The organism is Clostridium nigeriense, assembly GCF_900086595.1.
GTDB classification, from domain to species: Bacteria; Bacillota; Clostridia; order Clostridiales; family Clostridiaceae; genus Clostridium; species Clostridium nigeriense.
This window is the reverse complement of the sequence record NZ_LT575472.1, coordinates 1,161,794-1,219,464: the sequence shown is the minus strand read 5'-3', so window position 1 is coordinate 1,219,464 and position 57,671 is coordinate 1,161,794. Positions and strand designations below refer to the sequence as shown.

General features: G+C 28.0%; 59 protein-coding genes, 1 other RNA gene and 1 other annotated feature (2 of these 61 running past the window's edge). Of the genes, 4 read left to right on the top strand and 56 right to left on the bottom strand.

The window, feature by feature from the left end:
• The 3 genes from murQ to BN6774_RS05950 form a co-directional block, all read right to left on the bottom strand.
• Positions 1–280, bottom strand: partial view of an N-acetylmuramic acid 6-phosphate etherase gene (gene murQ, locus BN6774_RS05960; RefSeq protein WP_066891258.1) — the start only. Its footprint begins 626 nt before the window's first position; 280 of the gene's 906 nt are visible here — the first part of the coding sequence; the start codon lies at positions 278–280; the stop codon falls past the left edge of the window.
• 300 nt (positions 281–580) lie between these two features.
• A complete protein-coding gene (locus BN6774_RS05955; protein ID WP_066891250.1) occupies positions 581–922 on the bottom strand; it encodes a hypothetical protein in 342 nt (113 codons plus the stop codon).
• Positions 923–1,041: 119 nt separating this feature from the next.
• Positions 1,042–1,503, bottom strand: coding sequence for a DUF2798 domain-containing protein (locus tag BN6774_RS05950; protein ID WP_066891247.1), 462 nt, complete (start codon positions 1,501–1,503; stop codon positions 1,042–1,044).
• A 170-nt stretch (positions 1,504–1,673) separates the two neighbouring features.
• On the opposite strand from BN6774_RS05950, the gene BN6774_RS05945 reads away from it, so the two are divergent.
• Positions 1,674–2,087 (top strand): MarR family winged helix-turn-helix transcriptional regulator, encoded by a 414-nt coding sequence (locus tag BN6774_RS05945; RefSeq protein WP_066891245.1) that lies wholly within the window; start codon positions 1,674–1,676, stop codon positions 2,085–2,087.
• Positions 2,088–2,179: 92 nt separating this feature from the next.
• On the opposite strand, the gene BN6774_RS05940 is transcribed toward BN6774_RS05945, so the two are convergent.
• From BN6774_RS05940 to BN6774_RS05915, 6 genes are all read right to left on the bottom strand, one after another.
• The gene (locus tag BN6774_RS05940; protein WP_066891243.1) at positions 2,180–2,719 is read right to left on the bottom strand and encodes a 2'-5' RNA ligase family protein; all 540 of its coding nucleotides are present in this window, start codon (positions 2,717–2,719) and stop codon (positions 2,180–2,182) included.
• A 50-nt stretch (positions 2,720–2,769) separates the two neighbouring features.
• A complete protein-coding gene (locus BN6774_RS05935) occupies positions 2,770–3,870 on the bottom strand; it encodes an ABC transporter permease (protein ID WP_066896470.1) in 1,101 nt (366 codons plus the stop codon).
• Positions 3,871–3,874: 4 nt separating this feature from the next.
• Positions 3,875–5,017 carry an ABC transporter permease gene (locus tag BN6774_RS05930; protein ID WP_066891241.1) on the bottom strand — a complete coding sequence of 381 codons (1,143 nt, stop codon included), beginning with the start codon at positions 5,015–5,017 and terminating at the stop codon, positions 3,875–3,877.
• A gap of 17 nt (positions 5,018–5,034) precedes the next feature.
• Positions 5,035–5,964, bottom strand: coding sequence for an ABC transporter ATP-binding protein (locus BN6774_RS05925; protein ID WP_066891238.1), 930 nt, complete (start codon positions 5,962–5,964; stop codon positions 5,035–5,037).
• A 10-nt stretch (positions 5,965–5,974) separates the two neighbouring features.
• Positions 5,975–7,828 (bottom strand): phytoene desaturase family protein, encoded by a 1,854-nt coding sequence (locus BN6774_RS05920; RefSeq protein WP_066891235.1) that lies wholly within the window; start codon positions 7,826–7,828, stop codon positions 5,975–5,977.
• Between the two features lie 71 nt (positions 7,829–7,899).
• The gene (locus BN6774_RS05915) at positions 7,900–8,643 is read right to left on the bottom strand and encodes a flavodoxin family protein (protein ID WP_066891232.1); all 744 of its coding nucleotides are present in this window, start codon (positions 8,641–8,643) and stop codon (positions 7,900–7,902) included.
• A gap of 149 nt (positions 8,644–8,792) precedes the next feature.
• On the opposite strand from BN6774_RS05915, the gene BN6774_RS05910 reads away from it, so the two are divergent.
• Positions 8,793–9,155, top strand: a complete 363-nt coding sequence (locus BN6774_RS05910) for a NifB/NifX family molybdenum-iron cluster-binding protein (protein WP_066891231.1) — start codon at positions 8,793–8,795, stop codon at positions 9,153–9,155.
• A 110-nt stretch (positions 9,156–9,265) separates the two neighbouring features.
• Here the strand turns inward: BN6774_RS05910 and BN6774_RS05905 are convergent, their stop codons facing one another.
• The 10 genes from BN6774_RS05905 to BN6774_RS05865 all read right to left on the bottom strand — a co-directional run bounded on the left by BN6774_RS05905 (position 9,266) and on the right by BN6774_RS05865 (position 19,049).
• On the bottom strand, positions 9,266–9,637 hold the full coding sequence (locus BN6774_RS05905) for a DUF134 domain-containing protein (protein WP_066891230.1): 372 nt from the start codon (positions 9,635–9,637) through the stop codon (positions 9,266–9,268).
• Positions 9,638–9,692: 55 nt separating this feature from the next.
• Positions 9,693–10,583: a hypothetical protein gene (locus tag BN6774_RS05900; protein WP_066891229.1), complete on the bottom strand. Its 891-nt coding sequence runs from the start codon at positions 10,581–10,583 to the stop codon at positions 9,693–9,695.
• A gap of 339 nt (positions 10,584–10,922) precedes the next feature.
• Positions 10,923–11,387: a hypothetical protein gene (locus tag BN6774_RS19020; RefSeq protein ID WP_066891226.1), complete on the bottom strand. Its 465-nt coding sequence runs from the start codon at positions 11,385–11,387 to the stop codon at positions 10,923–10,925.
• A gap of 425 nt (positions 11,388–11,812) precedes the next feature.
• Positions 11,813–14,011: a hypothetical protein gene (locus BN6774_RS05890; protein ID WP_066891218.1), complete on the bottom strand. Its 2,199-nt coding sequence runs from the start codon at positions 14,009–14,011 to the stop codon at positions 11,813–11,815.
• Positions 14,012–14,074: 63 nt separating this feature from the next.
• Entirely contained in the window at positions 14,075–14,386 is a 312-nt protein-coding gene (locus BN6774_RS05885; RefSeq protein ID WP_066891216.1) for a hypothetical protein, read from the bottom strand.
• A 335-nt stretch (positions 14,387–14,721) separates the two neighbouring features.
• Positions 14,722–14,856, bottom strand: coding sequence for an IS3 family transposase (locus BN6774_RS19075; RefSeq protein WP_122983001.1), 135 nt, complete (start codon positions 14,854–14,856; stop codon positions 14,722–14,724).
• Positions 14,857–14,920: 64 nt separating this feature from the next.
• Positions 14,921–15,313 (bottom strand): hypothetical protein, encoded by a 393-nt coding sequence (locus tag BN6774_RS05880; RefSeq protein WP_106404261.1) that lies wholly within the window; start codon positions 15,311–15,313, stop codon positions 14,921–14,923.
• 725 nt (positions 15,314–16,038) lie between these two features.
• Positions 16,039–17,016, bottom strand: coding sequence for a hypothetical protein (locus tag BN6774_RS05875; protein WP_066891213.1), 978 nt, complete (start codon positions 17,014–17,016; stop codon positions 16,039–16,041).
• A gap of 547 nt (positions 17,017–17,563) precedes the next feature.
• Positions 17,564–17,895: a transfer-messenger RNA gene (ssrA, locus tag BN6774_RS05870) on the bottom strand.
• A 164-nt stretch (positions 17,896–18,059) separates the two neighbouring features.
• The gene (locus BN6774_RS05865) at positions 18,060–19,049 is read right to left on the bottom strand and encodes a Gfo/Idh/MocA family protein (RefSeq protein WP_066891212.1); all 990 of its coding nucleotides are present in this window, start codon (positions 19,047–19,049) and stop codon (positions 18,060–18,062) included.
• A gap of 177 nt (positions 19,050–19,226) precedes the next feature.
• On the opposite strand from BN6774_RS05865, the gene BN6774_RS05860 reads away from it, so the two are divergent.
• A complete protein-coding gene (locus tag BN6774_RS05860) occupies positions 19,227–20,456 on the top strand; it encodes an amidase domain-containing protein (protein ID WP_066891211.1) in 1,230 nt (409 codons plus the stop codon).
• 86 nt (positions 20,457–20,542) lie between these two features.
• On the opposite strand, the gene BN6774_RS05855 is transcribed toward BN6774_RS05860, so the two are convergent.
• From BN6774_RS05855 to BN6774_RS18825, 22 genes are all read right to left on the bottom strand, one after another.
• A complete protein-coding gene (locus BN6774_RS05855) occupies positions 20,543–20,938 on the bottom strand; it encodes an RrF2 family transcriptional regulator (protein ID WP_066891210.1) in 396 nt (131 codons plus the stop codon).
• Positions 20,939–21,203: 265 nt separating this feature from the next.
• On the bottom strand, positions 21,204–22,598 hold the full coding sequence (gene gltA / locus BN6774_RS05850) for an NADPH-dependent glutamate synthase (protein WP_066891205.1): 1,395 nt from the start codon (positions 22,596–22,598) through the stop codon (positions 21,204–21,206).
• Positions 22,599–22,600: 2 nt separating this feature from the next.
• Complete coding sequence (locus BN6774_RS05845) at positions 22,601–23,488, bottom strand: sulfide/dihydroorotate dehydrogenase-like FAD/NAD-binding protein (RefSeq protein ID WP_066891202.1); 888 nt, start codon at positions 23,486–23,488, stop codon at positions 22,601–22,603.
• A 172-nt stretch (positions 23,489–23,660) separates the two neighbouring features.
• Positions 23,661–24,827, bottom strand: a complete 1,167-nt coding sequence (locus BN6774_RS05840; RefSeq protein WP_066891196.1) for an iron-containing alcohol dehydrogenase — start codon at positions 24,825–24,827, stop codon at positions 23,661–23,663.
• A gap of 284 nt (positions 24,828–25,111) precedes the next feature.
• The gene (gene smpB, locus BN6774_RS05835) at positions 25,112–25,582 is read right to left on the bottom strand and encodes an SsrA-binding protein SmpB (protein ID WP_066896467.1); all 471 of its coding nucleotides are present in this window, start codon (positions 25,580–25,582) and stop codon (positions 25,112–25,114) included.
• 66 nt (positions 25,583–25,648) lie between these two features.
• Entirely contained in the window at positions 25,649–27,859 is a 2,211-nt protein-coding gene (gene rnr, locus BN6774_RS05830; RefSeq protein WP_066891193.1) for a ribonuclease R, read from the bottom strand.
• A 106-nt stretch (positions 27,860–27,965) separates the two neighbouring features.
• Positions 27,966–28,343: a PH domain-containing protein gene (locus BN6774_RS05825; RefSeq protein ID WP_066891190.1), complete on the bottom strand. Its 378-nt coding sequence runs from the start codon at positions 28,341–28,343 to the stop codon at positions 27,966–27,968.
• Between the two features lie 54 nt (positions 28,344–28,397).
• Positions 28,398–28,631 carry a preprotein translocase subunit SecG gene (gene secG, locus BN6774_RS05820; protein WP_066891187.1) on the bottom strand — a complete coding sequence of 78 codons (234 nt, stop codon included), beginning with the start codon at positions 28,629–28,631 and terminating at the stop codon, positions 28,398–28,400.
• Between the two features lie 185 nt (positions 28,632–28,816).
• Positions 28,817–30,112 (bottom strand): phosphopyruvate hydratase, encoded by a 1,296-nt coding sequence (gene eno, locus BN6774_RS05815; protein ID WP_066891185.1) that lies wholly within the window; start codon positions 30,110–30,112, stop codon positions 28,817–28,819.
• A 333-nt stretch (positions 30,113–30,445) separates the two neighbouring features.
• On the bottom strand, positions 30,446–31,036 hold the full coding sequence (locus tag BN6774_RS05810; protein WP_066891182.1) for a protein kinase: 591 nt from the start codon (positions 31,034–31,036) through the stop codon (positions 30,446–30,448).
• A 73-nt stretch (positions 31,037–31,109) separates the two neighbouring features.
• Positions 31,110–31,937 (bottom strand): cysteine ABC transporter substrate-binding protein, encoded by an 828-nt coding sequence (locus BN6774_RS05805; protein ID WP_066891178.1) that lies wholly within the window; start codon positions 31,935–31,937, stop codon positions 31,110–31,112.
• Between the two features lie 25 nt (positions 31,938–31,962).
• Positions 31,963–32,709: an amino acid ABC transporter ATP-binding protein gene (locus tag BN6774_RS05800; RefSeq protein ID WP_066891176.1), complete on the bottom strand. Its 747-nt coding sequence runs from the start codon at positions 32,707–32,709 to the stop codon at positions 31,963–31,965.
• Between the two features lie 12 nt (positions 32,710–32,721).
• Entirely contained in the window at positions 32,722–33,396 is a 675-nt protein-coding gene (locus BN6774_RS05795; RefSeq protein WP_066891173.1) for an amino acid ABC transporter permease, read from the bottom strand.
• A complete protein-coding gene (locus BN6774_RS05790; RefSeq protein WP_207644566.1) occupies positions 33,377–34,042 on the bottom strand; it encodes an amino acid ABC transporter permease in 666 nt (221 codons plus the stop codon). Before BN6774_RS05790 ends, BN6774_RS05795 begins: the two co-directional genes overlap by 20 nt.
• A 45-nt stretch (positions 34,043–34,087) precedes the next feature.
• Positions 34,088–34,300 (bottom strand) — a binding site (T-box leader).
• A 181-nt stretch (positions 34,301–34,481) separates the two neighbouring features.
• Positions 34,482–35,348 (bottom strand): DegV family protein, encoded by an 867-nt coding sequence (locus tag BN6774_RS05785; protein ID WP_066891170.1) that lies wholly within the window; start codon positions 35,346–35,348, stop codon positions 34,482–34,484.
• A 136-nt stretch (positions 35,349–35,484) separates the two neighbouring features.
• Positions 35,485–35,790: a TIGR04104 family putative zinc finger protein gene (locus BN6774_RS05780; protein WP_066891160.1), complete on the bottom strand. Its 306-nt coding sequence runs from the start codon at positions 35,788–35,790 to the stop codon at positions 35,485–35,487.
• Positions 35,791–35,901: 111 nt separating this feature from the next.
• Positions 35,902–36,036 carry a hypothetical protein gene (locus BN6774_RS18935; RefSeq protein ID WP_268873157.1) on the bottom strand — a complete coding sequence of 45 codons (135 nt, stop codon included), beginning with the start codon at positions 36,034–36,036 and terminating at the stop codon, positions 35,902–35,904.
• Between the two features lie 226 nt (positions 36,037–36,262).
• A complete protein-coding gene (locus BN6774_RS05775) occupies positions 36,263–36,721 on the bottom strand; it encodes a hypothetical protein (RefSeq protein WP_066891157.1) in 459 nt (152 codons plus the stop codon).
• A 241-nt stretch (positions 36,722–36,962) separates the two neighbouring features.
• Entirely contained in the window at positions 36,963–37,142 is a 180-nt protein-coding gene (locus BN6774_RS05770; RefSeq protein WP_235829587.1) for a hypothetical protein, read from the bottom strand.
• A 187-nt stretch (positions 37,143–37,329) separates the two neighbouring features.
• Entirely contained in the window at positions 37,330–37,689 is a 360-nt protein-coding gene (locus BN6774_RS05765) for a hypothetical protein (RefSeq protein ID WP_066891152.1), read from the bottom strand.
• Positions 37,690–37,780: 91 nt separating this feature from the next.
• Positions 37,781–37,969 carry a tRNA-specific adenosine deaminase gene (locus tag BN6774_RS18275; RefSeq protein ID WP_207644565.1) on the bottom strand — a complete coding sequence of 63 codons (189 nt, stop codon included), beginning with the start codon at positions 37,967–37,969 and terminating at the stop codon, positions 37,781–37,783.
• A gap of 10 nt (positions 37,970–37,979) precedes the next feature.
• A complete protein-coding gene (locus BN6774_RS18825; protein WP_235829586.1) occupies positions 37,980–39,356 on the bottom strand; it encodes a DUF4355 domain-containing protein in 1,377 nt (458 codons plus the stop codon).
• Positions 39,357–39,574: 218 nt separating this feature from the next.
• Here BN6774_RS18825 and BN6774_RS05755 point away from each other — a divergent pair, with 218 nt between their 5' ends.
• Positions 39,575–40,339: an SDR family NAD(P)-dependent oxidoreductase gene (locus tag BN6774_RS05755; protein ID WP_066891149.1), complete on the top strand. Its 765-nt coding sequence runs from the start codon at positions 39,575–39,577 to the stop codon at positions 40,337–40,339.
• Between the two features lie 76 nt (positions 40,340–40,415).
• On the opposite strand, the gene gpmI is transcribed toward BN6774_RS05755, so the two are convergent.
• The 15 genes from gpmI to BN6774_RS05680 form a co-directional block, all read right to left on the bottom strand.
• Entirely contained in the window at positions 40,416–41,942 is a 1,527-nt protein-coding gene (gene gpmI, locus BN6774_RS05750; protein WP_066891146.1) for a 2,3-bisphosphoglycerate-independent phosphoglycerate mutase, read from the bottom strand.
• Between the two features lie 233 nt (positions 41,943–42,175).
• Positions 42,176–42,922, bottom strand: coding sequence for a triose-phosphate isomerase (gene tpiA, locus BN6774_RS05745; RefSeq protein ID WP_066891143.1), 747 nt, complete (start codon positions 42,920–42,922; stop codon positions 42,176–42,178).
• A gap of 242 nt (positions 42,923–43,164) precedes the next feature.
• Entirely contained in the window at positions 43,165–44,343 is a 1,179-nt protein-coding gene (locus BN6774_RS05740) for a phosphoglycerate kinase (protein WP_066891140.1), read from the bottom strand.
• A gap of 179 nt (positions 44,344–44,522) precedes the next feature.
• Positions 44,523–45,521 carry a type I glyceraldehyde-3-phosphate dehydrogenase gene (gap, locus tag BN6774_RS05735; RefSeq protein ID WP_066891137.1) on the bottom strand — a complete coding sequence of 333 codons (999 nt, stop codon included), beginning with the start codon at positions 45,519–45,521 and terminating at the stop codon, positions 44,523–44,525.
• A gap of 52 nt (positions 45,522–45,573) precedes the next feature.
• Positions 45,574–46,611, bottom strand: a complete 1,038-nt coding sequence (locus tag BN6774_RS05730) for a sugar-binding transcriptional regulator (RefSeq protein WP_066891134.1) — start codon at positions 46,609–46,611, stop codon at positions 45,574–45,576.
• Positions 46,612–46,817: 206 nt separating this feature from the next.
• Positions 46,818–48,200 (bottom strand): RNA polymerase factor sigma-54, encoded by a 1,383-nt coding sequence (gene rpoN / locus BN6774_RS05725; protein WP_066891128.1) that lies wholly within the window; start codon positions 48,198–48,200, stop codon positions 46,818–46,820.
• A 237-nt stretch (positions 48,201–48,437) separates the two neighbouring features.
• Positions 48,438–49,274: a DegV family protein gene (locus BN6774_RS05720; protein WP_066891125.1), complete on the bottom strand. Its 837-nt coding sequence runs from the start codon at positions 49,272–49,274 to the stop codon at positions 48,438–48,440.
• Positions 49,275–49,289: 15 nt separating this feature from the next.
• Positions 49,290–49,751 carry a tRNA (cytidine(34)-2'-O)-methyltransferase gene (locus BN6774_RS05715; RefSeq protein WP_066891122.1) on the bottom strand — a complete coding sequence of 154 codons (462 nt, stop codon included), beginning with the start codon at positions 49,749–49,751 and terminating at the stop codon, positions 49,290–49,292.
• A 124-nt stretch (positions 49,752–49,875) separates the two neighbouring features.
• Positions 49,876–50,880 (bottom strand): spore photoproduct lyase, encoded by a 1,005-nt coding sequence (gene splB / locus BN6774_RS05710; RefSeq protein ID WP_066891119.1) that lies wholly within the window; start codon positions 50,878–50,880, stop codon positions 49,876–49,878.
• A gap of 52 nt (positions 50,881–50,932) precedes the next feature.
• On the bottom strand, positions 50,933–51,769 hold the full coding sequence (locus BN6774_RS05705) for a Cof-type HAD-IIB family hydrolase (protein ID WP_066891116.1): 837 nt from the start codon (positions 51,767–51,769) through the stop codon (positions 50,933–50,935).
• Positions 51,770–51,900: 131 nt separating this feature from the next.
• The gene (locus tag BN6774_RS05700) at positions 51,901–53,349 is read right to left on the bottom strand and encodes a VanW family protein (RefSeq protein ID WP_235829585.1); all 1,449 of its coding nucleotides are present in this window, start codon (positions 53,347–53,349) and stop codon (positions 51,901–51,903) included.
• Between the two features lie 207 nt (positions 53,350–53,556).
• A complete protein-coding gene (locus BN6774_RS05695; RefSeq protein ID WP_066891113.1) occupies positions 53,557–54,498 on the bottom strand; it encodes a glycoside hydrolase family 25 protein in 942 nt (313 codons plus the stop codon).
• 67 nt (positions 54,499–54,565) lie between these two features.
• Entirely contained in the window at positions 54,566–56,077 is a 1,512-nt protein-coding gene (locus BN6774_RS05690) for a sensor histidine kinase (protein WP_066896457.1), read from the bottom strand.
• A gap of 43 nt (positions 56,078–56,120) precedes the next feature.
• Positions 56,121–56,834, bottom strand: coding sequence for a response regulator transcription factor (locus BN6774_RS05685; RefSeq protein ID WP_066891110.1), 714 nt, complete (start codon positions 56,832–56,834; stop codon positions 56,121–56,123).
• A 276-nt stretch (positions 56,835–57,110) separates the two neighbouring features.
• A protein-coding gene (locus BN6774_RS05680; RefSeq protein ID WP_066891107.1) for a M56 family metallopeptidase crosses the window boundary here: on the bottom strand, positions 57,111–57,671 show its final stretch. 1,926 nt of this gene lie beyond the right edge of the window; the window shows 561 of its 2,487 coding nt (coding positions 1,927–2,487); the start codon falls outside the window, past its right edge; it ends in the stop codon at positions 57,111–57,113.

Here is a 57,671-nt window from a genome sequence, read left to right as displayed (position 1 = left end):
CTGATACTCCATAAGTTGGTGGACATTCAGATGCATCTAAAATACCTAATCTTCCAGATGTACCAGCACCTATATATATTAATCTTCCGCCTCTTCTTAATCTTTCAACGATAACATCTATAGCCTTTGAAATATTCTCTAATTCCTTCTCAACTGTCAATGGAACTAACTTATCTTCTTCATTTATTAGTTTTACCATCTCAAGAGTACTAACATTATCTATATTGCTTGTTCTAGGATTCCTGCTTTCTGTTGTTAGTTTACTTAAGTCAATCTCCACTTCTCCATCTCCTTACGTCATTTTCTTCACAAATTTATATTAGCACACTTAAAATTATATTTCAATATATTTTCTGTATATTTAAAATTTAATTTCATTTATTATTTCTATATATTTTGGGAGTCTTATTTTTCTTAAAGCTTACTTTAAATCTTTTTTGCTTCATCATATTTTAATTTATGAAATAAATAATTAAATAATAATATAATCAATTTGTTAAGTTATATTCCTTAAACTTTTCTTTACAATAAATTTTAAAACTCCTATGTAGTAGCTACATAGGAGTTTTCTTAAGAAATATTATATTGTCTCATTAATTAATGGCTTCTCACCTGATTGTAAGTCAATTAATTTTAAGTGCCTCTTTTCTTTTACAAATATAGATTTATACATCTTTTTTTGATTTTTTTCAAATAATATAATTCTTGTCCCTTCATTATCTGATTCAACATTAATAGTATAATCTTTCACATCAATTTTTTCAGATATTTTATTAATTTCTTCATATTCATTCATATTGGCACTTTCTTCATAAATTGTTTTTTCTGTATTTTGATTTTCTTTTACTTGTTCTTTCTCAAAAGAGCAACCTAGTAAAAACATTAAACTTAAAGATGTAACAATAACAAATATTTTCTTCATAACAATCCTCCTGCAATTTTATATAAATCATTAAATTATATATAATAATACTATTAAAGTTTTTATTGGTAAACTTTTAAATTACCTGATTTATATTTAAATTGCCACCTAAAGAATTTTTATGCAAACTTTAATACTTTAGTAAATAAAAATCTTACTACCGGCGAAACTATAATTATATTAAGAGGTAAAGCCATAATAAAGTTTCTTAATACAACCATAGGATATATTCTTAACGCATCTTTGGTAAAGCCCATAGCTAGTACACTTCCATATATAGACATAAGAAGTACCATACCAACAACCATACAAGATGATATTGCTAATATAATCTTAATAGGATTAGTATCTTTAGTTGGTTTAACTATTCTAAATGCAATAGGTTTTGCTATTTTTGCAACTATAAAAACATCACATATAAGTGCAACAAAGAATCCAAGCCAAAACTCCTTCAATAAGTTAAATAATAAATTGCTATGAAAGCCTTCATTTAAAACCATATTATAAATAGTCATAAAAAGAACCATTCCAAAACACATCATTAAAGTAAATATAAATTTTTGTCCTTTAGTTTGTCCCATAATTCTGTCATCCTTTCCGTCAATTGTAATGTCGTCAACCAAATTGACAAAGTAAAGTATATCAACTCATTTAATCATTGTCAACTAAGTTGACAATTTGATATGTAAATAAAAGCCCTTTTCTATTATAATTTATGTTACAATTATAAAAAAAAGACTTAGGTGATAATATGGATAACAAACTAAATATAATAGATTTAATAAGTGAAAATCATATAAAATTAAGAAGACTAGCAGAGGATAGATGGTTAAAAACTGGCGAGGAAGAAATTTCTCATACAGAAGGCTTTCTTTTAGCTAAAATTAGCATGGGGAAAATATCTATTTCAGAAGCAGCAAGGCAAGCTAATATATCTAGGCAAGCTATGTTTAAATGTGCAAAAAAACTGGAACTAAGAGGATATTTAAAATTTAATCTTGATGAAAAAAACAATAAGTATGCTTATCTCACTGACAAGGGAAAAGAATATTGTATGAAAAGTAAACAGTTGAAGGAAGCTATAGAAAGTGAAATTAGAATAAATATAGGTGAGGAAAACTTAAAAATTCTTAAAGAAATTTTAAATAAAAATCTAGTTGAATAATCTAATAAATTTGTAATAAATTCAGTTTATCAATTTTCATATAAAACTACTATATGTCAATATAATAGCAATGAGTTTCTAATTTCTCATTGCTATTCTTTTAATTTATTTTCTAAATTCCATACAATGATATCTTCAAGAGGATTTGTTTTAGATAATGCAATTTTAGTTATTCTTCCACTAAAAATAGTAAAATTATCATTTAACTCTTGGAACCCTAAAATTAATTCTTCATTAGTCAATTTTTTTGCAATAGTTGTATGTGGCATCCATTGAAATGGTAAATAAAATTTACTAATATCTATATCCTCTACTGAAGATAAGTCTTCATATATATTGACTGATAGATTATGTAAATATTCATTTAAAATTGGTGCTAAAAATATAACTGATGATTTAAATGATCCTATAGATGCCCAAGTTATTAATCCTTCACAACTATTTTTAATTATTTTATCTAATAATTCTATAATCTTCTCTTCTTTATTACTTTGGAATGCTGCAATAGTTATATGTGGAGGAACATTATTATCTATCATAAAATTATTCCCACTTTTTTCAGCTACTTTATTTATAATCCCTTGTATTTTACTTTCAGATTTATTATCAAAATATAAAGATACTAAGTACATTTTCCCTCCATATGACTTAAAATTTTAAATACAATTTTATCTTATTTATATTAGTTTTTCACTCTTTTGTTATTAAAAATAATTAAACTTAAAATAAAAAAAATTAATGAAATACATATCATATAAAGCATATAATCTCTTATATAATATAAATTTTCATAGGCTTGTAACTTTTTTATACTTACATATACTAACCTTTGTGGCATTAAACTTCCTATCTTTTTTAAAGAATCTGACATAACATCAAAATTCCAGAATACCCCTGATATCATACAAGTTGGGATAACTATTAATATATTAATAGTACTAGAAACATATCTATTTCTTGTAAGACTTACTATAAATAAATTTAAGGATATTGATACTAAATTAAGAAATAACATAACTACTAAAAAATTATTAGTGTTACTCATTCCAAAATCTAAATTTAGTATTTTGCAAAGGGTATAATATATAATACTACTAATAGAAGACAATAAATAAAATACTAATAGTAAAGAGAAATAATATTTATATTCTGGTATTCCACTTACTAAAACTCTAGCTTTAGTTTGATGCTCCTCATCTTCAATTAAAAAACTTGCTATAGCTGCACCACTTATTAATATCATCATTATAACTATTCCTATTGAATTTTCTATAGATGGTTTACTTTCAATTATGTTACTTAAGTTATAGTTTACTATATTCTTTTGAGTATTCTCATTAAGTTTCATAAACTCTTCTAAATTTTTATCACTAACTTTAGCTATTAAACTTAAATTATTTACTCTTCTTTTTATTGTGGATACTAAAATTTCTTTTACATCACTATTTGAAATGGACTTAGTAATAACATCACACTTATTTAAATTTAATAACCTCTCTGAAAAGCCCTCTTCTATTATAACTGCTAACTGTATTTGATGAGATATTAAAAGCATTTCGTAATTATCATTACTTGCATCTAATATATCTACATTTTCTATTTCGCTTATGGCTTTAATTACTTCTCTTGATATATATTTATTATCTTTATCTATTACTCCAACTTTATAGTTAACATCCTTTCCAAATACAAAGGTAAAAAATACTATAATAATGCCTGGAGCTATTATTCCCATAACAATAAAACTCTTTTTCTTTAGAACTAATTTAATAGTATTTAACATTAACTTAAGCAAGTTTATCACCTACCTTAAAGCTATTACTAAATATACAAATTATTAATAATATTAATGATAATTCTAAAGATAGTACTATTGATATAATTGAATAATTAGTTTTAATTCCAGAACTTAAACTTAATAATGATATATTTGCCCAGTAAGTAGGTGTAATTTTACATAATAAGCTAGTTATCATATTTGATTTTATTAAAGATATGGGTAAATAGCATCCCCCTAAGAGTCCTAAAACTATTAATGAAATATTTATAACACTACTTGCTGCTTTAGAATCTTTAAACACATAACCTATAGTTATCCCCAAAATAGAACTAAAAATTATAAGAGCTATTAATACAGCTATAATTTCTCTAATATTTTCTCCCCAATTTATATTTAAAAACACAGTGCTAACAAAATAAACTATTAAAATTTGTAGTATTCCTACTACTATGCCTAATATAAGCTTTGATAAAATAATAGTAAACTCACTTGCTTTTGATACTTTTAATCTTAAATATGTCTTTTCTACTCCTTCATTATAAGTAGATACACTTGTTATTTGTGATATATAAACAATTATTAAAACAAGCTCTGCAAAAGTATAGTAAGCAAAAGAACTTATTCCCTCATTTGATATCCCCTGATCCTCTACTATTACTTCAGATTCTTTTATTTCTTTTAGAATATTACTATTTTTTTCTAATGCAATATTTGTAACAGAATAACTTTCTAGATATTGTTTAAAAATACTTCTAAAGATTTTTTGAGAACTATCTTCTTTATTCTCATTTCTATAAAAATCATATTTATCTTCATTTATACTTATAAAAGCTAATGCTTCATATTTATTTACACTATCTTTTCCATAATTTTCTTCATTTATTTCTTGAAATTCTATTCTTAGCTCTTCTTCACAGTTATGCTTAAAACTTTTAAATAACTGCAAATAGTTATTTTCAATATTAAAATCATTAATTTTATAATAAACTTTTTTATTTTCAAATATATTAGTATCAACATTCATAAGTCCATTTAAGGAAAAACCCATTATAACTATAAGAATTACAGGAAATATAAACATTGTTACAACATTAGATTTGTTTCTGAAAAAATGTATAATTTCTTTTTTTATTAAACTAAATAATACCATATATCCTCTCTGTTATATCAATCTCTTAATTGTTTTCCTGTTAATTTTAAAAACACACTTTCTAATGTAGGTACTTCACTTTCTATACTTTCTACAATTCCACTATTATTACTTATTGTGTTTATAATGTATGGAATTACATTTATCCCTCTAGAATAATAGCACTTTAATTTTTTCTCATATACTTCAACCCTATGAATACCTTGTATTTTTCTTATTTGTTCTCTTATGTTGTATATCTCTTTTTTTAATGTTATAGTACATATATTTTCACTAACTATACTTGATTTTAAATATTCCTTAGTACCTTTCGCTATCACTTTTCCATTATCTATAATTGAAATATTATTACATAACTCCTCTATTTCTTCCATGTAATGAGATGTGTATATTATAGTAGCTCCCTCTTCATTTAATTTCTTAACAGATTGCAAAATATGATTTCTTGATTGTGGATCTATACCTACAGTTGGCTCATCCATTATTATCAATCTAGGGCTATGAGCTATTGCACATGCCATATTTAATCTTCTTTTCATTCCTCCAGAAAACTCATTAGCTTTTTTATTTCCTACCTCTAAAAGCCCAACAAATTCTAGGGCTTTATTTACTCTTCTCTTAAGTTCTCTACCTCTATATCCATATAAGGAGCAGAAAAAAGACACATTTTCTCTTGCTGTAAAATCATTATATATAGCAATATCTTGTGGTAATAAACCAATATATCTTTTATATTTATTTATCTTAATTTCCTTTTCTTCAAATAATATCTCACCTGAATTTATTTTTTCAATACCTGATATAATTTTAATTAAAGTGCTCTTTCCAGCTCCATTAGGCCCTAATAATCCATAAATATCGCCATTTCTTATTTCTAAATTTATCCCCTTTAGTACTTCAAAATCACTATACTTTTTATGCAAATTTTTAATTTGAAGTATATACATAATATAACTCCTAAAGTCCAGTATTTATTTCTTTTATACTTACTTCCTTTTTAAAGCCTTTTCTTATACATTTATTTTCACATTCTTTACTTTCACAAGATAGACATGGATTACTATCATAAACTCTTAATAACTTCTTAGCTCCATAATAATTTCCTACTGCAACTCTTCTATTGATTTCCCTTATAGGCACATTATCTATACATCCTCTTTCACATAAAGGATTATCGCAAAATTGACACTCTAAAGCTAACTTAGCTATCTTTTCTTCATTTTTATTTTTTCCTATTTTAATTTGATTCTTCCCAAAAGGCTTTTTTACTATATTTACATAGTTTTTCATATTTTCTTTATACTCAAACTCTTGTATACCTAAATCTCTTAATATAAGATTTGCTGCACTTATTCCAGAAACAGTAACAGCAGGTGTACCTGTTCCCATAACAGTTGACTCTCCACAATTAAAAAGATTATTTATTTCACTCTTAGTTTTTAGTCTTTTTAACATGTGTTGTCCCAATTTTTGTTTAGGTCCTGCTACACTTCCCTCTTCTTTTAACACATATCTATTTAAAGTTGTTGGAGTGCTAACTTCTACATGGCATAAATTTTCTTTAAAACTAGGAAACCTTTTTTCTAAAATATCTAGCATTCTATATTTTTCTACTTCTTTCATTTCTCTATATGTTTTAGTATTATAATTATTCTTAAATCCCTTAGGCCATTTTTTAAAAGTAGGTCCTATTGCAAATATAGTATGATATCCTTTTTCACAAAGAGTCTTATCATCAATACTTAAAATATAAACAGTAACTTCTCCCTCATCTAATTTAGTTTTATTACCAATTATCATTTCAATTGGCAAAGTTCCTTCTGGAATTGCCTCTTCTTTTACAAGTGCAAATAAAACTACTGACGGATAAGATTTTTCTAAATTATTTGCCCATGTTTTAATTTCTTCACTTATATTATCTTTTAACAACTTATTATATAAGTTCCATATATTTCCGGAATTAATAATATATTTTCCACTTATAATAGTTCCATCATCTAGCTTAACTTTATTTGCTTTATTATTTTCTACTATTATTTTTTCTACTTCTTTTCTGTAAATCATTTGCCCATGATTTTCTTCTATTACTTTTTCTAATTTTCCAACTAAATTTAAAGTTGAACCAGCTGGATAATAGCTACCTCCAAAATGATTATCCACAAACATTATAGATGATAATATTGCTGGGGTTTCTTCAACATTTGTATAACAATATGTAGATGTTAACTTGTCAAACAAGTTAAATACATTTTCATATTTAAAATATTTTTTTAATATACTTACCGTATTTTTATTCATATATCCTAAAAATCTTATATACTCAATAGGATGTCTTAAAAATCCTTCTAATCCTTGGGATTTTTTCATAGCATCTGGTGATATAAAATTAGGTTTTTCTGCTATTATCTTTGTATACTGTTTACTTAAATCATTATAAAATCTTTTAAAATTTTCTTTTTCATCTGGAAAAACCTTTGTTAATTCTTCTATAAACATGTTTATATCTTCATGGAAGATTATTCTATGCTCTCCATAGTTAATTGCATAAAGCTCATCATGCTTTATTATATCTATAGGTTCTTCCAAGGCATTAAAAACAAATCTATGTGGAGCAAATCCTTTATCATTAAATCCATATATCATAGCTGCTCCTTGTTCAAAAACTGTATCTTTTCTCTTGAATATCCCACAAGATCCCCCAGGCTTATTTTGTGCTTCAACTACACATACCTTTAACTTTCTTTTTGCTAATAAAGAAGCTGCTGTAAGACCTGATATTCCTGCTCCTATTACAATAACATCATACTCCATATATACCCCTTAAATTTTATAAATTATTATTCTCTTATTAATTTTATTCTTATAATAAAAAAATATTAATATTACTTAACTTCATTAGCAGGTTTTATTACTTTAGTTAGGATTCTATAAAGCCCATCTCCATATACCCTTTTTACAATATTAAGTTTTACATTAGGAAAATATTCTTTATCAAGCCATCCTTTATTAATCCAGTATTCTTTATCTACTGGAAAAACATTAGTTGCTAAGGTTCTTTGAATGTTATAAGTATAAATTTCTTTAAAACTTGGAGAGTAATCCTTTCCTTGAGACTCTATTAATTTAATAAATTGTAATAATTCTTTTTCTTCTATATGCTTATTAAAATTTCTACCATTTCGTGAAATAGTACCACCTAAAAAAACACCCCATTGAATCATAACTTCTTTCATAGAATTTAAGGTGTTTTCTATGCCTGAGCCTTGAGTACTTGCAAGAAGTAAAGTTGGCTTTTTAGATACTTCACTTCTATGGAACCAGCTACAAGTCCTGTCTATAAAAGTCTTTAATATTCCGCTCATATTATTTAAATAAACAGGAGTTCCTATTATAAGTCCATCGCTTTCAATTATTTTTTTCATTATAATATTAGCTTCATCTTTAACAATACATTTCCCCTTTAAAATACACACTTCGCACCCTTTGCAAAAATCTATTTTAAAATTTAATAAGCTTATAAGCTCTGTTTCATAACCTTTATCTTTTAATATATCTTCAATTGAACTTAATAGCTTGTACGTGTTTTTCTTTCTGCTACTAGAATTAATTAAAAGTATCTTCTTCATACTCTCTCACCCTTTCTATATTTTCATAATTTTTGTAATATTATTTAATTAATAATTATTGACATATGTCATTAATGTGCTAATATACTATTTATATAACGTGTTTTTTAACTTATATGGATTAATAAAAAATAAAGGAGTGTATTTTTATGAAAATTGCATTACCATCAAGAGATAATAAGATTGATGATCATTTTGGACATTGTGAATACTTTACTGTTTTCACAGTAAATACTGATACAAAAGAAATAATTGATTCTGAAAATGTTCAATCTCCTGAAGGCTGTGGCTGTAAATCAAACATTTCAAAAATTTTGGCTGATATAGGAGTTACACTTATGTTGGCAGGTAATATGGGAGAAGGTGCAGTAAGAGTTCTAAAAAATTCTGGAATTGACGTAATACGTGGGTGTTCAGGAGATTTAAAAACTGTAGCCCAAAGCTGGTTAGATGGTACACTTGTAGATTCAGGTGATGTTTGCCATGAACATGAACATGGGTGTCATCATTAATAACATAAATTATAGTCTATGTTATTAGTATAAATTTCTTACAACAATTATACTTTATTAGAGCAGTTAAAATATATTCTATTAAAGATATTCTAGCTACTCTTATAAAGTTAATCTTCATTTTTTTTAATAGATATACCACATCTATTTTTAGGACATCCCTTTCCACCGCATTTTTTTTCAAAACTACTGCAAAGCTCGTAATTTCCTCCTTCAATTCTTAATACTTTTCCATTAACCAATGACTCTGCAAGTTTTCTCCTAGCATCATTATATATTCCCTGAACAGTCGTACGTGCAACATTCATTTGACCAGCACATTCTTCTTGATTAAATCCTTCTAAATCAATCAATCTTATGACTTCATATTCATCCACAGTCATTATAATAAAATCTTCTTCTTTCATCTTTCCATTAATAGGTCCATATATATCTATTTCTGGTAAACAACAAACTCTTCTAAATTTTCTTGGTCTAGCCATATGACTTCCCCCTACAAAATAAGTTATTTTAATATATTTTACATTATATCATTCATTATTGCTGCATACCATTTCTTATAACCTCTAATAATTTATCTATGTATATCTTATCCATTTGTACATATTGTGAACCATTTTCACTAGATTCTTTTTTAGCTCCACTTTTCATAATATAATTGTCTATATCAACATATTCTTGCCATGTATCATAATCATACTTATTTGATGGTTGGGTCATAGATGGATGAGCTAATTTAAGTTTTTTACCATTTTTTAATTGAATATTATAAAAAAATTCTCCTTTATTTCTTCCTCTAATAACAAATCCGGTATTTACATACTCTACATCATTAAAGCTATATTTAGTGCCTTTTAAGTTATAAAAGCTATAATCACAAATTCCCTCTTCTGTAACTACTACTACGCTAGTTAATACTAAATATAAAAGAGGAATAACTATTAATATATCAAGCTTTAAAGAGTAAAATAAGTTTTTCTTATGATACTTCTTTTCTTTTTTTGAAAAGATCATTTTTATTCTAATAGCTACTATTATAAATATTACAAATAGTAAATATGAATATGGGGATTTTATAAGATAGGTTATATATTCTCCCTTTATAAATAGCTTTTCTTGTATAAATACAATTCCTATATAAAATACTATAAATGCAATTACCATTACTGCTATTAATAGAATATAAAATATAAATGATACTATATGACTTAATAGGTCCAAAGCAATGCTGTGTTTTCTATTATGTATCTTTAAATAATTTCTAAGATTAAATAGTACTAAAGCAACTCCAAGAATAACCAAAACTATGTTCAATACTATATTTTCATAATTTTTGTCGTATATGTTTATAAATAACCAAAGTATCGGCCCTAAAGCTACAAGTATAGATGTAAATAATCCATACTTAATATATTTTTCCTCTTGCATCTATACTTCTCCTTACACTTCATATTTAAAATTATTTTATAAATTAATATCCTTATCTATTTATATATATATTTAATTATATATAATTAACATAAAAATCAAAGAAATTTTTTCCAATTCCACATAATATCTAAATAAATATACTTGAACAACCTTACTCAAGAAGATAATACTTTAATGCTGAATAATATTAATAATACAATAAAAGCTAGTTTAAATGGAAACATACCATTTAAACTAGCCCAAAAATTAATAATTTACTGTTAATAAAGCTATCACTAAAACATATAAAATAAATATCAAAACTTAATACTGCCTTAGATTAACTTTACTCTATTCTTAAAAAAAGAATATTTTCTTTTTTCTTTTCTTATAAAATATATACTGTTTCTTTTCTCTTTTAGGTATTATTGATCTTATAAAATAAAAAATTAGATATATTATTCCTAAAATTGCTGATATTAATAATAATATAGGTCCACCAATAAAAACTACTGCTAAAGTTCCTAAGGGTGATATAAACCATCCAATTATTAGAATTATTATCAGTATTACAACTAAACAGCCACTTGCTCCATCATTATTACCTCTAGAATATTTTCTGTTTCTTCTCTTAGGATAAACACTATAAGATGTTTTATTATAAACTCTATCATAACTTGCTCTAGAAGGGTCCTTTAATACACCAGATCCTTTTTTCCCATAATAAGGATTTATTGTTCCTTTCCATGCCCGCTCTAGTTTACCAGTTGTTCTTGCTGATATCGACTTATTTATATTAGGTTTTCTTAATCCAAATTTCATCTCCTTATACCCCTTAATCTTTTGTAATTTATCACCTAATAATTTTAGCATAAGATAAATATATTTCAATGTAACAGTAATTACTTAATTTTCATACTATAATCCTATCAATTTCACTCTATTTTTTTTGCTTTTTACTTCAATAATTTAAAATAATATTTGTATTTGAATATATTATATATAACTTAAAACTTAACACTAATTTATTTTCATGTAAATAAACACACGCTAGAAAAATAATACTAAGATATATGTACAAACCCTCAAAATATAATAAAATATTTAAACTATTCCTATAAAATCTTCTATAAAAGTAAAAAAACAATGGTATAACCTTGATATTTAAAGGTTATATCATTGTATCTTTACCTTAGTTCTTATTTAGTGGAGGCTAGCACGACCTTTAAAACCCACTATTTTTATCGTTATTCTCTATCTTCATCCTTATGTAAAGCAACCTCTTCATATGCTCTCGTACGCATTTCCTTAACATTACTATACAATTTCTTCAAGTATGAATCTGATAAATCTAATATTGGCTCATACATAAAAGAATTTATATGTATATTTTCGGGTGTCATTAAATTGACTTGTTCTAAGATTTTTATTTCGTTAATATTATTATGTTCCTCTTTGTATAATCTAAGTAATCCACATGTTTGATTTCTAGTTATATCCTTTATTTTCTCTTTATCACTTATCCGAGTTATCATAAATTCTTCTGCCAATAACCTAATTGCTATAGATAAAACTATCTTATTTTCTAGGTTTATTTTCTCAGTATTCTCTTGTACTATCTTCTCTACCTCATAAAATAAAACATTTATAACTTTTCTATTTTTATCATTTAAGTTTTTATGTACTCTCCACACGTCATTATATATTGCTTCCAAATCTGCTACAGTGATATTATTAGTATCCTCTTTTATATGTAATAAACTAGTAAGCTTTAAATAATTAGGTGAATTTTCTACTTCTAAATATTCACTTAAGTTTCTTACAAAAGGAATTGAAGCTATCATAATTCTATCATTGCTACTGATTTTATTTTTCCATACGTCAAATATATTTTTCAAGTATTCACCTTGAACAAGCTTTATCTTCATATCATTCTTATGAACCATTAAACTATTCTTTCTTGGTATTCCTAATCTATTTACTACAGTTCTATAAAAATCAAAATTATGCGTAAGTATAACCATTCTAAATATACCTGATTTTAATATATCATTTAGATATTCAACAATAGCATATTTATTCTTATAATCAAATGAGTCTGCAATATCATCAATAACTACTAGTACATCTTTATTTAGCTTAATCAAAGCTTCTATTTCAAAGATTAAATTAAGTATATATAAAGCTCTCTTTTCTCCATTGCTTAAAACATTAAGTAGTGTTGTTCTATCTATATCTCTATAACTTCCTCTTTCATTATACTTAAAATTAATAGTTGGAGTATTTTCTTTCAAAATTACATCTTGTTGATTGTGAATTTCCACCACAAATGGTACATCAAATCTTTGGTTAAAAATTTCAACCACTTCATCCCAAGATGTTTTTTGCCTCTTAGCTTCCTCCACAATTTTTTTCAACTGTTCCTTTGATAATTTATACATGCCGACCAAAGCTTTTAATTCTTCTTCATTTTGCTTTAAATAGCTTAACCAGAGTTCTTTTTTTAAACTATCTATATTATCTAAATAAGATATAATTTCCGGGCTACTTTCTAACAATGTTCTTAAGCCCTTCATAGCCGCATTTTTGGTTAGTTTTTCATCCAACTTTTCGAACTTAATTAGCAAATCAGCATTGTTAAAAATTTTACTTTTTTCTCCCTCTAGTAAAGCATCAAGCTCTCTCTTACTCTTTATTTCCTTATCTTTAATTACTATTTTATTTTTAACTTTAAAAAATCCATTATCATTTAAATTTTTTCCTATGGTACTTACATTATTATGATTAAAAACACCTTTAGTAAAATACTCAGATTTAGTTATCAACTCATTATATTTTTCTATATATTCTTTTATTAATATTTTGGTATCTTTATCTTTCAAGAACTCAATTACTTTTTCATTTATAATTGTTTTGTATTTTATATCAATTGGAGATGAAAATTCTTCAAGCAACACTTTTATTTCCTCAAAACATTCAAATATGTTTCTAGGGGTACTTCCCCATGTATTACTTATTTCTATTTCTATTTCACTCTTACTTCTTATTCCGCATAAGGGTGATAGCTCTTTTAATATTGTATCTTTCTTTTTTTCTAAATCAGAATGTATTTTATCATACTTTGCTTTTAGTTCTTTATTTACCATCAACATTGAAACTCTTTTTGATTCATAATCTTCCTTATATGATTCAATTACAAATACATCTCCTGAACTCACATCTTCCCCATTACTTTTAGTAATTAAAGCGTTAGAAACTTTTTCAGTGTTAATTAAATCTTGAGGTGCTTCTTCATCAGATATACATTTAACCGTTTTAGCAAATGAAGTCTTCATTGTTCCATTAGGAGCATAAATACTGCAGGCTTTTTTGCTTGTAAAATCAAAAGTATACTTCAACTCATTAATACCAAAACAATTAATAAAATCAATTTTAATTTTATCCATATCTATTATTTACTCCTAAAACTTAAGAAAATAGCTTAATATTGTTGTAAACCTAGTATTTAATTATGAATATGCTCCCCAATCTCTCTTTAAAAACCACCTTATTGGATTCCAAGTAACATAATTCTTTGGTTCGAATGACTTGTCTAATATTTTTATATCAATTATCTGTGATGGTAATATTGATAAATTATGGTTGCTTGACGGGCTATCTAAATCATAGAAATGATACCTGTCTTGACCGTCTTTGTATTTTCTGCTTGGTCCAAAATCGAATGGTACACACGTTCTTGAAATTATACCTTTCTCATAAGAGTCAAATTTTAATAATACTAATTTCTTTTGGTTAATAGCTTGAATAAATTTTTGATGCATTTCCTATCTCTCCTTTATAATGTTTATCAATAATTAGCTTTACATTATACGATATTTACTTTTTTTATAATTATATATCTTATTAATTGCTAGCTGTTTCGTCACTTAACTATAAGTTCAAATAATAATTTATAAAACTTTATATCAATTACCATATAATTGTATATTATACCATTATTTCCTTAATATATCTATAATTACTACCAATTAATTAACATATTGTAAATTGTTGGTTTCTTCACTAAACACACCTTTAATGACATTATTTCTTAACAACTATAAAATAATGAACTGAGCCCCATTAAATAGCCAGTTCTTAAAAATACTCATCATTTCTAAGCCGCACACCTAACATCAATTGAAGTCCGTTTTTTTAATACAATTTGTATTTTTTCATTATTATACCAATTAATATAAACATGTATTGCATTAAATAAACTTTCTTTGTCTTCAAAAAAATGTTGATAAATTAGTTAACTTTTAAAGTGGCCGAAAAGACTTTCTATACAAACGTTATCATATTAATTTCCTTTCCTAGACATACTTTGTATAATATTTTATAAGAGTTCGATCTATAATGGCGCCTGGATTACTGTGAATGATTAAGCTACTTAAATCGAGCCCTTTTTCTTTAGGAAAAGCTTCGTTTAACATAGATTCTACAAATTCCCTATTTAAAGATGTACTTAATTTATATGACAATATTTCATTGTTATGTAGGCCCATTAATGCCGATAAATATGATTTCTTAAAGCTTTTCCTATAATAAAGATAAGTTATATCTGTTACCCATTTCTCATCAGTTTTAGTAATTGAAAAATCTCTATTAGGTATATTAGGTTCAATTCTACCAATATTCATAGCTTTACAATTTATATACTTAAATTTTTTTCTTCTAATTATAGCTTTTATTTTAAAGATGCTCATTAATTGCTTAACTTTTTTATGATTTACTATAATATTAAAATCTCTCTATAATACACTTTTAATTCTTCTATAGATATCTAGCATTTTTTCTTTGAAATCTGAATCCCTATCATTTTCATGTCTATTTATCCAAGTATAATATCCGCTTCTTGAAACTTCAGCTAAGTAACATAGTAGTTTTACAGAAAATCTTTCTTAAAGTTTATTTGTTATCTTAAATTTATCTATTTTATATATCGCAACCTTTCTACTTGAAGCAATTTTTTAAGTATTCATTCAACCTCTGCTTTTTAACTTTAAATTTTTTTCTTCCAATGTTAATTCAACTTTTCTTGAATGTCCCTTATTCACGCCTCTAGCTTTGCCACGGCGTTGGGATAATCCGTATACTCCAATTTTCCCCAATAATAAAATTCACTTATTGGTGCTTAATCCTAATTCTCTAGCAATAATAGGAATCCTTCCATCTTATATATACATTTTTACTACTTTCATTTTTAAATCTAATGAATAAGTTTTATTCTTTCTTGACATAAAAAATCACCACGCTAAATAGATTTTACAACAGTCTTTTTAACTGTGTCTATTTAACGGGGCTCACTTCACAATGCTGTAAGTCTTTATTTTTCATTTAAATTACTAACTTCTATGATTGTTATTACTCCATTAAAAATAAAAAACCTTACCTATTTTTATTAATTAAGAGTTTTTAGTTTATTATATAATTATAATATATCTTTATATTTATCTTTTAGTTCTTTAAATATTTTCAAATATCCTTCATCCTCAAAATACTTTCTTACCAATTCTGTTTCTTCTGTCTCTTTGGCTTGGATACTATCTGAAGTATAATCAATATAATCTTCTGGATACCACGTATATCCTAACTTTAACTTATCAATTTCTATTTGTGGAAATACTAGACCACTAGAAATCTTATACATAGTATCTAATAACATGTCATATGAATGAGTAAAAATATTTAGTCTTTCGCAAATATAAATAATAGCTTTTAATTGATATCTACTCCTCCAATAGCCCCAATCCCAGTTAGTTGATATAGGCATATATTTATATATAGTAGTATTATTTATCTTCTTTATTGGGTATCTTACTAAAATTATCACATAATTTTCTCCATACTCATTTGGGTTTAGCTCTCCACTTTTAATAAGAAAAACATCAAGTTCATTACCATGTAAACTTTTTAACTCAAATATTTTTTCCATAAAGCTTCTAATGTTTTTGTAATAATTTATATGCTTGTAAATCCTATTTGATTTACCCTCAACCCAGTCCCTTTCTACTTCAAATGTATTACATGTCCAATCAATGAAATTGTTGTCAAGTATCTCTAATATGCTATTTTTATCCTTAAAGTCTGATAATTTAAAGTTAAAATCACTATCCGTAAAAGATGGAATTTGGCTTATTGCCACCCCATGATTTTGATAAATTGAAATAACCCTATCTACCAATTTATATATTTCGTTATTCACATTATTATCAAGCTTTACTTTATTAGGATTATCACTATTATGAACATTTACGTTATAATTAACTACATTTGTAACATATGAATCAATTGACTCTTTCTTTTTCATGTTATTAATTAGTGCAGCACCGATAGTGTTACCTATTCCAGAAAATAACCAATCTTTATTTTCAATTACTATTTCAAAGATTTCATTTAATTTAACCATAAATAATCCCCCTTATGTTTAGTAAGAATATTATACCATTTATGCTATATAAAGAAAAAAAATATTTTACTGACTAACGGTGTTAATGTTATATTTTTAATTATAAGAAATCCTACATTATTTATGGTGCACTTACCTTAAATCACCACAACATAATACCAGATTTAGTAAAAATCTCATTCACTAATAATATCATTTATTATTCTTAATTCTAAAAAATAAAAAACCCTCGACAACACATTTATGTATTGTCGAGGGTTTCATGGTGGAGGCGAGGGGTCATGTGCATCCATAATTTCTTAATGGCACTGACTATATCTTAGTGTACAAGTTTTGTACACTCTTGGCGTATTATAGAAGCTCAGTGTAGTTTAATGTCTTCTATCCTAGTATTCCATAGCTTTCGCCTTAGGAACCTATAAGTCGATACGAGGCTATTGAATTTCTTCACATACCTCTCGGTATTGTCGTTAGCATTACCTATTACGAGTTCACCGATAAAGCCAAGTTATCACTTATGAATCACTTCATAAGGCGACTCATCTTACGAATCGAACCCCTGTCCGAAAGTAGACCAATCTGACTTTCTACGAGCGTAGTTTGTGACTAAAATTTCGGTCCTTAGTTCGCTCACAAACAAACTCCTAATTCCCTAGCTTCATAAATACCCCTTTAGCTCAAAGCTTTGCTAAACTTCGTTTCCCACTTTAATGACACCAGTGATCCAGAGCGTGGGCACCCTGGGCTGATGAGCGGCTATATTAAGCTGCTAATGCAAAATTGTCTTCTGCGTTTATCTTTAATGCATACTTTATTATCGAGGTGACATGCTTGCCTCGGCTCGCTTATCAAACCCATCTTACCCCCGTCGAAGCCAAAACGCCCCCAGGTTAAAATTAGTTTAACGCGAAATATTCAATTTTCATTCCGTGTTGTAATTATATATTATAAATTTTTTTCTGTCAATAATCTTAAAATTCTCACTTTATCCATTTTTTTATAAGATAATCTAAATCATCTGATAAGTTATACATTATCAATTATTAATTATTCTTGTCCGCTGGATAAACTACTCCAATTTGCTTTCTTGCTTCTTCAATAACTTCAATTACATCTCTTGAAACCTGTAGTGAATTTATCTTAGATTCCTTTTCCCCTAAATTAATTAAATTTACAAATTCTTGAACCTCATAACACATATTTGCTTCTTTATGTTCTATGGATAAGTCCTCTTCTCTTCCATCTCTATAAATTATTTTTACCCTATCAAAGCTATTAATTTTATCAATTATTATATTTCCTTCTTCTCCTTGTATTTCTGATGGAAGATATGAATTACTTATCTTCGAATAAATAACAACTCCCTCCATATCATCATAACCAAAGACTACGCTACCTTCTCCATCTACTCCTGTTTTTAACATAATTCCATTAGCTTTTACAGTTTTAGGCTTTCCAAATAAGTTAACCATAGGTGCTATACAGTATACCCCTATATCCATAATAGCTCCATTTGATAGTTCATTTTTAAAAGCATTTAAAACTTCACCATTCTTATACTTATCGTATCTTGAAGAATACTGACAAAAGCTTGCAAAGTATTTTCTAACCTTTCCGATCTTGTGAAGATTATCCTTTATAACCTTAAAGTTAGGTAAAACTGTAGTTTTCATTGCTTCCATAAGTACTACATTATTTTCTTTTGCAGCTTTTATCATTTCATCAACTTCTTTAGTATTTGAAGCAAAAGCTTTTTCTCCTAGTACATGCTTCTTATTATTTAAAAATAAAATAGCTTGGCTAGCATGTAATGAATTTGGAGAAGCAATATAAACAGCATCTATTAAATTGCTTTTTGCCATTTCCTCTAAATTAGTAAATACATGCTCTATATTGTGTTTATTAGCAAATTCTCTTCCTCGTTCTTCAGTTCTTGAATATACAGCAGCTATTTTAGCATCATTAACCTCTTTTGCTCCATCAATTAATCTGTCTGTAATAAAATTAGTTCCAATAATCCCTATATTAACCATAATAATATTTCTCCTTAGAAATTAATATTTTTTATTTATATAAGCTTATTATATCATAATTTACATACCTCCTAATAATTGTAAAGGAATTTTCCTTTAATTATTGTGCATACTAATAATAACCTAAATTGGATTATTAATCTTAGAATTATAAAAAGATAACTAAGGAGGATTTTTATGAAAAAGAGACTATTACCCTTGCTATGTGGCTTTTTTATTTATGTTTTCATTTTAAGTAACTTTATTTATTTTTTATCCACTACAAAAAATTCAACCTTTGTACCCTCAGACTTTTTTACAACAGCTTATGAAAGTACATATTATGATGATGCAACAGCTAATGTTGGTACATTCATAACAGATAATGATGGTAATATTGAGAATTCTATAATTGATTTTATGAATACAGTATTTAATTTAAGAAATGAAGCCTTTTTAAATGGAAATGTTGAAAAACTTTATAAATTTTATGATATAAATCAAACCTTTAGTGCCTATTCTTTAAAGCATGAGTTTAAGAGAATTGCATATCTTAGAGATTGGGCAAAAGAAAGAAATTTAACTTTTAAAAGTATAGAGTCAACTCCAACTATTAAGGATTTTAAAATAAAAGATGATTTATACCATTTAATCTTAAGTGAAGAATATAAGTTCATTTACTTTTACAATGATAATCCTGAAAAAATTACTACCTTTGGAATTGAATTAATTCATAATTTAGAGTTAAAAGACAAAGATTCATCTTTTTTAATAACTAAAGATTATTATGAAGATTATTTTAAAACTGGTCTTGAAAAATATGATTTTGATTTAACAGAAAAAAATATTCCACTTACCAATACAAAAGCTAAAGTCTTTAATTTTAATACTGAAGCCAATCCAATTATTAGTGAAAATTATAATAGATTAAAAGCTATAAGTTACGCTAATAAATATTCTGGAATTTCTTTTGCTTCAAAGGCTGAAAATAATATGAGTTACTCTATATATGTTACTGGAGATAAAAATTCTGCTAATTTTATTTCTCAATGTCTTTCTGATAGAACTGAAGGGGGAGGTATGAAGCAAGATAAAGATTGGTCCTATATGAACACAAAATCTAATAAAATTAAGGCCACTTCTTCTTGGGTAAAATCTCAAGACTTAGTTGAATACCTTTTAAATTCTGAAAAAGGAAGTCTTTACTTTTCAGGAACCTTAGAAACCTTAAAGGATACAAAAATCAATCTTGGAGATTTAATTATTTTTAAAAGCGGAAACTATATTGATGGAATAGGAATAATTACTGACTTTGATAGTAACAACTATCCTCTAATTAACACTAATTCTATAAATACCTATAAGACTCCTTTTGATTTAGGCTTTGGAGGTACTGATTCTAAATTTTATTTACTATCAATAAAATAAAATTTGGCTGTCTTATAGACAGCCAAATTAATAATTATTATAAAACTTCTAGTGTGTTTTTCCCTTAATTTTTCACTCTTAATTAATTAAAGTATATCTTCTAAAGTGTATCTTGAAAACTCATTAAGAAAAGCATCTAAGGATTCCTTCATTATTCCTTTTAACTTACAATCAGAGCTTATATAAGGACAACAATTTTCTTTACTAAAACATTGAGCTATATTTAGATTATCTTCAGTAATTTTTACAACTTCTCCAAGGTTTATATCTTGAGGATCTAATCCTAGCTTTAACCCGCCAGTTCTACCTTTCATAGATATAATTAAATCCGTCTTAGCTAGCTTATGTATTATTTTCTTAAGATGATGCTCTGATATTTCTAATTTTTTAGCTAGTTCTTCCACAGTACAAAGTTTATCTCTGTTCTCTGCTAAGTAAACTAAAGCTCTAAAAGAATAATCAGTAAATTTGGATAAATACATTGAAACCCCTCTCTTTCGTATTTTATAAAGTTATTTCGAGTAATTTAATAGTGAATAATCCATAGTTTATTTTTTAATCAAATCTATATTTACCATTTATTATCATATTCATATACAAAATACTCTTTCTAAAATTATACTATAAACTCACCTATAATTACTAAAAAAAATATATAATATTTACAGAATTTTAATATTTTATATCAAAAAATATAAGGATATCTTAACTATAATATAATATTAAAGTTATAGATACCCTTAAATCTTATTTGCTTAAGTATTCATCTATTGCAGCTGCTGCTTTTTTACCAGCTCCCATAGCTAAAATAACCGTTGCTGCTCCTGTTACAGCATCTCCACCTGCATATACAGCTTCTTTTGTAGTAAGTCCATTCTCATCTGCAATTATGCATCTCCATTTATTTATTTCTAATCCCTTTGTAGTGGATGAAATTAATGGATTTGGAGAAGTTCCAAGAGACATTATTACAGTATCAACATCCATAATATATTCTGAGCCTTCTTTAACTACAGGCTTTCTTCTTCCAGATTCATCTGGTTCACCTAATTCCATTTGTACACATTTCATTCCTTTTACCCAACCATTTTCATCTACTAATATTTCTGTTGGGTTTGTTAATACATCAAAAATAATTCCTTCTTCTTTAGCATGATGTACTTCTTCTATTCTTGCTGGAAGTTCTGATTCACTTCTTCTATACACTATATGAGTTTCTGAACCTAATCTAAGTGCAGTTCTTGCTGCATCCATAGCAACATTTCCCCCACCTACTACAGCAACTCTTTTTCCAATCTTAACAGGAGTATGATACTCTTCCTTAAAAGCCTTCATTAAGTTAACTCTAGTTAAAAATTCATTTGCAGATAGAACTCCATTTGCATTTTCACCCTTTATTCCCATGAATTTTGGAAGTCCTGCTCCTGAACCTATAAATACAGCTTTAAAGTTTTCATTTTCCATAAGCTCATCTATAGTAATGGTTCTACCAACTATTACGTTAGTTTCTATTTTAACTCCAAGCTTTTTAATATTTTCAATTTCAGCTCTTACAACATCATCTTTAGGCAATCTAAACTCAGGAATACCATAAACTAAAACTCCACCTGGTTCATGTAAAGCTTCAAAAATTGTTACATCGTAACCTTTTTTAGCTAATTCCCCTGCACAAGTAAGTCCTGCCGGACCACTACCTATTACTGCAACCTTTATATTTTTTAGTTCTTCTCTTTCAGCTAAATATATATTATTTACTCTTGACCAATCAGCTATAAATCTTTCTAATTTTCCTATAGAAACTGGTTCTCCTTTAATTCCTAATACACATTTACCTTCACATTGGCTTTCTTGTGGACAAACTCTTCCACATACAGCAGGTAAAGCGCTATATTTTGCAACTTCTTTAGCTGCATTTTCAAATTCTCCATCTTTAATATAGGATATAAAATTAGGAATATTTATTGATACTGGACATCCATCTACACATTTAGGATTTTTACATCCTAAACATCTACTAGCTTCTCTCATAGCCTCTTCATCAGAATATCCTAAACATACTTCCTCAAAGTTTTTTGCTCTTACTTCTGGAGATTGTTCTGATATTGGTACTCTTTTCATTCTATCTTGTAATTGACTTGCCATACTTATTCCACCTTACAACCACAACCACCATGTTTGTGTGTGTCCCCTTCCTCTAATTTTAACTGTTCTCTACCTTCTTCAGTTTTATACATTGATTGTCTTCTCATAGATTCATCAAAATCTACAAGATGTCCATCAAATTCAGGTCCATCTACACAGGCAAATTTAACTTTTCCTCCAACTGTGACTCTACAAGCACCACACATTCCTGTACCATCAACCATAATTGGATTTAAGCTTACTGTAGTTGGAATATTAAGTTCTTTAGTTAGCATAGCCATAAATTTCATCATTATCATAGGTCCAATTACTACTGCATGATCATACTTATTGCCCTTTTCTTCAACTAAATATTTTAAACAATCTGTCACTCTTCCATTAAATCCATAACTTCCATCATCAGTTGCTACATATAAATTGCCAGCAACTTCTTTAAGCTCATCTTCTAATATTAATAAATCCTTAGTTCTGCTTCCAACTATTACATCGCAAGGAATTCCATTTTCTTTCATCCACTTTACTTGCGGATATACAGGCGCAGCCCCCACACCACCTGCTACAAATAAAATATTTTTCTTCTTAAGCTCTTCAACATCTTCGTGAATAAATTCACTAGGTTGCCCAAGAGGACCTACGAAATCAGAAACATATTCACCTTCATTAAAAGATGCTAATTCCTTTGTCCCTCTTCCAACAGCTTGAAAAACTATAGAAACTGTACCTTCATCCTTATTATAATCAGCTATTGTTAACGGTATTCTTTCACCTTTATCATCATTTTTTATAATTATAAATTGACCTGGCTTAGCTGATCTAGCAACTCTAGGAGCTTCTATATCCATTAGGTATATATTATCAGTAAGTTCCTTTTTCTTAATTATCTTATACATGCTTGTACCCCCCTGATTTTTCTTTCAATTATATGTTATCATTTTTTAAAAATTCACACAATTGAATATTATATTTTTTTACTATTTTTAGATAAAAAAGGTTATCTATAAAAGTAAATGTCTTATTTTAGATAACCTTTAACTTAATATTCAAAATTATAAAATTTATATTTTAGAAATTAACTTTATTTCCATAATAGGTACATTCAAATAACTTTTCCATAGTTTCTGCATCTATTTCCCTTGGATTAGAACCAGTACATGCATCTAAAACTGCATTTTTAGAAATAAACTTTAAATTAGCTTTAAAGTCATCTTCAGTTACTCCATATTCTTTAACTGTATGAGGAATATTCAATGCAGTATTTAAATTGTTTATCATTTCAATTAATGAATCTGTTAATTCCTTATTTGTTGTACCTTCTAACTTTAATAATTTTGCTATATCAGCATATCTATCTTCACATTTAACCCTATTATATTGAATAACATATGGTAAGAATATTGCATTTGCACATCCATGTGGAATATGGAATACTGCTCCAGTCTTGTGAGCCATAGAATGAACTATTCCAAGTAATGCGTTTGAAAAAGCCATTCCTGCTAAACATTGAGCTTCATGCATTAAATTTCTTGCTTCTTCATCTCCCTCAAAAGAATCTACTAAATTTTCCTTTACCATTTCAATAGCTTTTAATGCTAAAGGATCTGAAAAATTTGATCTAAGGGATGCTGTATAAGCTTCAATTGCATGAGTTAATGCATCCATTCCAGTGTGTGCAACTAACTTTTTAGGCATAGTTTGTGCTAGTTCTGGATCTACTATTGCAATATCTGGAGTTATATTAAAATCAGCTAGTGGATATTTAATTCTTGCTTTATAATCTGTTATAACTGAGAAAGCTGTAACTTCTGTTGCTGTTCCACTAGTTGATGGAATTGCTACAAATTTTGCTTTTTGTCTTAACTCTGGTAATCCAAATGGAATTACTGCTTTTTCAAAAGTAAAATCAGGATATTCATAGAAAATCCACATAGCCTTTGCAGCATCTATTGGAGAGCCTCCTCCCATTGCAACTATCCAATCTGGTTCAAATTTTCTCATTGCTTCTGCTCCACTCATAACAGTTTCAACTGATGGATCTGGTTCTACACCTTCAAAAACTTCAATTTCCATTCCTGCTTCTTTTAAATACCCTTCAACCTTATCTAAAAAACCAAATCGTTTCATTGAGCCTCCACCAATTACAATGAAAGCTTTTTTTCCTTTTAAATTTTTTAATTCTTCTAAAGATCCTTTTCCGTGGTATAAATCTCTTGGTAATGTAAAACGTGCCATAATAAACCTCCCATATATAAATATATTTTTAAGCTTTAATAAAAAATAGTTATGTTATTTGTTTTTACTTTAACCATATTGTTAAATAATTAACTTTTATAATTATAAATATACTTAATATACTTAAAATAGAACTTATATAAAGCTTCTACTTTAAGTAAATTTATTGTATTTTTTATTTTTACCTTATTATATTTTACTATTCTTTATAATTATAAAAAGGACATATATTATTTTACATTTTTAATCACTTAAAGTCCTGCAAATAATATACGTCCACTTATTTAATATCTATTAGAATTCTTTAACTGTCTTTCTATATCCCTTTTATGAGCCTTTTCTAACATAGAGTCTCTCTTATCATAGTTTTTCTTACCTCTACATAGTCCAAGTGCTACTTTTACTCTACCATTTTTCAAATATAAAGACAACGGAATTAATGTATATCCTTGTTGAGCTACTAATCCATTAAATCTTGCTATTTGTTCTTTATGAAGTAAAAGCTTTCTTTCTCTTAAAGGATCAACATTAAATATATTCCCTTGCTCATAAGGGCTTATATGCATATTTTTTAAAATCATCTCTCCATTATCTATATCTGCATAAGAATCTTTTAAATTACATTTTCCACCTCTTATAGACTTAACTTCGGTTCCAACTAAGGCTATTCCGGCTTCTATAGTTTCTTCTACAAAATAATCATGCCTTGCTTTTCTATTTTCAGCTAATGAATTACTATTTTTCTTCCTTACCATAATCTCACCACACATTTTATTTCTACTTCTTAAGTATAACAGAAAAGTTTAAGATTGCGAACAATTTTACTCTTCTTCTATTAATTCACTTCTCATTTCGTCTTTTGCTTCTTGAATCTTTTCACTTAATTTTTCACTTGGAACTATTTCTTCTTTAGGTTCTTCTTCAATTAAATCAAAATAAACTTCTCTATTATCTATATCTACTCTAGTACATCTAACTTTAACTTCATCACCTAGTCTATAAACCTTTTTAGTTCTTTCTCCAATTAAGCATAAATGAGCTTCATCATAAACGTAGTAATCATCATCTAAAGCTGTAATATGAATTAAACCTTCTATTGTATTTGGAAGTTCTGCAAATAATCCAAAGGAAGTAACTGAAGAAATAATTGCAGAGAACTCTTCTCCAATTCTTTCTTGCATATATTCTGCTTTCTTTAAATCATCAACTTCTCTTTCAGCTTCTTGTGCCAATCTTTCCATTTCTGAAGATTGTTTAGATGCAACTTCCACTATACCTGATAATTTTCCAACTCTCTTTTCATCAATTTTTCCATTTAGTTGTTCTTTTATTATTCTATGGATTTGAAGATCTGGATATCTTCTTATTGGTGATGTAAAGTGACAATAATATTTAGCTGCAAGCCCAAAGTGACCTACACATTCTGGTGAGTATTTTGCTTGCATCATTGAACGTAATAGTAAGGTACTTACTACCGTTTCTTCCTTTTTGCCCTTTACCTTATCTAATATATCTTGAAGTGCTCTTGGGTGTGTTTCTTGTCCCCATCTAACTACATATCCTAAGTTATATATAAACTCTTTGAACTTTTCTAATTTTTCTTCATCTGGTTCTTCGTGTATTCTATATACAAACGGTAAATTAGTCCAATACATATGCTCTGCTATAGTTTCATTACAAACAAGCATAAATTCTTCTATTATTCTATTTGCAATTGCTCTATCATAAGGCTTAATATCTATTGGTTTACCTAAATCATTTAAAATTATCTTTGATTCTTCAAAATTAAAATCAATAGCTCCTCTTCTCATTCTTTTTTCACGAAGAATATTACAAAGCTCTTCCATAGCCTTAAAATCATCAACTAAATAATCATATCTCTTTATAAGTTCTTCATCATTATTTTCAAGGATTTTAGTAACATCAGTATAAGTCATTCTTTCACTAGTTTTAATAACTGTTTCTTGAATTTCATGCTGAATTACCTTCCCTTTGTTATCTATAACCATAAAGCAGCTTAAAGCTAATCTATCTACTCTTGGATTTAAAGAACAAATTCCATTAGATAACTTCTTAGGTAACATAGGAATTACCCTATCTATTAAATAAACTGAAGTTGCTCTTTTTAATGCTTCTCTATCTAAAGGATTCTTCTCCCTAACATAATGAGTTACATCTGCAATATGAACTCCTAATCTAAATTTACCATTATCTAGTCTTTCTATAGATACTGCATCATCTAAATCCTTAGCATCTTCTCCATCTATAGTTACCATTCTTAAATTTCTAAGATCTACTCTTCTTGAATATTCCTTCTCTGGAATTTCTTCTTCTATATTTTCTGCATAGTTTAAAACTTTATCTGGAAACTCCTCTGGTAATCCATACTTTTTAATAATAGTAAGTATGTCTAATCCTCTATCTCCTTTTTTACCTAAAACTTCTTTAACTACACCTTCTGGACTTCTTCTCTTATCTGCCCACTTAACTATTTCACAAATAACTAGGTCTCCTTCAGAAGCTCCATTTCTATCTTTTTTAGATATAAATATATCTTGATTTAACCTTGAATCTTCTGGTACAACGAAACCAAAATTTCTGCTATCTTCATAAACCCCAATTATCTTTTTATTAACTCTATCTAATACTTCAGTAACTTCACCTTCACGCTTTTTACCATTAATATCTTCTCTTGTAATTTGAACTAAAACTTTATCTCCATTCATAGCTCCATTCATAGAAGAACTTGGTATAAAAACATCTTTCTCACCTTCTGTATCTGGTATTAAAAATCCAAATCCCTTTTGATGAACTTCAAGCTTACCTGAAACTAATCCAAGTCTTTCAGGTACACCAAATTTATCTTTTTTAGTTCTAACTATAAGGCCTTCTCTCTCCATAGTCTTAAGTACCTTTTTAAAAGATTTATACTCATCAGGGTTTATATCAAATACTGAAACTAACTCTTGTATATCCATTGGTCTATATGCTTCTTCTCTCATAAAACTTAATAAAGTTTGTTTAATTCCCATTATATCACTTCCTTTACCTTTAACTTTCTTTCGTTTTTATTTTATATAATCGTAAATATTTCCTCTATATTTTGCCCTAACTAAGGAAGATTAAACAACATTTTCTCTATCTTAAGCAATACTCAGCTAATACTTTTTGTAATTCATAGACATTAAGACTACTATTAAATTGTTTTTCTATAGGTAATGCCGTTCCGGAAATCCAAATCTTAAGTTCTGCATCTAAATCAAAATGCCCTGATGTTTCTATACTAAAATGAGTAATTGATCTATATGGTATAGAATGATATTCTGTCTTCTTCCCAGTTACCCCTTGTTTATCAACTAATATAAGTCTTTTATCTGTAAAAACAAACATATCTCTTACTAGTTTATATGCCTTTTCTATTTTTTCTGTAGGCGCTAGTATATTATCATATTCTTTTCTTATGCTTTCTAAATTTACTTCTGATGCATTTCCCATTAGTCCATTAAAAATTCCCATTATATCACTTCCTTTATAGTATAAAAGAGCTACATTTTGTAGCTCTTTCTAATATTATATTAAGTTTAAAGCTATTGTATTCACAGCAAAAAGAGCCATCGAAACAATTGTTAATTTTAACAACATAGCTTCCTTAGTTCTTGCTTTATTCTTTGAGAAGAATGTTTCCGTTTTACTTCCTTGAATAAGTCCACTTAATGCGTCTGTTTTACTTGGTTGTAATAAAACAGTTACAATAATCATTAACCCTAAAAGTGCTTCTACTACTAACAATGAATTCTTAAGCATTGATATACCTCCCAACCTATATAAAAATGGTCGTATTTACATAAGGTTATATTAACATATACCAAGGTATAATACAAGTGATTATATTTAAAAATCTTACTAAAAAATTACAATTTATAAATATTTATAAATAAATAAGGATTGTAAGAATATATCTTACAATCCCCTTAAAGCATAGCTTTTAATTACTTCTTAATGTTGAAGAATGCTTTTCTTCCTCTGTATTCAGCAACATCATCTAACTCTTCTTCAATTCTGATTAATTGGTTGTACTTAGCAACTCTTTCAGATCTTGCAGGAGCACCAGTCTTGATTTGACCAGCATTAACAGCTACAACTAAATCAGCTATAGTAGTATCTTCAGTTTCTCCTGATCTATGAGAAATAACTGCTGTGTATCCAGCTCTGTTAGCCATTTCTATAGCATTTAAAGTTTCAGTTAATGTACCGATTTGGTTTAACTTAATTAAGATTGAGTTACCTACTCCTAAGTCAATACCTCTTTCTAATCTTTCAGTGTTAGTAACGAATAAGTCATCACCAACTAATTGAACTTTCTTACCTAATCTTTCAGTTAATAGCTTCCAACCATCCCAGTCTTCTTCAGCCATTCCATCTTCGATTGAGATAATTGGGTATTTGTTAACCCAGTCTTCTAAGAAATCAACCATTTCAGCTGCAGTTAAAGTTTTTCCTTCATGTTCTAATACATACTTTCCATCTTTATAGTATTCTGATGAAGCAGCATCTATAGCTATGAACATATCTTCTCCAGCTTTGTATCCAGCTTTAGTTATAGCTTCTATAATAACTTCGATAGCTTCTTCGTTTGATTTAAGGTTTGGTGCGAAACCACCTTCATCACCGATAGCTGTTGAATATCCTTTATCATGTAAAGTTTTCTTTAATGTATGGTAAACTTCAGCACACATTTGTAAAGCATCGCTGAAAGTCTTAGCTCCAACTGGCATTACCATAAATTCTTGTAAATCTACTGAGTTATCAGCATGTGATCCACCATTGATGATGTTCATCATTGGTACTGGTAAAACTTTTGCATTTACTCCACCAACATATTGGTATAATGGTAAATCTAATGATTTAGCTGCTGCGTTAGCTACTGCTAAAGAAACACCTAATATAGCGTTAGCTCCTAATTTAGCTTTGTTTGGAGTTCCATCTAATTCTATAAGTAACTTATCTATATATGGTTGATCATATACGTTACATCCAATTAATTCTTCAGCTATTGTATCATTTACGTTTTGAACTGCTTTTAAAACACCTTTTCCTAGGTATTGGCTCTTATCTCCATCTCTTAATTCAACTGCTTCATACATACCAGTTGATGCTCCTGATGGAACAGCAGCTCTACCTACAGTACCATCTTCTAGGTAAACTTCAACTTCAACAGTTGGGAAACATCTTGAGTCTAGAATTTGTCTAGCTACAACGTCTACTATTTCGCAATAATTTTTCATTACGTATCCTCCTTTATTTTAAAGCTATTTATTATATTTCCTATATTCTACCTTTATTATTATATCATAAACTAATATAATTATTCATAAAGCCTTTACAAACAAAAGGTAATATAATTAATAGCAATTTTTAGTAAATAATAATCATTATCACATTTTCACTATTATTATACCACTTTGACCATATATTTCAATATGAATTTACCTATGTAATCATTTAACTTAATAATTATTTTATTTTACTATTCTTCAAATAAAAAAGCTCAAATCAGAAAATTTCTAATTTAAGCTTTTTTGTTAATTTATATCCTCTGAAATCTTACTCTTGGTGAATTATTCAATTTCTCTATTTTTCAAGTATTGACTATATCTTTTTTCCCATTCCTTTGCAACCTTAATATCTATTAATCTAAGGTCCTCTAAAAAACTTTCTAGAACTCCTATTTTTTCTAGACCTTTCATTAAGTGCCTTGGATAATTTACTTTTCTTTTATAACATTGTTTAGGATCAATAACCATAATCCTATTATCATTAGTTACATATATATCCCTACATCTTGCATCAAGCTTTGTAAACTTTAGTCTTTTAAACTCTTCTATTAAATTATAAAGTCCTTCTGCAATTTCATAATTAAAGCCTTTTTTCTTAATATAATGATCTAGCCTTTTTCCATCTACTTTATCTCTTACAATATAAAACTTACCTAAACTATGAACCTTAGGGAAATATTTAGATTTACTTACTCTTTTAAGAGTTTCTCCTTCTTCCTTACAGCATTTTGCCTCTTGAAAAATTTTTATTGCTTTATTGTCTGGAAGTTCATAAACTATTCCATTATGTCCTTCTCCAAGAAAAACAGCCTCTCTAAAAAGCTCTTCAGTTTCAGCATCAAAATCTGCTGAATAAGAATACGTCCTAGGCATATTACTCTCCCTCAAAAATACTATTATTATATACTATTATTTATTGGGATTTTTTAGCACAACTTTCCTTATCTTAATTAAATATTACTGATTCAGGTTTTACAGTATCTCCATAGGCAGGAGCTAGAGTTTTATCAAAATCTTCTTTAAAAAAACCTTCTTTAGTTAAAGTATCTATTTCATTATTAAGCCATTCTAATAATTCTGCATCACCTTTTTTAACTGCTGGTGCTATAGTGTCTTCATCTCCTAAAGTTGAAATGAATGTTGTATATCCTGGATTTTCCTTTGCCCATGCAAATAATAATGTGTTGTCATGAGCTAAAGCATCTCCTCTTCCATCTTTTAAAGCTGCAAAGGTTTCTGTGTTTTGTTCAAATTTAACTAGTTCAATATCTGGGTAATTCTTTGTAAAATAGCTTTCTGCTGTAGTTCCTTTATTAACTAATAATTTTTTACCCTTTAAATCTTCTACTGATTTTATTGGTGCGCCATCAGGAGATACTACTCCTAGAGAAACCTTCATATATGGATTTGCGAAGTCAACTTTTTCTTTTCTTTCAGGAGTTACAGTAAAATTAGCTAATATTATATCCACTTTGTTAGATTGTAAATACTCTACTCTATTAGCTGCTTCAACTAAAACAAATTCAACCTTACTTTCATCACCAAGTAAATCCTTTGCTATTCTTTTTGCTAAATATACATCATAACCTTGGTTTTCTCCCTTTTCATCTACATATCCAAAAGGTGGCTTATCACTAAATACACCTATTCTTACTTTTCCTTCTTCTTTTATCTTTTCTATAGATGATTTATTTTCATTTGTCTTTTCTCCACAGCCAACTAACACCCCTACAGCTAGTACAATTGTTAGAATAATTGATAATAATTTTTTCATATTTCTACACCTTCCTTTTTTATTTTTATTCATATAAATCAAATGAAGCTAAAAAGCTCTTTGCTCTTTCTGTTTTAGGATTTTCAAAAAATTCTTTTGAAGATGATACTTCAACTATTTTTCCATCTTCCATAAAAACTATCTTGTCTGCTACATGTTTTGCAAATTCAAGCTCATGGGTAACTATAATCATAGTCATTCCATTTCTTGCTAGTTCTAATAAAGCCAATAGAACTTCCCTAACCATCTCTGGGTCTAATGCTGCTGTAACTTCATCAAACAGCATTATTTCTGGGTTCATACATAAGGCCCTAACTATTGCTATTCTTTGCTTTTGTCCTCCAGATAACTCTCTAGGATAAGCAAATTTTCTATTGTATAAACCAACTCTATTTAGAAGTTCATCTGCTTGTTTTTCGACTTCTTCCTTTTTTCTATTTTGTGCCTTAATAGGTCCAAGCATTATATTATTAATAACATTTAAATGTGGAAATAACTCATAGCTTTGAAAAACCATTCCTACTGTTCCTCTTATTTTTTCAAAGGGAATCTCTTTTCCTATTTCACCATAACCTTCAAGATATATACTTCCATTACTTCTTTCTTCAAGTCCATTTAAGCACCTTAAAAAGGTACTTTTCCCACATCCTGATGGACCAAGTATAACTACTACTTCTCCTTTTTTAACATCTAAATCTACTCCCCTTAAAGCTTCAATATCCCCAAAATTTTTCTTTAAATTACTAACCTTTAGTAATACTTCATCACTCATAACCTATTCCCCCTAATTTAATTTCTTTTCTAAAGCCCTTGCTCCTAATGAAATAGGGAAGCATATTAAAAAATAAACAATTAGCATAAACCCATATATCCAAAATGGCGTTAAAGGTTCTGTTAATATTGATCTTTCAATTATTTGTTGTCCTACTTTAACTAAATCAACAGCTCCTATTAATGTCATTAACGTAGTAGTTTTTATCATTCTTGTTGTTAAATTTATAATCCCTGGTAAAACTCTTCTTATACTTATTGGAATTATTATATATCTGTAAGTTTTAAATTTATTCAAAGACAAAGCAGCTGCTGATTCATAATATATTTTAGGGATAGAAGTTATAGCACCTCTTACTAAATCTCCAATTTCAGCTGTTCCCCAAAGAGTAAAAACTATATATCCAACTAGGACTGAATCTAAATGAATATTAAATACTGTTGGAATTCCAAAATAAAAGATAAATAACCAAACCATTAATGGTATTATTCTAATACTCTCAAGATATAGGAAAGAAATTGCTTTAATATATCTTCTTTTACTAGTCATAATAATTCCTAAAACAACTCCTAAAATAGTTGATAAAATTACTGATACTAGTGCTATATTTAAGGTAACTCCTAGCCCCTCCATAAGTCTTTTTAAATTATCTATGCTAAATATTTGATTATCTGCCAAACTCCCCATGTCTTAGCCTCCCTTCTATAATCCTACTAGCAATTGAAATTGGAAGTAAAATTATAAGATAAAACAAAACAACTAGAAGTAATGCTTCATTAGTTTTATAATACATGCCTATTACATCTTTAGTAACAAACATAAGCTCAGCTACTGCAATAGACGCAATTATAGAAGTTTCCTTCACTAAAAATATACAGTTTGCAACTATAGCTGGAATAGATATAGAAAAACTAATTGGTAAAACTATATTAGTTAATATTTGTATCTTACTAAGTCCTAACGCCTCTCCACTTTCTATTTGTGCCTTTGCTACTGCCTCTATTCCTCCCCTAAAGGATTCAGCCATATATGCTCCACCTAAAAATGCTAATCCAATAACACCACAGGAAAATCCACTTAATTTTATTCCAAACTTAGTTAATCCATAATAAAGAAAAAATACTTGAATCAATAGTGGAGTATTTCTTGAAAATTCTATATAAATTTTAGATACTATATTTAAAATTTTAAAATTAAAATATCTAGCAGTTTCTATTAAAATACCTATTATTATAGATAAAATAATTGATATAACTGCAAGTTTTAAAGTCATAATAGTCCCTTGTATAAAGGTTGGTATAATTTCAGATATAAATTTAAAGTCTATGTCCATTTACATTCCCCCTAAAAAAACATAAAAAAAATTCGTCTCTTAAAAATAAGAGACGAAGCAAGCTCCGCGGTTCCACTCTAATTGAACAAAATTCCACCTTAATATGCTATAAACGGCATTCCGTTAAGATACTACTATTATTTCATATCTTATACTCCGAAGGGCACTTCATATATATTGTAATTAAGGGCTTTCAGCTTTAACCCTTCTCTCTGTAAATTAAAAATATATATTACTTTTCTTCATCACAGCATTATTCCTACTATTCCGATATGTTTATTTTAATTATATTTTTATTGGTTATTTTTGTCAATAGTTTTTTTTCTTTTACTTTTAATTTAATATATGATTAAGTATATAAATTGACAATGATTTAGAAAAAAAGCAAAAAAAGAAATCTAATTAATTTTAGATTTCTTTAAAATATAATTATATCTTTTTATCTTTCTTTTCCTATGAATACCACACCTATAGTACCAGGACCTCCATGAGTTCCTATAACAGCTCCTATAGAAGTAATAACTACATCTTTAACATTGTATTCTTCTAATATCATAGTTTTCACTTGTAAAGCATCTTCAAGACTATCTGCATTACATATAAATATAGTTTGTTCTTCTATATTATCACCTTTTGTTCCTATCTGATTAACTAAGCTTTTTAATGCTTTTTTTCTGCCCTTAACCTTCTCTCCTGCTACTACTTTTCCTTCATCATCAATTTTCAAAGTAGGCTTTATTCCAAGTAAACCTCCTACAGCTGCTACAGCTCCAGAAATACGTCCCCCTCTTTTTAGATGATTTAAATCATCAACAGTTATTGCATGAATAACCTTTCTTTTAATAGACTCTAAATAATTTACTATATCCTCTAAAGTTCTATTGTTTTTTATCATTTCTACTGCTTTATATATTAAAGCTCCTTCTCCAACTGATACACTTAAGGAATCAACAACATGTATAATTGCATCTGGATGTTCTTCTAGTACCATTTCTCTTGCTGTTGTTGCACTACTTACTGTTCCACTTAAAGCCGAGGATAATCCTATATAAAGTATAGCATCACCTTTTTCTACATACTTAGTAAACATATCATAAAAGGTTCCTACATTAACTTGTGTAGTGGATGGCATTGCACCTTCTTTAACAGCTTTATAGAAATCTTTATGACTTAAAGTTTGTCCTAAGTCATCTGGAATGAATTCTCCATTTAAATTAACCATTAAAGATGCCACATCAATATTATTTTCTTTTATATAATCTATAGATAAATCACAAGCTGAGTCAGTAATTAACTTTATATTCATATATTCAACTCCTAATATTTTTCTTTTGTACTGATATTATATATTCGTTTCATTTCATTGTCAAATCTTTTGAATGTCAAAGTAATTATGTTGATATATATTAACTTTATTGATCAGCTCTCTTTCAAATCATCAATTATTCTTTGCTAATCCTTGTATATTTGTGCCATCTATGAGGTAAAAGATAAAACAAAGATAAAACTATAAATAAAATAAAAATATGCAATAGTATTTTTATTTTAATGTTGCTCAAAGTAATGTAATCAAATCCAATAGAGGTTATAAAAACAACTAATCCAGTATATATTCCCATATATATATTAGGCTTGGGTTTATACGCAGAGTTACATTGTGGACACTTCAAATATCCCTTTAAATTTATGATACTTTTTAATCTATCTTGAAAGGTGAATTTATGATTGCATTCAATACAACTTCTCATGATACCCCTCCTTAATTAGTAATTTAAGTTATTATCCATATTTTAATAATAACTTAATATTAAATTTTCTTAATTACTTCTCAATGTAATCACTCTCTTTATTAATACCTCTTAGGAATTTTTCTTAATGTAAATTTTTAAAGCTTTAATTAAAAGCATTAAAACATATATTCCTAATCCTATAAAAGATAAAATTATAACTGTATTAAAAATTGCCCATATAGCCATTTTAGGTCCAAAATCCATAACTTCCTCCCCCTTTGCTTTTAAAAGTTTAATGAGTTTATTAAGACTATCACCAATTAATTATAACATATTTTGGTAAACAGCGTGCCATCCATTTTTTTCTAAAATGAATTTTATTAATTATTTAGTAATAAATTTAGTTTTAATATTATATTTGAATTGCGCAATAAAAAATACCGCATATTCAGTTTTGAATAATACGGTATTTCTACAATATATTTTAAAGTTATTCTATTTTTCGCCTTAGCTTCAACACTTTTTTACTAACATTCATAAGTATTACTATATATAGAGGTATCATTATAAATGACATATTAAATAAATTTAATATGTATATGCAATCAAAAATAGGCACAAACGGTAATATTATAACATTGCTTAATAGCAAAATACTAAATGGAAATATTATATCAGGTGTACTTTGAATATATGATGAATAAAAATAATCTTTATCAATAATAAGTATTATAAATATTCCTAAAATAATTAGTAAATACTTCATAACACTATTTTCTTTAACTTTAAATTGATTAATTAAAATTAAAAATACTATCGTATTAACTAACAATATTACCCATGAAAATTCATTAACATATCTATATGGTTTTTCAGTTATCATACCTATGCCTAATGTTGAAATAAATAATATTAGATGTATTATCATTAATTTGTATCTATCTTTCATTTTCTTATCCTCTCATTTTAGATCATAGTATATATTCTAAATAAATTATAACATATACTTCCAATACCGTACTATTCAATTTTCAAAGAACAAATTTCTCTTAGTTAGTTCGCAATAAATTCAAATTGTTTATGATATATTTGATGTGAGAACCAAAAAAATACCGCATATTCACTTTTTGAATAATACGGTCTTTATATAAATATGTTTTTATTTTGTTTTCATAATATAAGAATCCTAATTAACATAGAATTATTTTATTTTTTGCTTCTGAATTTAATAATATTGCTATAACAAAGCATATAATACTTGGAATTAAAAATATTACGCCATGAATTATGTTATAAACATATAATGGTGTTGAAGCGTAAGGACTTACATTAGTATAATAATCATAACGTAAATGTACTAAACCTCCCAAAAAGCATATCAATAATATAATGCCAATTATAAATGAAATCTTTGTTAAAATAGATTTCATTTTCTTATTATCCCTTTATTTCACCTCTTCTTACTATTACAAAACAATTATAACATATTTTGGTAAATATTATGCCATTCAGTTTTCAACGAACAAATTTTATTAATTACTTCGTAATACTAAAAAATTATTCGCCACTAAGAACCTTCTTTAGACTTGCCTCTATAGCTTCAGAGTCTTCAGGATGTTCCATAAGCAGTCTATTTGACTCCATAATAGCAGCAGACTGTGTTGTTTGTATTGATTGTTTTAATTTAGGATCATCAATAGAATCAATGTAATCCTTTTGCTTCTGCCAAACTTCTTTTATTATTCTATAGTATTCATCTTTAGTTTCTTCTCCTGAACTTTCAGTACTACTAACAGATTGGCTTGTACTTACTTTAGAAGGATTCTCTTCTACTGGTGAATTATTTTTCTGTCCACATGAGACAAGTGACAGAGATAATAACAATAATCCTAATTTCAAAAATAGCTTTTTATTCATTTAATATCTCCTCGAAAAATAGAATTCTACCACATATTTTAATACAATTATAAGTTAATTATAGCATATTTTACAAATACCATTCCATTCCCTATACAAAAGAATAACCATCAAAAGCTTTTAATCCTTCCTCATTTAATAGCTCTCCTACAACAATTGTTTGATGTGGACTTCTTTCAAACACTTCTTTGCATGGAATCATAATATTACTCCCTGCAATTTCTGCTAATTGTTCATGTGAGACACTATATACTAACTTTCCAAGTTTAGACCAAACCATAGCTATAACTTTAATTATTCATTAATTCAATAGCAGACTTAGTTCTAAAATTTGTAGCATGCTGCCTTAAATTATCACTAAACATCAAACTCTTCTTTTCTACTTCCTCATAAGGAATTCTAAAGGGGTGATTATAGTGCACGTAATCAACTATATTAGATCCTGCTATGGTTCCTTCTTGAATATGTATTTTATAAAATACATATCCCCTTTGTTCTTTAGACTTAGAAGGATAATTCATAACACCTGTAATTTTATTTTCTTGTCTTTCATATCCAAAAATATCATTGCTTGTAACTAATCCCCCCCTCAATCTAGGTATTTTAGCATAATAATTTGTATTTTCAACCTCGTATAATAATCTTCCATTTATAAGTTCTAAAGGCCATGTATTGCTAACTGCAAATCCATCCTGCCAATAAGGACCTTCTTTTTTCCAATTAAAATATTCAATTGCATACATTTCATTTCCCTTAAGTTCAATAAAGATACTTGTTACTTCTAATTCTCTTCCCCTTGCTTTATTATTGCTATAAGGATCAAATATACTTCCAATATCATTTACCATAGAGTTGAATATTAAATTATCTTTAAATACTTCAACATTTACTATATTCTTAAGATTACTAATATCTTCATCTGCTATATCTTTAACGATTTCTACTGGAATACCTTTATCTATTAGCATATTTCTAGTTGCAAACTCATTAACGGAAATAACCTCATTAGAATTTAATTTAATATGATTTGAAAATATACAACATATTCCAACTATAAATGTGCAAGTTATCCCATATATTAACAGCAATTGATTCTTATTAAATCCTTGAACTCTATTTTCATTTATGTAATTATTGTCCTTAAATTCATAACTTAATTTATAAAGTGACCTAAATATATAAAAATAATATATTGTTATTGGAAGAGATATAATCCAAATTTGTCCCAATCCACTTATGGCTAATATAACAACTATTATCCTCCATATAATAATTCTTAAAATAGGGTCTTTTTTAATAATAATATCTTCTTTATTAAAAATATTCTTTATACCTTTTCTAAAAATAATAAGAAAAACTATTTGAAAAGTAGTTGATATAACTACCATCATCCCTATATTATTTGAATTAATATTTAAAGGTGTACTTACATATATCAAATTTAGTATATGAAGCACTAAATTTATTACTGAAAAAATCCAAGCAGTATTAAGATTTTTATCTTCTTTTCTTATATCACGAAAACCGATATATAAAAGTACTGCTGCTATTGTTGGTAAAATATACTGTAACCATAAAAAATTAAATGTCATTATAGTAAACATAAAACCAATTGTAATATTTTTAACAGATTCACCCTTTAAATATTCTTCTCTAAATATCTTCATCCTCATCACCTTTACTTTTAAACTTAAAATTAATATATTATTAAGTGCTTTTTCTTTCTAATCTATTACCTAAGATAAATTATATCATATTTTTACCAAATTCATTTTGTATTTTACATATTTATCTAGTTAATTTTTGCCATAATTGGATAATATATATTGACAAATTTTTATCAATTAAGTATACTTATATATATTAAGAGCTAAAGGAGGATATTATGGGACGTTTAAAAGATAAGGTTACAATTATTACTGGAGGCAATTCAGGAGTTGGTGCTGCCACAGCATTACTTTTTGCAAAAGAGGGGGCAAAGGTTGTTATAAGCGCTCGTCGTGAAGCTCAGCTAATTGATGTTGCCACTAAGATAAAAGAAGAAGGTGGAGAGGTTCTTACAGTAATAACTGATATCTCTAAACCTGATGATGCAAAAAATCTACTCTCTAAAACTATAGAAACCTTTGGTAAAGTTGATGTTTTAATCAATAATGCTGGTGTACTAGAATCTGGCCTAAAGCCAATCGAATGTGTTCTTGATGAAGATATGGATTATGTAATGGACATAAACATAAAAGGAACTATGTATTGTATGCGTGAAGCTGCAAATGAAATGTTAAAGACCGGAAAAGGCTCTATTGTAAACGTTGCTTCAATTGCAGGTGTCTTTGGATGTGGTGGAGCTGCTTATGTTTCATCTAAAGCAGCAATAATAGGAGCAACCAAGCATACTGCTTTACGTTTTGCAGGTACAAATATACGTTGTAATGTTGTTTGCCCTGGAACTATTGTTACTCCAATGGTTGCTGGCATGAGCCCTGAAAATCTTGATATGAATATGATGACCCAAATATCTAAGCATAGCGATATGTCTATTCAACCATGCATGGCTGACGATGTTGCAAATATACTTCTATTTTTAGCAAGTGATGAGTCAAGAGCTATTACTGGGCAAACTCTTGTTTCAGATTTCGGAAGTACATTATAAATTTAAATATTAAATTTATAATTAATAATAAAAGGACACTACTTTATAGTAAGTGTCCTTTTACATTTATTTTTTACTATTTATCTTCTATTAAACATTCTCCAGTCATTTCAGCCGGTGCTTTAAGTCCCATTTCATTTAACATTGTTGGTGCTATATCTGCTAGCTTACCTTCTTTTAATGTTCTTCCTTCTGTATTATTAGATACCCATAGGAATGGAACTGGGTCTGTTGTATGAGCTGTAAATGGATTTCCAGTTGAGAAATCTATCATTATTTCTGCATTACCGTGGTCTGCAGTTATGAATAACGTACCATCTTTTTCTAAGATCTTATCCGCAACTCTTCCTAAGCATTCATCAACAGTTTCTATAGCTTTAACAGCTGCTTCCATTACGCCTGTATGACCAACCATATCTGGATTAGCATAGTTTAGTATAATCATATCATATTTATCTGAATCAATTCTCTTTATTAATTCATCTGTAACTTCATAAGCACTCATTTCTGGTTTTAGATCATAAGTTGCAACCTTTGGTGATGATATTAACGCTCTATCTTCACCTTCATATTCCTTTTCTACTCCTCCATTGAAGAAGAAAGTAACGTGTGCATATTTTTCTGTTTCAGCAATTCTTAATTGATTTAACCCCTTATTTGAAACATATTCACCTAAAGTATTATTTATACCTTCTGGTCTATATGCAACATGAACGCCTTCTAAAGTCTTATCATATTGAGTCATTGTTACAAATGTTAGGTTTAATCTTTCTCTATTGAATCCTGCAAATTCCTTATCGTTTATAGCTCTAGTTATTTCTCTAGCTCTATCTGGTCTAAAGTTAAAGAATATTACAGAATCATTATTTTTAATCATTCCATTTTTATCTATAACAGCTGGTAAAACAAATTCATCTGTTTTATTATCATTGTATGACTTTTCCATAGCTTCAACAGCTGATGATGCTTCTTCACCTTTTCCAAGCACCATTGCATTGTAAGCAAGTTCAACTCTTTCCCATCTGTTATCTCTATCCATAGCATAGTATCTACCTGATATAGTAGCTATTTTACCTACACCAATTTCTTCCATGTATTTTTCAAGTTCAATAACAAAATCTTTTCCTGATGCTGGTGGAACGTCTCTTCCATCCATAAAGCAATGAACATATACATCTTTTAATCCAGATTCTTTAGCTAAGCTTAATAATCCCTTTAAGTGATCGATGTGTGAATGAACTCCACCATCTGATAATAATCCTATTAAATGAAGCGCTGCATTATTTTCTTTTGCATTGTTAATTGCTAAAGTTAATGCTTCATTTTTGAAGAATCCACCTTCTTCTATTTCCTTAGTTATTCTAGTTAATTCTTGATATATAATTCTTCCAGCACCAATATTTAAGTGTCCTACTTCTGAGTTACCCATTTGTCCATCTGGTAATCCTACAAATAATCCACTTGCTTGTAATTGAGTATGTGGATATCTTTCCATTAATCTATTAAAATTAGGTTTTCTTGCTGCCTCAACAGCATTTCCATCTGACTTTGGAGCTATTCCAAATCCATCTAATATCATTAACATTACAGGTTTCTTCGCCATAATTCCCTCCAAAATTTATTCTAATCTATATTTGAAATCATATTGACAATAATACTTTAATATAATATTATCTTTCTTTAATTTCACTTATATTATACTATATTTCATTCCTATTAACAATAAAAGCACTCTTAGTTAAACCTTTGCAATAAAATATTTTTTAATAATAATTATTAATTAATAAAAGGACTGTATAATAATTATCTCATAATCATTATACAGTCCTTAATTAATTAAAAGTTAACTATTTGTGAAAAATCAGCTGGAACTAAGCTAGCACCACCAACTAAAGCACCATCTATGTCAGACATAGCCATTTGATCTTTAATTGTATTTGGTTTAACTGATCCACCATATTGAATTCTTACTTTATCAGCAACTTCTTTTCCAAACATTTCAGCAACAACGTCTCTAATAGCCATTATTGTTTCGTTTGCTTGTTCATTAGTTGCAGTTTTACCTGTTCCTATAGCCCAGATTGGTTCGTAAGCAATTACAACTTTTTCAGCTAATTCTTTAGATAATCCTTCTAAATCAGCTTTGATTTGAGCTCCAACAACTTGATTAGTTGTTCCATTTTCTCTTTGCTCTAAAGTTTCTCCACAGCAAAGAATTGGAGTTAAGTTGTGAGCAAATGCAGCTTTAACTTTTTTGTTTAAAGATTCATCTGTTTCATTGAAGTATTCTCTTCTTTCACTATGTCCTAATACAACATAGCTAACTCCCATAGCTTCTAACATTCCTGGAGCAACTTCTCCAGTGAAAGCACCTTTTTCTTCAAAGTGCATGTTTTGAGCAGCTACTTTAATGTTTGATCCTTCTACTGCCTTTAATACAGCATCTAAACAAACGAAAGTAGGACACACTACTACGTCACATGTAGCATTAGCTACTAATGGTTTTAATTCTTCTATAACTTTTACAGCTTCAGCTGGAGTATAATGCATCTTCCAGTTTCCTGCTATTATTGGTTTTCTCATCTAAAATCACCTCTTATTTAAATTAAGAATGAAGAATTAAGAATGAAAAATTAATGAAATTATTCAACAAAGTTGAATAATAAAATTAATTTCATAACTCCACCGAAGTGGAGTTATTTCCTTAATTCTACATTTTACATTATTCATTTTACATTCAATAAATAAAACTTGTTTATTGAAACTCCTTCTCACATTCGTTTCGAATGAGTAAGTTCGCTTTACTAAATCAAAGATTTAGTAGCTTACTTATTGTTTAGTGCTTCTATTCCTGGTAAAGCCTTACCTTCTAAGAATTCTAAAGAAGCTCCACCACCTGTTGAGATGTGAGTCATCTTATCTCCGAATCCTAAGATATTAACAGCTGCAGCTGAGTCTCCTCCACCGATAACTGTTGTAGCATCTGCATCAGCCATAGCCTTAGCAACTGCAATTGTTCCCTTATTGAAGTTTTCGAATTCGAATACTCCCATTGGTCCGTTCCATATAACTGTTTTAGCATCTTTAATTGCATCTGCATATAAAGTTTCAGTCTTAGGTCCGATATCTAATCCCATGCTTCCAGCTGGAATGTTTTGATCTTCTGTAATTACTGGTTCTACATCTTTGAATTCTGTAGCAACTCTGTGGTCAACTGGTAATAAGAATTTAACTCCCTTTGCGGCTGCCTTTTCAATCATTTCCTTAGCATAATCAATTCTATCTGCTTCTACTAAAGATGATCCTACTTCATATCCTTGAGCTTTTAAGAATGTGTAAGCCATTCCTCCACCGATGATTAATGTATCAACTTTTTCTAATAAGTTGTTGATAACAGCTATCTTATCTGAAACCTTAGCTCCACCTAATATAGCAACGAATGGTCTAACTGGGTTGTTTACAGCTTCTCCTAAGAACTTTAATTCTTTTTGAATTAAGTATCCGCATACAGCTGTATCTAAGTAATCAGTAACTCCTACTGTTGAACAGTGAGCTCTGTGAGCTGTACCAAATGCATCATTTACAAATATATCAGCTAAAGAAGCTAATTCTTTTGAGAAATCTTCAATATTCTTAGTTTCTTCTTTTCTGCATCTTGTGTTTTCTAGTAAAACAACATCTCCATCTTTCATAGCTTCAACAGCAGCTCTAGCATTTGCACCAACAACTTCTTCATCTCTTGCAAATACTACTTCTTTGTTTAGCATTTCGCTTAATCTCTTAGCCACTGGAGCTAATGATTTAGATGCATCTTTTCCTAAGTGTGAGCAAAGAATAACTTTTGCACCATTTTCTATTAAGTAATTGATTGTTGGTAAAGCACCATTTAATCTATTTTCATCAGTTATAACTCCATCCTTTAGTGGAACGTTGAAGTCACATCTTACTAAAACCTTTTTACCTTTAACATCTATATCTTCGATAGTTTTTTTATTAAAGCTCATTGATTTCACCTCTTAAATTTATTTTTATTATCTCTTATATATTACTATAAGAGATAGCATTCATTTTAAATATATTTCTAAAATTTATGCTTAATTTAAAATTGGTCTGGCCTCATAGATTTTCTATAAAACCAGACCAAGTTTACTGTTATATTTTAAGTATTCACTTAACTATTTAATTATCTAGTTACGAAGTACTTTAAAGTTCTTATTAATTGGTTAGTGTATGACATTTCGTTGTCGTACCAAGCAGCAACCTTAACTAATTGCTCTTCTCCAACTGTCATAACCTTAGTTTGAGTTGCATCGAATAATGAACCATAAGTGATTCCGATTACGTCTGATGAAACTATTTCATCTTCAGTGTAACCAAATGATTCATTAGCAGCAGCAGCCATAGCAGCGTTTATTTCTTCTACAGTAGCTTTCTTGTCTAAAGTTACAACTAATTCAGTTAATGAACCAGTAACAACTGGAACTCTTTGAGCACCACCATCTAATTTTCCTTTTAATTCTGGAATAACTAAACCAATTGCTTTAGCAGCTCCAGTTGAGTTTGGAACGATGTTAGCAGCAGCAGCTCTACCTCTTCTTAAGTCGCCTTTTCCGTGAGGACCATCTAATGTATTTTGGTCATTAGTGTAAGCGTGGATTGTAGTCATGAATCCTTTTTGGATTCCGAATTTATCGTTTAATACTTTAGCCATTGGAGCTAAGCAGTTTGTAGTACATGAAGCACCTGAAATAACTGTTTCAGTACCATCTAATATATCATTATTTACGTTGTAAACAACAGTCTTGATGTCACCAGTTGCAGGAGCTGAGATAACAACTTTCTTAGCACCAGCTTGTAAGTGTAAACCAGCTTTTTCTTGTGAAGTGAAGAATCCAGTACACTCTAAAACTACGTCAACGTTTAATTCTTTCCATGGTAAGTCTTGAGGGTTTCTTTCAGCTGTAACTTTAATTTCTTTTCCGTTAACTACGAAAGCTCCTTCTTTAACTTCGATTTCTCCGTTGAATCTTCCTTGTGAAGAATCATATTTGAATAAGTGAGCTAAAGTCTTAGCATCTGTTAAGTCGTTGATTGCTACCACGTTGAATTCTGGGTTTTCAATCATTAATCTTAATGCTAATCTTCCTATTCTTCCAAAACCATTAATTGCTACATTTACCATTTGCAATTACCTCCTAAAAATAGTTATATTTAAAATTTAAAAAATTTTAAGCTTATTTAGTATGATCCTTAATAAACTCCATAATTTTTCGTCCAGCTGCTTCATCTGTTACTAAAACTGCATTATGATTATTCATCATAGTGGCAATAATAGCATCTACTTTATTTTCCCCAGCTGCAACTGCAATATGTGTGTTAATTTTTCTTGCTTCATTAATATTTATTCCAATTGAAGTATTTTCTGATACTACCTTTGAATCTTTATTAAAATAACATCCAAATGCTTCACCAACTGCTCCAAGGGATTTTAATTTATCATATTCTTCCTTTGAAACATCTCTTTTTTCTGCCATAACTAGTGCATCTCCAATACCATAAATCAAAATATTTGCTTTATGAATATTGTCAATAACTTCTTTTATTTCCTTTTCTTTTAACAAAGTATCTAAAAGATTTAAGCTAAGGTTCTCTGGAATATGAAGCAATTTATAAGAACCATTTAATTTTTGTGCTAAAGATGCTGCTAAAGTGCTTGCTTGAATTTCAACTTTTCTTCCCATACCACCTCTAGCTGGTACTACAAGAATATTTGAAAGACTACTCATCTTTGGCATAGATTCTACAAACTCTTTAATAGTATTTCCACCTGTTATAGCTATTATGTTATTATCTTCTATAATAGATTTTAAATAATGAGCTGTAGCTTTTCCAATTTCTTTTAATATTGTTTGATTTTTTTCAACATCTCCTGGAACAATTATTACATCTTTTAACCCAAGGAAGGATCTAATGTTTTCTTCAATATCTGATAAACCCTTAATTTCATGAATGAAATCCTTAAGTTTATTAACTATTTCTTTTCCCTCCTCAGTTACTGTCATCCCTGGAGTATTAATTTCAATTAAATTTTGAGATTTTAAAAAATTTATTTCTGTTCTAACTATTCTTTCCCCAAGATCTAATTGATTTGCTAAAACACGTCTTCCAATAGGTTGATTGTAATATATAGTCCTAAGAATACTATATCTCTTTTCCAGGACTTCTACAAGTTCAGGAACTATTTTTTTCTGCAAAGACAATATTTCCTGCACATCCAACCCTCCTCTTTGGTCTAAAAAGGTCCCACATATTATTTATATGTCCCACATTTATTATTATAAAACACTTCTATAAATTTTAAAAGTACTTTCTTTAAACTTTTCCAAAACTTTTTACAAAATTTAAGTATTTTACGTTTAAAAAGGAAAGTTAATGCAAAGTAAACTTATACATTTAACTTTCCTCTTTTAAGCAAATTTTATTCTATTCTTTTTCTTTTACTTGAAGATTTTATTCCAAGCTCTTCTCTATATTTAGCTACTGTTCTTCTAGAAATATTTAAACTTTTTTCATTTAAGTAATCACAAATTGCTTGATCTGATAAAGGTTTCTTTTTATCCTCTGCATCTATTAAATCTTTTATTTTCTTTTTAATATTAACAACAGCAACTTCTTCTCCATCACCTTGATTTTTGCTTAGACCTGTTGTGAATAAATCCTTTATTTTTATAGTTCCAAAGCTAGTTAGTATATATTTATCTTTAATAGCTCTACTTACTGTTGATTCATGAATACCTAACAGTTCAGCCATTTCTTTTAAAGTCATAGGCTTTAGATATTTTTGCCCATTATCAAAGTATTCCTTTTGATTTTCAACTACTTTTTCTAAAATTCTAAGTAAAGTGCTTTTTCTTTGCTCAATGCTTTTTATTAAAAACATTGCACTATTTAATCTTTCTTTTACATATTTTTCTGTATTTTTATCATCTTTGTTATTTAGAATATTCTTATATAAACTATTTATAGATAATCTAGGTATCACACCTTCATTCATAATAACAAAATATTGCCCATCTATTTTTCTAATAGCTGCATCAGGAATTATAAACTTAACTTCCTCACCAGTATAAAATCCTCTTGATGGTTTAGGTTCAAGTTTCTTTATTATATCACCTAAATCTTGTGCTTCTTTTGGGGTTATCTTTAAATTTTTAGCTATAACATTATATTTGTTATCTGCAATTAAATCTAGATATTCGTCTATTATAATTTCTAAATTTTCATCCAGCATACCCTTTTTTATTAATTGAATTTTTAAACATTCTTGTAAATCTCTAGCCCCAATTCCATCTGGATCTAAATCCTGAAGTACTTCTAAAGCTTCTTCTCCCAATTCTAATGAGATATTTAGCTCCTTACATATCTCCTCTAAAGGCATGTCCAAGTATCCTCTTCCATCTATGTTTTCTATCATATAAGAAACAATAGCTTTTATATACTCATCTTCATCAGCTTCAATTAATTGTTCTTGCAAATATTCAGTAAGAGATTCTTTTTCAGAAATGAAGTTAAAGGGCGACACATCATCATCCTTATTATATTCACCATAACTTTGAGATCCGTAATTATCGAATTCTAAGTATTTAATCATTTCCTTATAATCTATTTTATCTTCATAAGCCTTTTCTTCCTGAACAAAATCAAAGTCACCTTCAAGAATAGGATTTTCTAAAAATTCATTCTCTATATATTCCCTTAAGTCGTAAGTTGACATTTGTAGAAGCTTTATAGAAAGCTGCATTTGTTGGGTCATTACCAGTCTTTGTTCTTGGGTAAGATTCAAATTAAAATCTAGTTTCATAAAATAACACCTTCATTCAATAAGCTACAACTTTTGCTTTTAGTATTAGTAATAACTTTTCCTTATTACTAGTATAAACAATAAGTAAACGTTATAGCAAGTCCATAAAGCACTTTTCTTTAATTAATTTAAACAGATTTAGAAATATTATCTAATTAATACTACATAATTTATATAAAAATAAAATTAGTTAAGTAACTCTTTAATAGCTCCTTAACTAATTTTATAATCATATTATTATTTATTTAAGAAAAATAATCCACAAGCTCCAAGTCCAGAGTGGATACCAACTGCACATCCTGGAGTAGTTTCTATATATTTAATATTATTTTCATCTAAATATTTTTTAAGTTCACCTTTAATTTCTGGGCTTTCTATTTCTATTAACATAACTGGTTCATTCTTATCAACATTTGAGTTTTCATATTCAGAAATTATTTTTTTAATAACCTTTTTATTTCCTCTTACCTTATCCTTAGCCACCATCATGCCATTCTCAAAACCAACTATAACTCTAAGACCTAAAGCTGTTCCAATTACTCCAGCAGTCTTAGATATTCTACCGCCTCTTACTAAGTTTTCTAAGGATTCAAAACATAATGATGCATTCATCTTAGGAATCATCTTTTCTATTTCTGCTTTAATTTCTTGTGGGCTTAACCCCTTATCTCTAAGTTCACAAGCCTTTAATACAAAGAAGCCTTGAGCTGATGTTATAACTTGAGTATCTATTATAGTTATATCATCTGATTCCACCATTTCCTTTGCTATACAAGCTGAATTGTATGTTCCACTCATATTAGAAGACATAAGTATTGCAACTACTTTATATCCCTCATTTATAGCTTTTCTAAAATATTCTTCAAATCTACTTGGAATTATTTGAGCAGTAGTTGGTAAAACTTCATCTTTATCAATTTTTTCTAACATTGTCTTTAAGTCGATTTCATCTCTATCTACGTAGCTTTCATCTCCAAAGTTAATTAAAACTGGTAAAATGTCAATATTATTTTTTTGAATCAATTCTTCTGGAATATCTAAACAACTGTCTGTTAATATTTTTATCTTTTCCATTCTTATTCCCCCTAATTATTTCATTTCAGGAAAACCAATTTGCCTTAATGCCTCATATGCTACAATAGCTACCGTATTTGAAAGATTTAAGCTTCTTGTACTAGTTTTTATCATTGGTACTCTTATTCCTTCGTGAGCCTTATGTACATCCTCCGGAACTCCTGAAGTTTCTCTTCCAAACATTATAAAGTCTCCTTCCTTAAATGAAACTTCATCATAATGTTCTCCACCATGAGTAGTGGCTAAAAATATTCTTTCTCTCCCATATTTCTTCATAAAATCTTCATAGCTTTCATGAATTTCTAATTTTAATTCACTCCAATAATCTAACCCTGCTCTTTTTACTTGCTTATCATCTATTTTAAATCCCATAGGTTTAATTAAATGTAACTTTGAATTAGTCAAAACACAAGTTCTCGCAATATTTCCTGTATTTTGAGGTATTTCTGGTTGATATAATACTATATTTAAATTCATTTTCATAACCTCCAACAAAAAAGTAAGATGTAATCATCTTACTTATTTATTACCATATTAAAAATAATACTATATGAAAACTTATTAGTCAAAGTCATTTATCATTTGTTCACAGAATATTTTCTTAAACAATATATAAAATACTATTTTCTCCAAAATCCTTGTTTATTCTCTCAGCAAAAAACTCTTTTACCTCTCTCATATCATCATCTTTATATATATATTTACCATATCCAAACTGTCCATATTTAAATTTTCTTTCTTCTTCATTCATTGGTAATGTAGAATCTTTATATATGGTAAGGATATTATTTTTTGCTCTTTCTGTGAATCTATGAGTTATTATTTCAAAAGTAATTTTTTCACCTTGAAATTCAGCTTTAACTTTGTCTAGTAACTTACTATAATCATTTTTCCAGCCTTCATATATAAATATAGGAGCTATTAAAAAACCTATATCATAACCATCTACCTTTACCTTCTTAGCGGCTTCAATTCTTTTATCAGCACTGTCAGTTCCATGTTCATATCTTTTTATTATTTCTTGAGAGTTTATACTAAATCTAATTGTAGTATGATTATTATGATTAAGTCCTATAAAAGGTTCTACATCTGAATATTTACTTACAAATCTAAATGCTGTATGATCATTACTACCAAAAGCCTCTATAGCTTTACTCAAACCATGAGTATATCTTTCTACAGGAATTGGATCTGATGTAGCTGAACCTTCAAATATTGTTACATAAGGTAATCTTTCACTTGCATATTCAAAAGCCTTGTTTAAAATATTATCTATATCCACATAAATCTTTACATAAGGTCTTTTTCCAAGCTGAGTGTTTAAATAACAATATTCACACATTCCCATACAACCACTTACTAATGGTAACTGATAATGTGCTGAAGGCTTACAACTTTGAAATTTTGCATTTCCTTTAACTCCAACTACTAAAGTTCTTTTTCCATCAAAAAATTTTTTTACAGCATCATCTTTAGGTCCATTTACTCTTCCTGTTTTATTAACTTCAATTTGTATACCTTGTTTTTTAAAGTTATTAAAAAGCTCCTGACCTAACGAAAAACCTAAAGCTTTTTCTTCAAAAACTACTTTTTGTGGTATAAACATAATATCACCTCTTATTTATTATGCTTATAAACAAAATAATACATACTAAAAGTTAAAGTTTAAAAATCTTCTTTATTGCTTTAGCCACTCCATCCTCTTTATTTGTATCTGTAATATAATCTGCTAAAGCTTTAACTTCTTCTATGGCATTTCCCATAGCAACTCCAAATCCAGCATATTCAATCATTGATATATCATTTTCGTTATCACCTATACAAACTATTTCTTCTCTTTTAAAACCATAATAATCTGCTAAAGCTTTAACTGCATTTCCTTTTGAAACACCCTTATTATTAATTTCTACACTTCTAGCTCCTGAACCAAAATAAACAACATCTTCTAATTTATTTAATTCCTTTTTTAATACTTTAATTTTATCTGGATTTGAAGAAAAAGCTATACATTTTGTTATTTGACCATTAGTTTTTTCAAAAAACTTCTTCCATTCCTCTATATTTTTTATAACATGATAATTTATTTTTAAATTATCATACCCAACTTGCTTAGTCATATATACTTTAGTTAAAACTTTAGTTAATGGATTTCCACAGTAAATTCCATCTACAGTATAAAAATGAAAATAAAATTTCATTTTATATAGCATTTCAACAAGCTTTATACATTGTTCTGTTCTTATAGGATTTTCGTATATAATTTTATTAGTATGCTTTTCTCTTACAATAGCACCATTAGCGGCAATAACAGGTGACTCTACTCCAAGAAGATGAGAGTAATATGCTGCATTATTATATATCCTACCTGTAGTAACAACTATTTCTACACCTTTTTTATGAACTTTTTCTATTACATCTTTACTTTCTTTAGATATTCTTTTCCCTTTTCCAAGCAAAGTTCCATCCATATCTATGCAAATCATTTTGTATCCCATAAAAAACTCCTTTGCCTCTTTTATTATATTAATAATATCATTAGCATTAATTTTCTACAATAAACTTAAAGTTAAATAAAAGTAAAAAAGAGGCTATTTAAAATAGCCTCAAAATAAATATATTATTATTCTTATTCAGTTGGTTTCTTATCTGCATCTGTATTAGGCTTTTGTTGATCTTGATTCTGAGACTCTTCCTTTTTAGGATTTTCCTTTTCTTTCTTTTTAGTACCTTTTTTTATAACAGTATCAGTTGTCATATAAACATCTGTAGCTATAAATTCTCTATTAACCTCAACTCCATTTTCATAAGTAACTTGATAAGAACTTGCCTTGTATCCTGGCATTCCATGAATAACAACCTTTTCAGTTCCTTCTTCCATAGTTGGATCATCTTCGTACTTAACTTCTGGATTATATTTTTCGTGAACTTCATTTACAAGCTCATAAGTCTTGTTACCCATTGCTTCAACATTTCCATATACAGCAAAGCTAACTACTCCACCACTAACGTATCCTTGAATATATACTGGAAAATCATAAGTATTAACAAACTTATAGTCAACATATGGGTTTGCTACTGTAGCATCTAATCCTGGCTCTGAATAAGAAACTGTTAAGGAGTGATTCATTCTTTCAGTAGATCTAATATTTGCTCTCATAACAGCTCTATATAATGTAGTTGATACTTGACAAATACCTCCACCATAATCTGGTACTATTTTATTTCCAACATAAGTATTAGCTTTTTCATATCCTTTATCAGGAGTTGTATCTCCAATTAGGGCATTGTAACTAAATTCTTCACCAGGCATAACTATAGTTCCATTAATTATACTAGCAGCTATCTCCATATTTCTAACTCTTCCATCACCAGTATTAGCATAATTACTACTATAGCTACTTATTTTTCCTGTTATTTTATTTAAATCTTCAGCTTTTATATTAGCTTCTTGTTCTTTTAACTCTAATACTATTTCTGCTTCATGATGAGGGTCACCATTAATATTTTCTATTAAAGATTTATGAAGTTCTTCTTTATCTATAGTCTTTCCTGACTCTTCTGGGGTAACTGATATATTTCCTGAATTAATTTCTATTGAAGCATCTTTAGGCTCAATATTAAATTCCTTCATAACCTTATCTTCAAATTCTACTAATGCTTCTTCATTGTATTTTATTTCAGCATCAATATTTATTTCTTTTCTACCCTTTATTAAAGAATTTTTGGCAAATACACCTTTATCCTTACCATAAGCTAATGCTTCCTCAGCTATTTCCTCAATATTATAAGTAGGATTTAACGAATTATAAGTTAATTCTAAGCTTTTGTCTCCTACTAATACTTTTAGCTTCTTGTCCATAATTACCTGTGGTAATTTTTCTTTCAATAGGTTTACTGCCTCTTCCTTACTCAATCCCCCTATATTTACACCATAAACATTAATTTCGGGATAAATTTTATCTTCCCAGGTTGCAACCTTCTTATTAATTGAGAAAATATAACTGATAATTCCTATTACAACAATTAAAAATAAAACCCCTACAGAAATTAATGTCTTTTTGTTTATTTTTTCCACCTGCCCCACTCCTTTCAAACTATGCTTAATAATTGATATGTCTATATTATTATATTATATTTTCTTACTAAATTTAATATAAATATCTTAACATTATTTAAATATTTTTATAAAGTTATAACTAATTTATTAATTTACAAAAAAATAGATGGAAATCTATACCCAACAATGTAGATAATAGAATTTTCATCTATTTTTATTACAAATTTATACTACAACCTTACTTCTAACTTGTGATGTTTCACCATCATAGTCAAAAGCTTCTATAGACACAGTAATAGGCACATTAGTTTTTACCGGTAACTCAGAAAGTCTAATTTCAAAACTTGTATCATCTTTATCAACAGTGCCAATCCAATATCCATTTACAAATAAGTTATAACCTAAGAGGTCTGTATCAGTGTTCTTATTCCAATTTACTTTCAATCTTCCATTTTCTTTAACTGCTCTTAATCCCTTAACTTGCTTTGGTTGCATTAAAAGATCTAGGCTATCCGGTCCCCAATTGGCATCAACGGGATTGCCAACTCCCTTAACTGTTTCACCTTCACTATATTGCCAAATCCTCCATCTAGTCCATCCTCCCAGATTCGGTGGATATGGGGGATTTACTGGAATATTAGTATAAAGGGCAATCCACAAAGGCATACTCTTTAGAGGTTGGGTTCCATTTGGCAATTTAAAATCATTATATAATTCAATAAAAAATGCTCCTGTGTATAACATTAATCTTCTTCTAGTCTTTTTCTCAAAACATTTTCTAAATCTTTCAACCCAATCTATTAAAGCTTTTGTGCTAATCTTATTGTCTACAGGAGTTTCAACATCTAATACTGGAAATAAATCCCCATAATTATTTTTTCCAAAGCCTTCTTGTAATATGTTTATGAAGTCATTACATTGTGAATCCGCAGTATTTAAATCATATGAAGGCACAGCAAAGTGATATGCACCAACTGGTATCCCATAATTTCTTGCTGATTTTGCAAACTCTAAGAATTTTTTATCTACTCTAAATCTACCTGATCCAGAGCCTGAAGCCCTTAAATACAAAAAGTCAACAGTTCTTGCTAAGGTTTGAAAATTAACATTCTGAGTATATTCATTTATGTCTATTCCAAAAGTACTATTAGGGTTTTTATTTTGCATTTTTCCTCCAAGAAAAATAATCTCTATACTAGTTTATTAATTATATTCTTATTGGTTACTTTAATCTTTAATTAATACACTTTAACTTTATAAAAAAGCTTACATCATTTCCAACACACTCAGCCCATATTTTCCCCTTATGTAATTCAACTATGTTTTTAGATATAGCAAGACCTAATCCACTTCCTTTAGTATTTGAATTTCTAGCTTCATCTAATCTATAGAATCTATCAAATAACCTTTCTACTTTTTCCTTTGGAATATTTTCTCCCTTATTTTTAATAACTATATTTACATAACCATTATTTTCGTAGGTTGATACTACTACTTCCCCTGGTTTAAATGAGTATTTTATAGCATTAGAAAATAAGTTTTCAAATACCCTAACCATTTTACCCGCATCTATTTCAACTATAGATTTTTCATCTACAAACCTTTTAACTACTTCTATTTGATTTTCTTCAAATACTGGAATATATTCTTCAATAATTTGAGATAAAAATTCAACTATATTTACTTTATTTTTATCTAAAATTATCCCTCTATTATTTAGTTTAGTATACTCAAACAAATCTTCTATTAATTCTTTAAGCTGATTTGATTTATTAAAAGCAATATTCAAATATTCCTTCATCATTGCCTCATCTTCATATTTCCCATCCTTTATTAAGCCTATATATCCCATTACAGATGTTAATGGAGTTCTTAAGTCATGAGAAACATTAGTAATAAGTTCACTTTTAGTTTTTTCTGCTCTTCGCTCAGCTTCAATCCTACTTTCAATTTCAGAAGCCATATTATTAATATTTTCTGCTAAGTTTTTTATTTCATCTTTACCTTTTTCCTCAACTCTATAAGATAAATCTCCACTAGAAATTATTCTAACTCCAGATGCAATTTCTTCAATATACTTCATTTTTTTATTAGTAACTATAATAAATATAGATATAAATATAATTACTGATAAGACTAATGCTAAAAAGGAATTTGTATCAGTATAGTAGTCATAAGATAAATATGGAGTTGGAGTTTCATAGTAAATAAGATAAGCTCTGTCTCCTTCTATTTTAACTGGATAAATAACTACTCTTTCTGCTCCTTCATCTTGTATATTATTACTTCTGTCTAATATATTATAAATATCTAATTTATCTTGGACATCACCATTAACCTTATAAAGAATTTTTCCATCTAAATCAGTTAAATAAATTTTTGCTTTTCCATTATTATAGTTGTTTAATATTTCTTTAATGGCATTTTCATCATCTAACCCATTGACTTCATATCCATGTTCTCCACTTAAATTTTTAGCAATAGAGTAAGCATTTGATTGAATTTGTCCTGAATCATACTCAATTCTAGTAATTGTTCTATTTTTAGCTAGCATATTGTTTGCAAAACCATAAAATAAAAAAGAGGCTACAAAACATATTGCAAATACTACCATAAGCTCAAATCTAATGCTTTTTTCTATTCTTCTATATAGCCATTCTAAAAGTTCCCTAAGCTTTACTCCTAGCTTTGAATTATAAAATTTGTATATTAATCTAAAAAAGAAGTTTCTTAATCTTTTAAACATGCCAATCTTCTCTTTTTTCACTTTTTCCTTCTTTTCTTTTTTTCTACCTATCAATTTTATAGCCTACCCCCCATACAGTTTTTATATATTTAGGCTTTCTTGGGTCATCTTCTATTTTTTCTCTAACCTTTCTTATATGAACCATAACTGTATTATCTGATTGCATAAAGTCTTGTTTCCAAACACTGTTGTATATATTTTCTATGCTAAATACTTTACCTCTATTACCTCCAAGTAAAGTTAATATATCAAATTCAGTTGGAGTAAGTTTTATCTCTACTCCATCTTTAAAAACCTCATGAGTTTCTAAATTAATACTTAATTCATCTATTTCCAATATATTTTCAGCTTTTTCTTCTACTTCTAACTTAGATATTACATTATTGAATTTTTTATATCTCCTAAGCTGAGATTTTACTCTTGCAACTAATTCTAATGGATTAAATGGCTTTGTTAGATAATCATCAGCACCTGTGTTTAATCCTAAAATTTTATCTATATCTTCTGATTTAGCAGATAGCATAATTATTGGCATTTCTCTTTCTTCTCTTATTTTTAAGCATGCCTCTATACCGTTAACTTTAGGCATCATTATATCTAGTATAATTAAATCAACATCATTTTCACCTAAAATACTTAAAGCTTCTTCACCATTTTCAGCTTTTAATGTTTCATATCCTTCGCCCTTCAAATATATATCTATTAAATCTCTAATTTCCTTTTCATCATCAACTATTAAAATTCTTTCTTTACTCAAAATATACACTCCCCTTCTTTTATAAGATTAGTTTATCATACTCTAAGCCTATATCTATATTCTAGTTACAATATCTTAATAATAAAATTCATATTTCCTTAAAAAAATCTTAAATGTTGAGTATTTGTTATTTTTTGTTCCGTCGCATTCGCTCCAAGTCACCAAAACACCATAATTACTCAACTACCACTAAAGGAACTCATTAATTTTTATTAGGAATGAAAAATACTGCACTTATGAAAATGCAGCATTCATATTAATTATAAATTTTTATATTTATCCGGTATATCCACTTATAATTCTATATTTATTTTCTCCTGTTTTTTCTATATCTATAAAAGTTACTTTGTTTACTATCCAGTTATCTTCTTCTAAAACACCATTCCCTGCATACCATGGACTTTTTTCATTTGCAGCTTTTATATCATAGGAAATACATACAGTAAAAATATATTTCCCTTCTGACGTTAAAGAAATACTGTTTATTTTGCTTTCAGATACAGATAGTTCCGGTTCTTTATTTATTCCATTGTTTAAATTAAAAAACCAATCAGTACTATGCAATTTTATATATTCTTCATAAAGTTTTTCTCCTATAACTTCTTTATCTGTTTCATTTATTTCAATTTCAGGATAAACTAGGCTACTATCAATATATCCACCATGTATTTTAACTACTCTAATAAAATCTTTTCTATCTATTTCAGTTACAAAAGTTTTATCCTCTTCACTTGAAATTTTTTCTTTCCATTTTATTAATACTTTTTCTCCATCAAAGCTCATGATTTTTCGTAATAAATCATTATTAATTTTTGCTTCACATATATTTTTATTTTG

Coding starts and splice junctions, on each gene's coding strand:
- BN6774_RS05955 (WP_066891250.1), bottom strand. CDS start 922: ATGAAGAAAATATTTGTTATTGTTACATCTTTAAGTTTAATGTTTTTA.
- BN6774_RS05950 (WP_066891247.1), bottom strand. CDS start 1,503: ATGGGACAAACTAAAGGACAAAAATTTATATTTACTTTAATGATGTGT.
- BN6774_RS05945 (WP_066891245.1), top strand. CDS start 1,674: ATGGATAACAAACTAAATATAATAGATTTAATAAGTGAAAATCATATA.
- BN6774_RS05940 (WP_066891243.1), bottom strand. CDS start 2,719: ATGTACTTAGTATCTTTATATTTTGATAATAAATCTGAAAGTAAAATA.
- BN6774_RS05935 (WP_066896470.1), bottom strand. CDS start 3,870: ATGTTAAATACTATTAAATTAGTTCTAAAGAAAAAGAGTTTTATTGTT.
- BN6774_RS05930 (WP_066891241.1), bottom strand. CDS start 5,017: ATGGTATTATTTAGTTTAATAAAAAAAGAAATTATACATTTTTTCAGA.
- BN6774_RS05925 (WP_066891238.1), bottom strand. CDS start 5,964: ATGTATATACTTCAAATTAAAAATTTGCATAAAAAGTATAGTGATTTT.
- BN6774_RS05920 (WP_066891235.1), bottom strand. CDS start 7,828: ATGGAGTATGATGTTATTGTAATAGGAGCAGGAATATCAGGTCTTACA.
- BN6774_RS05915 (WP_066891232.1), bottom strand. CDS start 8,643: ATGAAGAAGATACTTTTAATTAATTCTAGTAGCAGAAAGAAAAACACG.
- BN6774_RS05910 (WP_066891231.1), top strand. CDS start 8,793: ATGAAAATTGCATTACCATCAAGAGATAATAAGATTGATGATCATTTT.
- BN6774_RS05905 (WP_066891230.1), bottom strand. CDS start 9,637: ATGGCTAGACCAAGAAAATTTAGAAGAGTTTGTTGTTTACCAGAAATA.
- BN6774_RS05900 (WP_066891229.1), bottom strand. CDS start 10,583: ATGCAAGAGGAAAAATATATTAAGTATGGATTATTTACATCTATACTT.
- BN6774_RS19020 (WP_066891226.1), bottom strand. CDS start 11,387: ATGAAATTTGGATTAAGAAAACCTAATATAAATAAGTCGATATCAGCA.
- BN6774_RS05890 (WP_066891218.1), bottom strand. CDS start 14,011: ATGGATAAAATTAAAATTGATTTTATTAATTGTTTTGGTATTAATGAG.
- BN6774_RS05885 (WP_066891216.1), bottom strand. CDS start 14,386: ATGCATCAAAAATTTATTCAAGCTATTAACCAAAAGAAATTAGTATTA.
- BN6774_RS05880 (WP_106404261.1), bottom strand. CDS start 15,313: ATGAGCATCTTTAAAATAAAAGCTATAATTAGAAGAAAAAAATTTAAG.
- BN6774_RS05875 (WP_066891213.1), bottom strand. CDS start 17,016: ATGGTTAAATTAAATGAAATCTTTGAAATAGTAATTGAAAATAAAGAT.
- BN6774_RS05865 (WP_066891212.1), bottom strand. CDS start 19,049: ATGGTTAATATAGGGATTATTGGAACTAATTTTATTACAGACAGATTA.
- BN6774_RS05860 (WP_066891211.1), top strand. CDS start 19,227: ATGAAAAAGAGACTATTACCCTTGCTATGTGGCTTTTTTATTTATGTT.
- BN6774_RS05855 (WP_066891210.1), bottom strand. CDS start 20,938: ATGTATTTATCCAAATTTACTGATTATTCTTTTAGAGCTTTAGTTTAC.
- gltA (WP_066891205.1), bottom strand. CDS start 22,598: ATGGCAAGTCAATTACAAGATAGAATGAAAAGAGTACCAATATCAGAA.
- BN6774_RS05845 (WP_066891202.1), bottom strand. CDS start 23,488: ATGTATAAGATAATTAAGAAAAAGGAACTTACTGATAATATATACCTA.
- BN6774_RS05840 (WP_066891196.1), bottom strand. CDS start 24,827: ATGGCACGTTTTACATTACCAAGAGATTTATACCACGGAAAAGGATCT.
- smpB (WP_066896467.1), bottom strand. CDS start 25,582: ATGGTAAGGAAGAAAAATAGTAATTCATTAGCTGAAAATAGAAAAGCA.
- rnr (WP_066891193.1), bottom strand. CDS start 27,859: ATGGGAATTAAACAAACTTTATTAAGTTTTATGAGAGAAGAAGCATAT.
- BN6774_RS05825 (WP_066891190.1), bottom strand. CDS start 28,343: ATGGGAATTTTTAATGGACTAATGGGAAATGCATCAGAAGTAAATTTA.
- secG (WP_066891187.1), bottom strand. CDS start 28,631: ATGCTTAAGAATTCATTGTTAGTAGTAGAAGCACTTTTAGGGTTAATG.
- eno (WP_066891185.1), bottom strand. CDS start 30,112: ATGAAAAATTATTGCGAAATAGTAGACGTTGTAGCTAGACAAATTCTA.
- BN6774_RS05810 (WP_066891182.1), bottom strand. CDS start 31,036: ATGCCTAGGACGTATTCTTATTCAGCAGATTTTGATGCTGAAACTGAA.
- BN6774_RS05805 (WP_066891178.1), bottom strand. CDS start 31,937: ATGAAAAAATTATTATCAATTATTCTAACAATTGTACTAGCTGTAGGG.
- BN6774_RS05800 (WP_066891176.1), bottom strand. CDS start 32,709: ATGAGTGATGAAGTATTACTAAAGGTTAGTAATTTAAAGAAAAATTTT.
- BN6774_RS05795 (WP_066891173.1), bottom strand. CDS start 33,396: ATGGGGAGTTTGGCAGATAATCAAATATTTAGCATAGATAATTTAAAA.
- BN6774_RS05790 (WP_207644566.1), bottom strand. CDS start 34,042: ATGGACATAGACTTTAAATTTATATCTGAAATTATACCAACCTTTATA.
- BN6774_RS05785 (WP_066891170.1), bottom strand. CDS start 35,348: ATGAATATAAAGTTAATTACTGACTCAGCTTGTGATTTATCTATAGAT.
- BN6774_RS05780 (WP_066891160.1), bottom strand. CDS start 35,790: ATGAGAAGTTGTATTGAATGCAATCATAAATTCACCTTTCAAGATAGA.
- BN6774_RS18935 (WP_268873157.1), bottom strand. CDS start 36,036: ATGGATTTTGGACCTAAAATGGCTATATGGGCAATTTTTAATACAGTT.
- BN6774_RS05775 (WP_066891157.1), bottom strand. CDS start 36,721: ATGAAAGATAGATACAAATTAATGATAATACATCTAATATTATTTATT.
- BN6774_RS05765 (WP_066891152.1), bottom strand. CDS start 37,689: ATGAATAAAAAGCTATTTTTGAAATTAGGATTATTGTTATTATCTCTG.
- BN6774_RS18275 (WP_207644565.1), bottom strand. CDS start 37,969: ATGGTTTGGTCTAAACTTGGAAAGTTAGTATATAGTGTCTCACATGAA.
- BN6774_RS18825 (WP_235829586.1), bottom strand. CDS start 39,356: ATGAAGATATTTAGAGAAGAATATTTAAAGGGTGAATCTGTTAAAAAT.
- BN6774_RS05755 (WP_066891149.1), top strand. CDS start 39,575: ATGGGACGTTTAAAAGATAAGGTTACAATTATTACTGGAGGCAATTCA.
- gpmI (WP_066891146.1), bottom strand. CDS start 41,942: ATGGCGAAGAAACCTGTAATGTTAATGATATTAGATGGATTTGGAATA.
- tpiA (WP_066891143.1), bottom strand. CDS start 42,922: ATGAGAAAACCAATAATAGCAGGAAACTGGAAGATGCATTATACTCCA.
- BN6774_RS05740 (WP_066891140.1), bottom strand. CDS start 44,343: ATGAGCTTTAATAAAAAAACTATCGAAGATATAGATGTTAAAGGTAAA.
- gap (WP_066891137.1), bottom strand. CDS start 45,521: ATGGTAAATGTAGCAATTAATGGTTTTGGAAGAATAGGAAGATTAGCA.
- rpoN (WP_066891128.1), bottom strand. CDS start 48,200: ATGAAACTAGATTTTAATTTGAATCTTACCCAAGAACAAAGACTGGTA.
- BN6774_RS05720 (WP_066891125.1), bottom strand. CDS start 49,274: ATGGAAAAGATAAAAATATTAACAGACAGTTGTTTAGATATTCCAGAA.
- BN6774_RS05715 (WP_066891122.1), bottom strand. CDS start 49,751: ATGAATTTAAATATAGTATTATATCAACCAGAAATACCTCAAAATACA.
- splB (WP_066891119.1), bottom strand. CDS start 50,880: ATGTTTATACCACAAAAAGTAGTTTTTGAAGAAAAAGCTTTAGGTTTT.
- BN6774_RS05705 (WP_066891116.1), bottom strand. CDS start 51,769: ATGGGATACAAAATGATTTGCATAGATATGGATGGAACTTTGCTTGGA.
- BN6774_RS05695 (WP_066891113.1), bottom strand. CDS start 54,498: ATGCAAAATAAAAACCCTAATAGTACTTTTGGAATAGACATAAATGAA.
- BN6774_RS05690 (WP_066896457.1), bottom strand. CDS start 56,077: ATGTTTAAAAGATTAAGAAACTTCTTTTTTAGATTAATATACAAATTT.